Genomic DNA, 41532 nt, shown 5'->3' with positions numbered 1-41532 from the left:
CTACCCACACTTCTCTACGAGTAAGTGTGGGCTTCTAGCATCAACGGGGATAGCATCAGAAGAAACAGAAGTTTGTTCCGGTGACTGACATCCCCTCAGACTAGCAGTATCGCTGGTTCCCAACGATAAAATCCGCAAGGCTTCATTTTTGATATTGATAGAAGCATTTATATCTCGGTCATGAGTTGTTTGACAATGTTCGCAAATCCAACTTCTAATATCAAGTGGTAAACTACCCACTTGATTTAGACAGACGTTACAAGTTTTAGAAGAAGGGAAAAATCTATCAACTTCTTGATAGATTTTCCCTTCTTTTTCGGCTTTGTATTTGAGCATTGTACAGAACATTCCCCAACCACAATCACTAATCGCTCTGGCTAATTTATGGTTTCTCACCATATTCTTAACTGCTAGATTTTCTACAGCAATCACTTGGTTTTCGTTCACTATCTTGCGGGATAGTTTGTGGAGAAAATCTTCCCGGCAACGAGAGATTTTAGCGTGGACTTTAGCAACCTTTAATCGTGCTTTTTGTCTGCTATTACTTCCTTTTTGTTTGTGGGATAATTTCTGTTGTTTTCGTTTTAAGTTGCGTTGATGTTTAGCAAAATGTTTGGGGTTGCTATACTTGTCCCCATCGCTAGTAATCGCAAAATGAGTTAACCCTAAATCAATCCCAATTGCTTTTCCATTGGTTGATAGGTTGGGTGTTTCCTTGCCGTCATCAACTAAGATAGAAGCATAATATTTCCCATCAGGATTTTTGGAGACAGTAACGGTTTTAATTACGCCTTGAAATTCCCGATGGCGCAAACAATAAACCAACCCTACTTTACCCGGTAGTTTTAGATAATCCCCTTTAAACTTAACGTTTTGGGGATAACTGATTGATTGTCTACCATGTTTGGATTTGAACCGAGGTAATCTCGCCCGTTTCTCAAAGAAGTTTTTGTAAGACGTAGATAAGTTGAGTGCGACAACTTGTAGGCATTGAGAATAGGTATCTGTCAGCCAAGGATATTCCTTTTTTAGTTGAGGTAACAATCCTTGAATCACTTTTCTGGATAATCCTTTCCCTGTTGTTTTATAGGTTTCTTGGCACAAGTTCAGGGCATAATTCCAATACCAACGGCAACAACCAAAGCTTTTGGCTAAGGCGATTTGCTGTTCGGTATTTGGATAGATTCGGAATTTGTATGCCTGAAACATTGTCGCTTTCAAAACTCTTGGATATACTTTAACATATTATTGTTAATTTTGTCGGGATTGACAAACGCAAAATTAACTTGGGGGAGTCCATGTAACCCACACTGATTTCTGGTTGTTTTTTTTGTGAGCGTGAAATTCAGTGTGAGACTTATAGCTCCCCCAAACCCCCTCGTAAGTTAAAACTGGCGTTAAAATACTAGCACCTCACCCCAAGTTATTTACTGAAAGGTTTATGGATTAGCCTTTGTAGAGCTTGAGTACAGCGTTAATCAGTTAAGGGGTTTGAAATTGCCATGTTCTACAATTCTGATATACTATTGTTGCCAGAATAATGCCTGTTTCTAAGCCACAAAATCAAACCCAAACTTCGCCAGTCCCAAATGCTGATGGATTGTCATGGTATACCGTCCCTGAAACCGTCAAACAATTGCTAGTGCTGGCATCTACTCATTGGAATAATCCAGAGCTTGCAGATGGTTATATCAATCAGGCGCTCGCCATTGCGGATGAAGATCCTGATGTATTGGTGTCAGCTTATCGCTATTTCTTTTATACCCATAACGATCCTTTAGCCTTGCAAGTGGCGACAAAAGTGCTAGAAATGGTGAAACGCATAGAATTACTACCTGAAGATTGGGTTCAATTAAAACCGATATTAACCGCACGTTTAGATGATCCTAATATTCGGCTTTATATTAATGCTTATGCAGCATCAGGACTGATTAGAGCTCGATTAGGAGACATTGAAATAGCTAAACAAATTGCCACACAAGTCAGTGAGATTGAAAAACGTAACGAATTTGGCGGAAATGTCGTGCGGAATATTTTAGAAAATCCTGATGAGGATTGATGCTCCTAACTACCACCTAGAAACCGGGTTTCTGCGTTAACTTTTGCTACTAAGAGAAAGCTCAATTAAGAAACCCGGTTTCTGACCCCAGTTCTATCTTCATCCGACGCGATCGCTTAAGACTTTTCTGTGTTATAATCTACCTTAACCCCCAACTTCTAGCCAAAAATTTGCCAACTTAACACTTGATCCCCTAATTCACAAGTGACAGAATAAAGTCATGTTTTGTTCTTACACTCCCTACTCGTTAGGGAGATTAATTGATTGGAAACTAGGTTGGAATGATTTCTAGCCTGTACCACCCACATGATCACATATCGAAGGTTTGGGTTATGTTCGATCTGAAAAACATTTTGGGAGCCGCCGATCTGGTGTCAGATTTGGTTGGTAAAAAGGAACGCCAAGTCCGAAAAATTAAGTTTTTTCGCTATAAAGAAGGCAATCTCGGCATCGCATTTTTTGACAGTCAAACCGTCCACGGTGAATATTGGATTGAAAATATCCCAGTTCCGGCTGAATACGAACCGATTTTTGAGGCGAGTGGGTTCGAGATCGGAACTAAATATGATGTCGTTTTGCTGGGGTTGCAGCCGTTTTCTGCGGACAAAAAAGTGTTGAGAACTCCCGCCGTTCAGAAACGTCTGTTATCGGTTATTTTTGAAGTTTTAAAACCCCACCCACCCCTCCAATGAACCGGATTTTGGCGTTAACATGAGCTACTAACAGAAAGATTGCTTGAGATTAGCCCTGAACTAAAGTTCGGGCTAAAAGCTGAAGTTATCTAAAGATAACTAAAGACTTAATTTATTTTATTAACCCGTTTTAACGGGTTTTAGCTTTAAGCCTGAAATTTATTTCAAGGCTTCTGGTTTGGAAATTATTGGACATCTAACTACCTCCTAGAAACCGGGTTTCTGCGTTAACTTTTGCTATTAACAAAAAGCTCAATTAAGAAACCCGGTTTCTGAACCCCACACCCCCAGCGCTTGCGAGAAACCGGGTTTCTGCCCTAACCTTTGCTATTAACAAAAAGCTCAATTAAGAAACCCGGTTTCTGAATAAATGAGAAAATGGGGAGAAAAATTTTATGCAGAATTTCCAGAAGATTTCCGGCGCGTTGTTTATGCAGGAGGTGATGATTTTTTAGGAATTATTTATAATCCTCGGTTATGTTCCTATTCCTTGGACTAAAGTGATTGGTGAAAGCGATTAAATATACTAGAATTAAGCAGAGATCCCCTAACGAGGCTTGAACTTTGTTGGAGAGAAGAATGGGGGAAAGCATTCTACTCCTGCCTTTGTGTTATAAAGCGGTCATAACCTTCAACAATTCTGCTGATAAATCCACATTTAAAGGATCTTCTTTCTTAAACAGAACCCCGGCTAAAAAGTAGATATTTTCAGAATAAAAGGCTTTCTGTTTTTTCTGAAGGTCTTCAATGGTTTGTTTAACTTTTGGTTCGCAACTATAGTAACCAAACTTTAACGGTGAAATCATAAAATCAACCACTTGATAACCCTGCGCTTGAGCATACTCAATGGTTTCCACCGGATTAGAATAAGCCGCAATCATTAATAAAACATTCTTACAACCCACTGTAAACAACTTCTTCGTAATGGTAGCCCCATCAATTCCCCCATGCAAGGCAGGCAGATATAAATCATTATCAGGTGCCGGAAGATAAGGAGGATTTGCAATTAAATAACTTGCGGAACCAGGGGAAGCACTAAAAAAACATTCATTATGAATAATATACTTGTTTCTAAGCTGATATTTCTCAAGGGTAGACCGAGCTAATTTACAAGCATCAATGTTTAATTCATAGCCGTGAATACAGCCTTTAAATCGAGTTTTAAGTAAACAATCAATCACAGGACTCCCTTCACCCGTTCCAAATTCAATAATTGAGTCAAAGGCTGTACATTGATTTAATACCATTTTCTCAATACATTGAGAGTAAAATTGAGATTCTTCAGGACAGAAGAATACTTGATCAGGAGAATAAGGTTCTGTAACTTGATTGGAAGATAATAATCCGGTTTGCATGATGAATATGGGGAGATAAATGTTAATGGGAAATTGTTGAAAATTGAATTAGGAATTGCTAACAGATTTTTCTGCTTGTTTAACCGCTTTAATCACGGCATCCCCAGCCCGATCGCCTATCCTTTTTTCTTGGTCATAACCGAGTAGAATTTGCCAAGCTTCATTCGGATATCGATCCACTAGCGGTAACGCAACTTTGTCTAACATCCAGCGACCGTGACGTTCATCTTCGCGGATATGTAATGCCCAATACCCCATTGCCGTATCTGAAAGTTTGAGCCGTTCTGCGGCTAATTTATAATCGGTATAAATGGCAGGGCCAGCAATTTCAAAGTAAGTTAAGCCCCCGTTATAACGCAAGAAATAACGCTTGCATTCTGTTAGGAGAAAATTATGATTAATTGAGGCTAAAACTTCCCAAGGGACAATGTTAAAATAAGCTTCTGGCTCCGTCTCCAACCCCAATTCTGCCATCATTTGAGCAAAAAAGGTTGAATGTTTTCGATTGAGACGACCATTGCCATATTCTTCGAGTAACACTAAGATTAATGTGGCTTGGATTTCGTTACTCGCACCGCCCAAAATCCGCGACATTCGACTGGCTTCTACTAATCCATCTAAAGAAGCGATCGCTAATAACTGTTTATACCCTTCCAGGGTCATTTCGTGCCGCAAATAATATTTATTTTCACTAATCGCTGGATCGAGATCAACCTCGCTCCGTTCATTTAACGCTTGCTTAATATCTTGTTGTTTGTATTCTTCGAGATCAAATTGGGCATTTTCCCAAGTTTGCCAAACTTCCTCAATGCGATCGCGCACCCAGTTTAAATAATAAGACCGTTCGTTGCTATAGTGCTTTAAATCATCATACCAAAACAAATTCAGCCGATTAATTCGATAAAGAATGCGGTGTAAAAATAAGTGAGCTAAATTAATCTCATTATTTTCAACTTTTTCGGTATAAGCCCTTAATAAAGCTGTATTGAGTGTGGCTTCAAACGGTTCTACTAATTCTGGGTTAATACTGATTTCCTGATCGAGATTTTCTAAATTTAGCAATTGAATAAAGTGCTGTTCTGCCTCAATAAAATTAACGGATTGAGAAAGTGAAGGCAGATGGGTTGATATCCCTTTAATCACTTGATCGGGACTCAAAGTTGCTGTCATACGATAATTCCTGATTATTTCCTAACGATTAATTCTGACCTAAGCTAAATATTAAGATTTGTTTAGTCAGCTAATCTCACTATAATCGAGTTTCAGTTCTCCCATAATCTATCTATAGATGGATCATCAAAGAATAGACTAAAAGTAAACAGTTTCGGCAAGATATTTGATGAGTTTTTAAGATTTCAAGATTGATCAATCTCTTTCTAAAGATAGTTAAATTAATCGACTTTATCCCTATGTTAAGCTAAATTGATCGGGACAGTTCAAAGTTCTACTGTGTAATATGGTTATTTTGCGATCGCTGCTTTATTTTGTCATTGCGGGCTTATGTGAGATTGGGGTGGCTATTTGGTTTGGCAGTGGTTACGGGAAGGCAAAAGTAGCTGGCTGGCATTGGGTGGCGCAATTATACTCACTACCTATGGATTTGTGGCAACGCTTCAACCTGGAGAGCGAAAAATTTTGGAGGAGATGGGGTAGATACGGATCGAGCTTTTCGGATTGGTCAAACGAAAAATGTATTTGTTCATAAATTTGTGGCTCTGGGAACTTTAGAAGAAAAGATTGGTACATAATGATAGAAGATAAGAAAAAACTTTTTTTTCTCCCAACTCTAAGAGTTGTTTTAAGATATTCACGGGACTCGCCTTCGTCTATCCAAGAGTCGATGCTTAGTCAATAAACCATTGAATAGCCTCTCCAACTGGAATCCATTGCTTTTTATAATAGACTTCACCACAAGCAAGATAACATTCAGATGCCTCAATCAAGTCTACACAATTATCAGGATTATCGATATCTTCGTTAATTTCTTTATACTCATTCTTATTTTTGAAAATATATTTATTATAGCTTTTGTTGAGCAAAGTCCGCAAGTAACCAGATTTTTGATCGGCTTGCAAGTGCTCGTTCAAATCAAAATTTAAACGCAGATGATCCGCCCCTGCACTTTCCATAATTTGGTAACAGATATCCTCTGAATTTTTTGCAGCAGGATTCATAAAAATATCAGCTAAATGACTAGCCCAGCCCAGTTGCCCCCACTCTTTGATTTGATCGTATTTGTAGGGGCGAGTTGTATTGCCAGTTCCAATGGAAAGGACGGCAATATCACTCAATTTTAATCCGTTTTGTTTTTCAATTAACAAAGCATGGGCGATCGCAAGTAAAGCTGGGTTATTAGCCGAGACTCCTCCATCAATATGGGGAAGACTTTGCTCCGCATTATAGGGAAGTTCATAAGGGGGAAAAAACGTTGGTGCTGATGCTGAAGCAGTGCAGATTTTCCAGAGGTCTATCGGGTCGTACCAGGCTTGTCCAACCGAGGGATAGTTATTGACAAACCACGTTGTATTTCGGGAATAAACATCATAAGCAGGAATCAAAATATTAGGTTTATTAATCTCGCTAATTTTTGGGGATTTATGTAACTGCGAGTGAATCAATTTTTTCTGCAATATTTTAGCCAAACCCTGTTCTCCCTGCTCATGGGGGTATAGCAGATGATTTCCCATCGCTTGACTGACTTTTCTCCATTTTCGCTGCTGACGAACCGACTCTAAGAAGATATTTTTTCCCTCTTCCAGATAGATATTAATTATTTGTTCAGTGTTCATCTGACAAGCAATCCCCGCAGCTAGAATTGAGCCAGTAGATGTGCCTGTAATTAAGTCAAAATATTCATGTAATTTCTGTCCTTTCTTTTCTTGTAGTGTCGTCTCTACCTGCTTAAGAATTGTTGCAGATAAAATTCCCCGAATCCCACCACCATCTAAGCTGAGAATTTTGAACGTCATAATTATTTCTACTCCTGACTATCAGTTTAATTAGGTTTTCTGGTTAAGCGATCACTTTTCAGATAGCGGGACTGCGAGAAGGTGGTGCAGCCCCTAATTGTTAAAGAATTATGTGGATGTGGGAGTTAGTGTAAGGGGGGCGATCACTTATTTGATTTCTGAACTAAATCAGGTAGAGAGGCTGTGTCCTTACTTCTACAGCTAACTCAAATTGAGCCAAGGTTCTGCCCTTAAAAAACGCCACAAGCAGCAAAGCACATCGCCCTTGACAGCCCAGAAAATATCCCACACCCACAGTCAAGGGTCTCTGAAAATTTCATGGACTCATTCGGATCGGAATTAGAACCCCGCACATAACGATATTGTTGTTGCCACTTGCCTTTACTATCTTTAAAAGACACCACTACCAAGTCAGGCTCTATGATTTCTCTTCTGTTCACAGGTAGAGACTGGTTGGGAAGTTTCATAAGTGCTCCTTTTGTTAGGGATACCAATACAACCTCTGATGTTGTATGAATGGACAAATTGACCTAAATCATTGCAGTATCTTCTGCAACGATAGACCTCAACCTTGAATTCACCCTTAATGCCGCCTCAGCAAAACGAAGCCAGACATCTTCCGCCAAATTTCCCAATGTTCCGGCGCTTGTAATTGAGTCAGCAGGGATTGGGGTAAGATTTCTCGCTGTAAGCGCTGGCCTTCTTCCAGCAGCGATCGCAATTCGACGCTCTTCCAACCATAGTGCCGAAAGAACTCAGTTCCTTCTTCAGGGGCGAATCGCAAAGTTGCGTCACTGGAATTCAGCGAACGATTGACGCTTTGCTGGAAATAACGCAACGCACTTGCCGAAGCAAGATCCGTCAACCACCACCGAAACTGGGGCTGTGCGTAAAGGTCAGTCGCCAGTGCAGCGACTTGCTCTGTACTCATATAAATAAGAAGACCTTCCGTAACCGCTAGTACCTGTTTTGCGACCCTACCAACATCCTGAAAGAAAGTCTGCCTTGTAATGCTGTCAGTAATATCCAAAGAAACCGATTCCAAAACGCACCTGGGCTGCACGCCAGCAAGCTTTTCGGCTTTGTAAGCGAGGACAACTGGCAAGTCACACTCGTACCAATACAAGGAAGTTGGTAAAGGCAGTCGATAAGGTCTTGTATCCAAACCGGCTCCTAAATTCAACACGGTATCAATGCCGTCTTCTTGAACCGTCCGCAGAATCAACTCATCCATCACGCAAGTCCGCACGGCACAGCCTGCTGCTCCTGATTTTCCCCCCGGCATTGCCTCAACGAGCTTTTCACCCCGCTCCCCAGCTAAAATTCGGGCGTGGGGATCTTGGAACAGAGAATCTGGGCACTCGGTTTCCAAAGCCCGATAGAAAGCTGTTAAGAAGGCAGTATCAGAGATAGATTCAACGGGTAAAGAAGTCAGCATTGTGTGGTTTTTTAGCGGCAGTTCATTCGGAAGTTTAGTTAGCAGCGAAGGTTCTGTGACCCTTTTGGAGAAGCTCGGTGTTTGTACACCATACAACCACCGAGCCAGCGATCGGGTTACAGTTTGTTAGTAACCCACGCTAGAGAGCATGAGTCAGAATTAGATCAGAGAGGTCAGAATTGGTGCAGCAATTGGGGCAGCGGTCTTGACAACATCCAGAAGAGTGTCATACCAGGCGCTAGCTTCAACACCACTTTGTCCTGACATTGCAGAGGGAGCGAGAGTCCGTTCCACGGGTGCAGATTGTTTGGGAAGGTTCATGATTTTGCCTCTTTATCCTTAATGTTTTTAGAACTCGTTGGGTTGTGGTTGTCAACTGCCGAACGAGGAATGTTGTTACAACTGTTTAGTTAGGCTGATGAAGATGCCTGAATTACAGACTGCCCAGAACGTTGGATACAATGGGAACTGCTTTCTTGGCAATGTCCAGAAGGGTGTCATACCAGGCACTGGCTTCAACACCACTTTGTCCTGAAATTGCAGAGGGAGTCAGCGTCCGTTCCACAGGGGCAACTTGTTTGGGAAGTTTCATAACTTTTCCTAATTTTTTCTTGAGTGTTTGCTTGTTTTTTTTGTTTCCGAACACTTACCACGGGTAACGCGGTATGTGTCCGGCTTGAATCGGAACTTTCATCGCGTTTTCTCCTGTTTAAATGATTTTTGAAGGGCAATCCCCGATTTCTAATAAGCAGCCATACAGATATTTCTCGCCATACCTTTTAGCTTGTAACAGTCCATGAAATCGGAACTGCTGACCCCTGAACTCTTTAATAAGGGGGATGTCGTGTTGAGACTCCGAGCAATGGGTTGAGATTGCTTAGGCAAATAATTCATCTGAATACTCCTGTTTGTACGGACTTTAAAAAAGTTTTAAATGTGAGCTATTGAAGGATATTTTAGTCAGATATAGACCAGGTACGGACTTCGCCAATCGTGACGGGCATTTGATCGCTTACATCCACCGTGAATCGAAATACTTTTTTCGCTCGTCGATCATTCTCAGGGTCGAAAAACTTCAGTTTGACATCCCAACAATCTGAATCCATCCGACAAAATGGGCTTTTTTCGGTTTCAATACGGTCAAGCTGCATCCCCTTACCCGTTGCCTCAGTTAACGCCTGTGCTGCTTGGAACGCATTCGTCGCCGCGAAATTCAGCGCCCGCTCCTGAGATGTTTGACCTAGATTCCGAAATTCGTAGTACATCCGATTGAGAAATTCCTTCAGAGAAGCTCGCGTCGCTTGCTCCTGCTGGTTAGCTTGAGCCTGGGGCATTGCTGTTCTTGCTGCTTCAACCGCTAGTGTGACCAATTGGTTGACGTTCCACTCGTACATCCCCCGAACTTCCGGGGCAATCACGGGAACAACTTGCCCAGAAAATAGTCTGACGGTCTTGCCTGTCAATACGCCAGGAATTGAAACCCTGGAAACATAATCAGGATCGTTGTCAGGTTTGATCTGCCCCTTGATAGCTGAAATCAGATGCTCATAAGCTAACTCGGCATAAGAGCCAACAGGCTCAATGGCGTAAATGGGTGTTAGCTCTAGGTTTAACGTCCAAATCAGCGATTTTGCTTCGTAGGGATTTTGTTCAAGATAATCCACCATCTGGCTAACGACGTAGGGGTTAGCTGGGAAGGGCGGATTTCCCTCAACATCTGGCATAAGCTGCTTAAAGCTATCTCGACGAGCCTCAGTGCCGAAGTCGTAACTCACTGTTCCCATCGCATAAACAAGGGATTTTACACCGACACCGCTACAGCCGCAGTTTTCAGAGGCGACGACGCCACTGGAGGTGACAGACGGTGCTGTTAGTTGACTAGGCATTATAGTCATTGTCTTTTCCGTATTTTCCAAATGATTTACTGTTCCTGAGACCAATTCAGATGGGGTGACTTCTGGCACCAGCACGCCTACATCTGATAGCGGGTTGGCGGATGCTTCTAGTTCAAGGCAAGTTGCCTCACTCGGTTGAATCATCGGTTGCTCTAAGTTTTCCTCAGACAATTCTGTTTTTCCTCCTTGTGCGATCAGGGCATGAACCCCAGGAATATTGAGACTTCCGGCTAAAAAGCGACGGCAATCTGAACCCGTTTCTGGGTTGCAAGGCAAAGCACTCTGGAGAAGAGCCTCACGGATAGCGTGGGGGTCTGGCTTTTCGCCTCGTTGCCGTTGCACGCTCAGGAGCAGCGCCACAATTCCAGATACAATGGGAGTCGCAAAGCTGGTACCACTTCTCAGGGCAATATCGCCCCCCAGTTCCGCCCCCTGGATGTTTTCACCTGGAGCGAGAATGCCTTGAGTTTGATAGGTTTCACCCCAATTGCTAAAATCGAAGGGCAATCCTTGAGCATTCATGGCACCAACAGCGAGAACTGAATTTAGTGCTGCCGGAACGTGGAGGCATTCGCAGCCATCATTGCCCGCAGCCGCAACGATGAGAACGTTGTTTTCAGTGCAGGAACGCACTGCGTTTGCCAGAATTGGGTCTGCTTCGCCTGATTGAGTCAGTTCGCCACCACTAATGTTGATGACATGAGCACCTGCTTCAACTGCTTGGTTGATCGCTCGTGCTAAGTCGATTTGTGAGAGCGAACCTCTGGAATGATCGGAAAACACTGGCACAATCAATCCGCGACAGCCCGGAGCAATACCAAGAACGTCACTGTGATGCTGACCGAAGATGATGCTGGTAATGTGCGTTCCGTGACTCGACATTAGCCCGGTGCTGGCTGCCTCTGAAATTGTGGTTTGTACTCGGGTAAGGTTGGCACCGTCAAAGCAAGGATGAGATTGGTCTACTGGACCGTCAAGAATGGCTACACAGATTTGGGAGTCGCCTTGGGTTTCAGACCACAGTTTGTCAAGTCCGGGTAATGCTGAAATATCAGTGACGTTTTTCTGTGTGACTGCCATGCTTGAACCTCATAATTTTCTTGTCGGTTGCTCAACGTTTTGTATCGGTATTGAACCGGAGACAAGATTAATTTTGCTTTTTCCTGTCTTCTACTGATTAGACGATTCCAATTATCAATTTCTGATTTTTTTGAATTAACTTTTTTCGGAAATCTTGATTCTATCCATCAACCTAGTGTTAATAATAAGACGAATTGAATTATTGAATTAGAGGTTGATTGATGAAGAGGAAGCCGTTACCTGAGTTGGCAACGGCTTCGTTCACTGACTTTCCGAGCGTGAGCCAATCTAAATCACGAAGCGTTACATGATTTCTACTTAAGCGTTCAAACTTCCAGCAAAAACTATTCGTTTGTTACTTCATAAATCCATGTGATCGATTTTCCTTCTTCTCTCATAAAAGCGCGAACTTTCACAGAACCATTAGAACAAGATTTATCGTAGGGATCATTCATCTGATCCCAAACTTTGTTGGCTGGCTCATTACCGTCTTGATTAATACCACCGATAGCAATTTTCCGCTTACCGACAAGAGGCCAGGAAGCTGCAAATTGTATACAACCCCATCCTCCTTTTAGTTTATAGTTCACTGCAAAGGAGAAAGAATTACAGTCAAATTGTGCCACCCCTAACTCACTCGGTTGGATATCGCCAAGTGGCCAATTTTCTGAGTCATTATAAGCACCTATACGTTCGAGGGTATATTGAGTCTTGTTGATAACTTCAATCACATATTTTTTGTCGTATGTAACAAGCCCTTTGATCTGGTCTATCGTTTGATTGACATCTATTTTGATTGCGGTTGTTACTGGCATAGTAATTTTTACCTCTATTACGAGTGATGGATTGGAACTTTTGTCTTCTGTACTTAAGACAATTCCAGTAGTCACTTTCTGAATTTTGCGAGTTAGGAAGTGTTCTTTCTTAAGTTCAGATCCCTATTACTAGAACCTTTTTCTTACCTAACTTGCAACTGCTTCAGTGCGTTTTCAACCTCCCCCCGAAACGGATAGAGCAACTGCTGATTTAAACTACGTTGATAAGCCTCCACCGCCCCCCTGATATCCCCTAATCCTTGTAATGCTTTCCCAAGCCAATAACAAACCGTAGCTGGATCGAACTCCATCAGTGCCAACGCTTGCTGACAAGCCACTTCCCACCACTCCCGACTCTTCGCCTCATCCCCCAATACCCGATAACTCTCCCCGAACCACACCGCCACTAACACAGATGGCAAATAATCCCCCGCATCTGGCAACAACTGCCATCCTTGTGTCAACGCCTCAACTGCCTCCTGGTGTTTTCCGGCCAGTGCCAACACCCGCCCATGCCGAAACCAAGCATCCGGCAACTGGGGCTGAAGTTGCGTCGCCTGTGCAGAAACACCACACCCCCGGTCAATTTCCTGAAAATGTTCCACCAGCACTCGCCCTGCTGTCGTCCAAACGCTCCAGCGTTGAGGAAAACGCTCTAGCATCTCTTCTACAATCAAAGCCAGCGAGATAGACATCCCATTACTCCCCTCTGGTGCAAGGAGATGGGTTAAAGGAGGGATAAAAGGTAAAATCTCGCACAACGCCCGATAAATTTCACAATCTTTGGGGTAGAGACGATAAGCTTTCAGCATGGCTGATGCAGCCTGTTGATAATCCCCAGTGTGGAACAAGCACCGCCCATAGGAATACCAACCCCTGGGATGATGCGGGTGTTTCTCTGTAAACTGAGCCAAGACCCCGACTCCTGTAGCCCAATCCCCTTGGAAAATGTGATAATAGGCTAGTAACTCGCAAGTATCTACAGCATCGGGAGCGAGTCGCAGAGCCAAGTTAATGATCTGTTTGGTCTGCTTCCCCAGTTCTCCGAATACCAACCTCATCCAGCAACGATTTTCGATCTGTCGTTTGAGTACCCGGAAATCTTCAGACGCTAACTCGACCAAGCGGTCTAAACAGTCCTGGGCTGCCCTAATCTTACCCAAGACGAGAAGCGCATCATAGCGATCAATCAGTGCGACCAGATCATCGGGATGAATTGACACAATTGTCTCAAATGTTCGCAATGCTGCAACCCTATCCTCTCTCTGCATCTGCAACCGCCCCAAAGCCAACCAGTGAGCAACGTTGTCGGGTTCTAGGGAAGTGGCTGACTCAAAAGCTAGTATTGCTTCCTGAATGTCATCCCGACAAACTGCAATTAATCCACTGATATGCTGTCGAGTTGCCTCATGGTGTATCAAGGACAAGGCATTCTCATAAACTGCTACGGCATCAGTCTTTTGTCCCATTAACTGCAACATTTTCCCCAATTTCAACTGCACTTCAAGGAATTGGGGCTGTCGGTCAATGACTTGCCGATACTCTTGAATTGCCTGTTGCCAACAACCATTTGTGTATAGCAGATTCGCCAATTCTAAGCGTTTTTTCCATCCAGAAGGATACTGCTGCACGTACTGACTTAATGTTTTGATTTTTTGGTTCGTTCGAATTGGCTTTTCGTCTAAAACTAAATCAATATTTATCTCCATCCCTGAAGACCGAATGATGGATAGGACGGATGAGATAGTTTTTTTACGCATGTCGCTGTTAATTGATAATTAATGACGGCGAAAATGCACCCGGGATCTCTCGATATGGGAGAGTCTATTTTTAAATCATCCCCTAAAAAATTACTATTTTTATTAGAGGTTTTGGAGGAACTTAACGGAAAATTTTCTATCCCTGACAAGTACCTTCTCAGGCACTTTTGCAGTCTATCTCGTGCCTGTTGGATGCGTTTGTAAGCATTATAGCGCTACGCGCATACGTTAGGACAATTTCTAAATGCAGCATCCACGCATTCTCTGACGGTTTGAAATTCGTTTAATCTCTGTTTCATCCATGTCTTTAAAACAGCCCACCAGTTTTCAATCTTGTTCAAGTCGGGAGAATATGGGGGCAAATACCAAATTTTACATCCGGCTTCTTCGACGAGTTCTTTGATATATTCCCCTTGATGAAAGCTGGCATTATCAATAATAATAATGTCTCCTGGTTCTAGCACTGGCAGCAAACAATTCTTTAACCAGGTTTCAAATAAATCTTTATTACATGACCCCTCAAAGGTTAAAGGAGCCAATAATTTACCTTCTTTCAATGCTGATAGCCAACTGACTCTTTCTCTTCTTTTACCGGACTTGAGTGCATAACATCTTTCCCCTATCGGGCTGTAGCCATACGGGTAATCCTCTCTATTATCAAATCCCGCTTCATCTACATAAACTTTTCTGCTCCTTTCTATTCCCTCTAGTTTTTGAAGAAATTCTCGTCTTTTTTCTTCATCTCTTTCTCGATACCCATAAGTTTTTTTTTTCGACTTATACCCAGTTTTCGACAAGCATAACTAATATTCTGTTGCGTCGCCTCACACCCCCATAATTGGGCCATTTGTTTTTGAGTCTTGTCACTATTTTTTTTCACGAATTCTTTAAATTTTTCTAACTCCTGAATTTTCGGTTGAGTTCCTACTCCTACCTGTCGGCTAGCCTGATAGTCTCCTGTTTCTCTTTCTTTTTTCAGCCACAGATCTAATGTGTTGCGACTTATTTTAAAGAAACGACTTACCTCTATTTTCTTTTCTCCTCTTTTCACGGCTGCGATCGCCTTGGAGCGTAAATCGTAACTATAAGGTGCCGGCATAACTATTTTCCGATATTGAGGTATTACTGCATCTTATCATACTTTTGTCCTAACCATAGCGCGTAGCGCTATATCTTGGGATATGGCGAGTTGTTGAGCAATATCTGGATAGGAAACTTGCTCGTAGTAACGTAAGATAAAAGGAATGCGAAGTCGTTCAGGAAGAGTATCTACAGCACTACGAATCACCTGTCCTAACTCATCACGAAGAATAGCTGATTCGGGACAGTCAAAGTTAGAGATAACCGCTTCGTCTTCTTCAACAGTCTCGATTCTGATTGCCTTTCTGCAACGCGCACGATGGATATCTACGCAAAGATTATGGGTAAGGCGGATCAGCCAAGCACGGAAATTTGTAATTTTATCTGCCGAGTTTGGTAATTTATCTCTGGCTTTTAGCATTGCTAGGCTGAGTGCTTCTTCAGCCTCAATAGGATTTCCTCCCATCCAGCTTAGACAGCGATAATACAGGTATTTTTGATGCTGTTGCCATAATTGCCAAAAGGCATTGTCATCGCCTAAAGAAAGACGTTTTAATAAAATGGGTTCTTCTTCCCCAAAATCTAAATCTATATCTTTAGATAGATGGCGAGAATTAGGAGCTAAATGGCAAGATGATATAAGCATCTGGGTGTGGTTTAAGTTTTTGCCAGTCAAACTGTTTTTCATCATGTTCAGTTGATGATTAGTGCTGAAAAAGCACTTGATTTATTTAGGATTGTGTGAAATTGAGTTAAGTCTTATCAAAGCTTTCTTGAATAAAATTGAAAACAGATTGAATCGTAAAATGCACCAAATAATCTTGTAGAGCCAAGAAAAATTTGCTTCACAAGACTGCATTAGCTTTTCCAAATTTCATTGTTACAATATCATCCGTCGTTTACCCTGTCTGTGTCAATAGCAGAAAGTCGGATCTCTAAGTTCGGAAAAGTTGGCTTTTTTGAGAAATTGCCGGATTTTATAGTTTAGCTTGGGTATTAGTAATAATATCAAGTTAAATTCCGGTTTTAACTCCAATAAACTGAAACTGATAACAACCGTGCAATACCAACTCAACTCTTGAGAAAATAGGAGTTTATTCTAAATACATTTCCATCTGCCTTTTAAATTGAATGATTTTCAAATTTGTGATATCGTGAATAGTAATTGAACAACCGTCTCCAAATTTTATAGCAGTCAAATAGTACCAGTTCTGCTGGTCATTATTTTCCCAATAAAATGTTTTTTCGATCATTTCTCCTGTCTCAACGACACTGATCAGGGAATCAAACAAGGTCGGAATCAGTTGATTGAGCAATTTTTTGAGGGAGGTTTTACCTATGAGGTCTTTTCGTTTTTGACCTAATAACTTTGCAAAAATGGGATTCACTACCAAACAGCGAAAATCGTTAATTTCTTCGGTCATTAGATCTCTCACTGTTTGTATGGCGGCAATTCCATCTTGAGAACTATTGAGTAAACTGGTAAGTACAGCGCGAGATTGATAGAGAATTTTTACGGTTTGTTGATGTTTTTCAATTTGTTCTCTTAACTGGCGTTTTTGTTGTTGGAAAGCCAGTTGAGTTTGAATTCGAGCAATGACTTCTTCGGGTTGAAATGGTTTGGTGATCAAGTCAACGCCACCGACTTGAAAGGCTTTGGCTTTATCGATAATTTCATCTAACCCACTTAAGAAAATGACCGGAATTTCTGAGGTCACTTCATCGGCTTTTAGAATTTTGCAGATTTCATACCCATCCATTTCCGGCATTTTAATATCGAGTAAAATGACATCGGGTGGGTGCTTGTGGATTGTTCTTAATCCTATCTTCCCATTGGGGATGCTGCAAACTTTATAACCCCGTTTACTTAATACTTCAGTTAAAAGTTGCAAGTTTTGGATGAGATCGCCAATAATTAAAATATTCCCTTTGGAGGTTAAACTTTCATCTGTATCGTTTTCTGCTATTTTTTCTTCAGGGAAAGTCTGGGTGACATAAAGCTCTTCTATGAGTCGTCTAAAGTTATTTTTGGTGATTTTTTCCCTGAAGGTATCTGAAAGGCGTTGCCATAATCGGGAGGCTAAATCTTTAATATGACCAATACTTAGATATAAGCTTTCAGCAACGTTGCTGTAGGTTTCGTTATTCCAGGCAGCTTGGAGGATGTTTTTTTCAGTGAGAGTTAGTTTTTTACCGGTTTTAGACTCTAGGGTTGAGTCTACAAATCGCACTGCTTCTTCAAAAGTCATGGGAGGGTTATCTAGTGTTAAGGGTTTTCTAACTTACACCCTGATACATGATCTCTATTAAATCTATAATAGAGCAATATTATTTCATTGTCTCTCTAGCTCGATTAAACGACGGCGATCGCTCTGTTGACTATGCTTCATGTTCAGTCAACCGGATTAGGCTTGAATCGGGTTGTATAGAGGGCCTTAAGTCCGATAAAACATCTTTAAGTCTAAAATTTCAGAACGTGTCTTCAATAATCGTTTTAGTACCAGAAGTCAAACAGGGTTGATTAACCCAGTTTAGTTTTGTCCAGTTCATTAAAAAATTCAATGAGTAGAACTTGGTACGCGGTACTTACAACGTATATGGTCTTGTTTTTTATTACAGGCTATATTACTTTTTTCTATAATAATATCTTTGCAACTAGAGCAGAGAATATTGCTAAAATTACAAAGGTATATGATGATCAGGAAAAATTTAAACTCGTCGAAGAGCTTTTGCAAAACGATGCCAAAACTTCTCAAGATGAGAATAATATAGGTTCACAGTCTTTTAATGTTGTGCTGGGGGCTATCGTGTCTTTTTTATCAACTACTTTAGCTCAAAAAAATAATCATAAAAAAAATGATAATATCAACAAAATATAGAATAAGTTAACAGAAATAAATTTTATGGAAAAACTATCTGAGTTTCAAGAAAAATATTCTCAAAAAGAAGAACTCTTAAATCCCCCAATAAAAGCATCAAATCAAAGAGATTTGGATCAGAAAAAAAGCTCAATTGTCGGATCTCCTTGGTATACTATTTTAGTAATTTATAGTATTTTATTAAGTTTTACAGGAGGAGTAACATTTTTTTATAATAATGCTTTTGCTAGCCGAGAAGAGCATATTAAAAATTTAGATCTCATGAAAACATCAGAGCAATTAGATGTTTATCAGGAATTATTGGAAGTTGAGATCCAAAACATGGAAAATGTTAACAATATAGCCAATCAATCTTTTAATGTTATATTAGGGTCTCTCTTAGGATTTTTATCAGCAACTCTAACGACTTTAAGCTCCAAAGATGATGAAATTGCAGACTCCCACGATTCTATACTTGAATCAAAGCCAGAGCCTCCTGAAAACTAACTCAAAAAAATCAGAATTCCTAGCCTAAATTCGTCATTGTATTGAGATCAATAATACTAATTCAAGCAATTGACGTGGTAATAGGTATGAAACAAATTACTGCAAAAGTGAATACTAAGTTAAAAAAACTTCCGGTTGAGTCATCTCAACTTAAACCTGAACAAATCGTCATCGTTCCGGCGGGCAAAACCTATGGCTTTGAAGCAATTGAACCTGCTGATAATGGACATATTAAGGTTTTTTTAGCAGCAAATAGTGGCACTTTTTATGCGTTTACTCAACATTGGGAAGGAATACAATTAAATGAATCTCAAGAATTATTTCTTCCCGATCAAGGTATTCAGTTATTCATTAACCAAGAGGAAGCCGAAAGAATCTTTGACAATCCCATTACAAAAGATGAACTGAACGATCTCAATTGTTGCTTAAATCATTATGAAATCAATACTCCCCCTAGACTTTGCCATTTTCTCAGCCAAATCGCCCATGAATCAGGGGGTTTGAAATGGTTAAAAGAGCTTGATGAGGGTGACTATTTGGAAGGACGAAGTGAACTGGGAAATACTTGTTCAGGTGATGGATCTAAATATAAAGGTGCTGGGGTGCTTCAGCTAACCGGACGAAATAATTATCAAGCCTTTTGTCAGGCGATTGGTGATGCCAACATTATGCAGGGTTGTGATTATGTCGCAGAGACTTATCCATTTACCAGTGCAGGCTTTTGGTGGTACAATAATAGCATGAATGAAGTTTGCGATCGCGGTGCAACGGTTGAAGAAATTACACTACGAGTTAATGGCGGCTACAACGGCTTAGAAGATCGTCAACAATATTATAAAAAAGCCTGTGAAGTCATTAATTCACGAGAAAAAAGTCAAACCCCTACCCAATCCAAACCTGCTTTAACCCTTAAATTTGTTCATACCACTACTCTGAGACTTATCATAGAAGATGTTACAGAACTTTCCATAGAACAACAAGTTGATATCACAGAAGGTAATATTTTTGAGGTGGCTTCCTATGCGTACCAAACCGGAGATTACCTGAAAGTTGCCTTTTTAGCTCAATCTTTTAAGGGAAGAAATACTTGGTTTGTTCACACTCAGGATGTAGAAATTTGCAATCCCCAGCTTCAAATCAAACCCAAGAAAATTTTACTTCCTGTTCCTTGGTTTCCTCAAACTGATAATTATCGAGATCCTGAAAGAACTTGTAATTCTTCCTCCTGTGCGATGTGTTTAGAGTATTTCCGACCTGGAACTTTACCTGGAAAAGATGGAGATGATATTTACTTAGAAATGGTCTTTGAATATGGCGATACCACAGATCATGAAGTTCAAACTCAAGCTTTATCGCATTTTGGTTTAAATAGTGCTTGGCATACGGATCTCGATTTTGAGGATGTTTATCGGGAACTAGAAGCCAACCGTCCTGTTGTGATTGGTATTTTGCATCGGGGGACAACGGAACATCCTTCTGGGGGTCACATGATTGTTGTCCGAGGGCGAACTGAAGAGGGAGATTTCATTGTTAATGATCCTTATGGTTCTCTCAATGATCGTTATACAGGGGCGGTAGAAAATGGCAAAGGTGCCATTTACAGTCAATATGAAATGACCTATCGCTGGACAGCAGAGGGGCCCGGAACAGGTTGGGGTAGATTATTTCAACCGTAGGTCTGGAGAGTGAAGATTTACTGCCCCAAAAGCCAACTGATGCTCTTTTTTGATTAAAACAATTTTGAAGATAGCGATCGCATTTTTGAAAATGAAAACCCCCTGCTTTCCCAGGGGGGATCTACAAATCGAATGTAATGGTTAAAGTCGATTTCCAACTAAAATAAAAGCTCCCCAATAATAGGGATAATTAAAATCTTGATATTCCCTATTCTTGAGTAATTGGAGTTGAGCTTGATGCAAAGCTTCTGCTTTTGTCATATTAGGTTTTCTCAAATTTTGATAGAATAAACGCATGAGTAAAGCAGTAGAGCGATCGCTAACTTTCCATAAACTTGCTACCACAGTTTCCGCGCCAGCTTGGATAGCAACACCCGCTAACCCTAAACTGGCGCGACGGTCTCCGGTGGCTGTTTGACAAGCGCTCAAAACCATTAATTTAATAGAAGTAAAATTGTGTTGATTTCTGTTTCTCAGCAATTGATCTAATTCTTGTAAATAGATCTTGCCATCATAGGCGAGAATAAATGTTTGATTTGGATCGGAACTAAAATCGCCATGAGTCGCAATATGTAAGCCAGAAAAATTCGATTGATTGAATTGTAAAGTAAAATTTTGTTTGGTAAAATCCTGATTCAGTAACACTTGACTGGAATTAACTTCAGCTTTAATATTTTTAATTTCATCTTTAACATTTTCTAAAGGTTTAAAATTGCTAGACAAATCTTGATTAGCTTGGGTTAAACCAATTAGAAAAGATTTTGGAGGTTGTTTAAATAAAGGAGGGGAGGATTCGAGGAGAAAACCTAAATTGAAAGCTAAAGTGTATTTTTCAATCAAATAATGATGTTTTTCATCTGTTAAAATAGAGAAGGGAATTCCTTGTAACAAACTATCTAAAACAAAAACCAAGGTTCCTTGAGAAGGTAAAAATTGTTCAAGCGGTTGTATTAAAAGCTGATAAAGTTGGAGAGTATTAGCATCTAACCAATCCTGGGAAGCATTATTCCCAAATTCTCCTTTTTGTAAAGTATCTTGTAATTTATTAATAGCAACTTTTAGCTTTTCCCAGTCAGCAATATAAAGGTGATACTCAAGTGGTTTAGTTCCCTGAACAATAATAACAACTTTATTTTTGGTTTCCAAAACTAACATATAAATAACCGGAACTGTTCTATCTAAATCCTTTTTTTCTGGAATATTGCATTGTAAAAAATTCTCTAGTTCAATTTTTTGAAATTCAGAAATAACTTGAGTTATATTTTGTAATTTTTCGGGGGTGGGAGTTTGAAGTTGTAAATAAATATAGCTTTCATAAATTGGCTTAATTTTTTCTATGAAAAATAATTGAGTATCTAATTCTGAAACCAAAACATTAGGACGAACTTTGTTTAAGATTTCCAGAGAATCTTGATAAAAACTTAACGCTTTTTCAACCTCTCCTTGGGTTTCATAAATTTGTCCTAACTGATAATCAAACTGATAAACAATATCCCAAGCTTGTATAGAACGAGCTAAACTTAAACCAGATTGAGTTAATCTTTGAGCGTCTGAAAATTGATTTTTCTGTTGAGATAATTTTCCTAATATTCCTAAAGCATAGGATTGAGATCTTCTGTTGTCAATTTCATTGGCTTTGTCCAGAGCCAATTCAGTTAGATTCCAAGCAGCATCTAAATATTTTGGAGTTTCCAACTGACTAAAAATTTGAGCTAACTTGAGTTGAGCATAAATTTTTTGAATAGCTGAAAATTCTGAAAAAATAGATAAATCTTTAATAAATTGTTCAGACAGAGTAGAGATTTGAGCTTGATTTTGGTTAATTATTGTTTGAATATCGGGATTATCTTCGTTGACAAATTTATTTAACGCAGCTTTCAATTCCAGACGTAAATCGAGTTGATTTAGATTCGCTTTAACTTGGAGAGATTTTTCGGTTTGAGTGGCGACTTGTTGATAGTGTTTGAGGGCTATTTCTGCTTGCGCGATCGCATTTTTTAGATTCTGAGATAACCCAGTTCTTTTGTATAAATCATATTTTTGTTGATATTGAGCTTGTTCGGTATTGGCTAAACTGAGTATAATTCCATTAACCTGCTCATTGTTATTAAAAGATTCAGCAATTTTTAGACTTTTTTCTAAAATTATATAGGATAAATCCAACTTTCCTAATTTGCGGAGAATATCTCCTAAATTCTGTAAAGCAATTCCTTGTACCATTGTTCCTTGAAGTTGAGAAAAAGCCTCTGTTTCTTTTCCTCCTCTCTGACAAATTTGGTTATTATTTTTGATTTCAAGTGCTGAAGTTAAAATCAAACAAGCTTGATAATTATTTCCTAGAGCTTGTAACGCCAGACTTTGATTAATTTGACTTCCGATTATTCCTTCATTATCCGCTAATTGAGTATAAAGTTGATTGGCTTTTTTCCAGGTTTCTAAAGCCATTTCAGCTTGACCCAAATTTAATTGTTGATGTCCTTGTGCTGTTAAGTGTTGCGCTTCTAGGTGTAAAGGAGTTGAAGTTAATCCAACCAGAGGTTTAGCTAGACTTAAAAGTAAGATGAAAGTTACTCCCAGTAATATAAATAGAAGAAACTTAAATTTGTAAAAAATAGATTTCATAAATAGGTTATAATATTTTATCGTAGGGGTTTTGTCTTCAACCGGGATATTAGCGATCGCTAAAAACTACTGATTATATCATAGATTTAATTTCCCTAAATCCCTCTTAAAAACCAGGAGTTTGAATCCGGTTCCCCCCTTTCCAAGGGGGGTTAGGGGGGATCTAGGACTCAATAAAAGTCAAGGAACTACTGATTACATCATAGATTAGATCCCCCTAAATCCCCCTTAAAAAGGGGGACTTTGAACTCTAATTTCCTGTTTCTAATTGAGTATTGCTATAATTCAGGACAAGAAGGAGTAGGAATAGATGAAGAATTAGGACGGGAATTTGTAGTTTCAGCCACTAATTCAATTGTACCATTTTCATGAATAATCCAACCTTGTGCTTCTACAATCTCTTTTGACTTTACTTGAGAATTAGGGTATATTTGTTGATCTGAAAACCGATGATCAACCCAACCTTGATCAGAACTCAGGGGGTCTGTGGTAGGATTTAAGGGTAAACCCCCACTTCCAGTAATAATAAAACTACTCCGTTGGGGATTTCCTGGGTGACAACGTTGATCGATTAATGTTTCTGCATTAACAAAACCTTCCTGTAAATCAACTAACCCAGAAGTGGGATCAACAATTGGAATATTAAGCTCAACTGTACCGTTAAATTCTGCTCCTAAATCACTGGTTGCTGTAATATCGCTGGTGTTCGGATTTTCTTGTTGTCGATAATTTGTTCCAAAGATTCCTTGAGCATTAATCACAACTCGTCCCCCATTTCCCTGTACTGCATTAGCTGTAATATCACTATTTTCTAATCCTACTAAATTCTCGGTATTAATAGTAATATTTCCCCCATTTCTATTGCTGGAATTCGTCGAGATTGAACTTCCTTGCCTTAACTGTATTTGAGGAGATTGCAGGTTAATATTACCCCGTTCGCCTGCTGCTGTTATCCCTCTAATTTGACTATTACTCAGGGAAATAGCATCCGCTTGAATATCAATATTTCCAGCATTACCTTTTCCTTGTCCACTGGCTGTAATTATTGCTTGATTCTCTAAAGTGAGTTGTCCAGTTTTAACTTGAATATTACCACCATTACCGAGATTTTGATTTGTACTGGGTTGAACACTAGCAAAAATTCCAGAAGCATCAGATTCTTCTGGAGTAAAACCGATAATCTCAATAGATTCTGAGGCATTTATATCAATATTTCCACCATTTCCAGAGTCAAATGTTATTGCTGATATTCGTCCTCCATCTCGAATCATTAATCTTCGGGTATTTAGAGTTAAGTCCCCTGCTGCACTTGCACCTCTAGTTGAAACAGTTATAATGCTGTTGGAATTTCCTTGTTTAGTTGGATAACTTCCCATTTCTACTGTATCTGAAACATTGATGATTAAGTTTCCCCCGGAATTGAAACCCATTGTAGCTGATTCTATAGCACCTCCATTTGACAACTGTAACTGTTCTGCATTCACTGTTAAATTCCCAGCCTGACCTGTTCCTATTGTTGATGCAGTAATATAAGCAAGATTATTTAAAGTCAGTTGTCGAGTATTGACAGTTAAATCTCCAGCATCTCCATTTCCATAAGCTTCAGAGGTTAATGCTGTTGCTCCAACTCCTATACTCTGTTGAGCCAAATATTTTGTCTCTGGTAATTCTAGGGGGCCTAACATTTCAATCGCATCCGTAGCATTAACGGTTAAATTTCCGGCGTCGCCTTCATCTAGGGTTACTGTTACAATAACGCTACTATCTCGCATTCTTAATGTTTGAGTATTCAGCGTTATATTTCCGGCTGTACCTAAATTAGCTGTACCTGCCATTAATCCCGCATTAATAATATTGACATCTTTAGCATTTAAAATTAAATTTCCCCCCATGCCATCGGCAAAAGCGGCTGTAAAAGCTAAACCTCCATTGAGTGCTGTCAATGTTTCTGTGGTTAAGGTGATATCTCCTCCCTGACCACTTCCAAAACTAGCGGTCAATAAGCCATCTTTTGGTAAGATAGGGATATCAGGTTTAGAGAATAAAGATAAAATAATATTGACAATATTGTCAGTACCAATAAGTTCAATAGATTCGGAGGTATTAACAGTTAAATCTCCACCCGAAGCTGCTCCGAAAGTTGCAGTTGAAATTGAGGAGCCATTTTGAACTCGCAACCGTTCTGCTTCAATTAAAATATTATTGCCCGGTTCATTTCCCCAAGTTGTAGAAGTAATAACAGAATTGTCAGTCAAACTTATTTGCCGACCTCGTAGGGAAATTGCACCCCCACCGACTCCGCTTGTATCAATTTTAGACTGTTGGGATAAGTTAATATCATTAAAGTTACGGACGCCTGGATAAGCAAAGGCAAACCCCGTGCTTGCTTGAGTCAGACTAATTTGTTCGTTACTCCCAACACTCCCTAGTTGAATCTGTCCTTGGGGTGCGGTGAGAACCCCAGCCAAGAAATTAATCGCGCCTCCCATTAAAGCTAGGGTCTGGTGGGGTTGAACCTGCAAACCGATAACGTAACCATTGCTATCAATAGCGTTAGATTGGTTAATAATTGCTCCGGGATTTGACCCAGATTGCAACCCGATGGGAACATTGATAGTCAGCAGGGGTGGAGCTTGGGGGTTAGTAGCACTAAATTCGCTACCATCATTAAATAATAGGCTTTCAGCCGTGCTACCCAAAAACGAACCCCCAATCTCAAGGCGAGCATTGGGGCCAAAAATAATTCCGTTCGGGTTAATTAAAAATAAGTTAGCGATGCCATTGGCTCGAATCAGTCCATCCAGGTTAGAAACCCGTCCACCCGTCACACGAGTAATAATATTAACGATTTCAGTTGAGTTATTGAAAAAGGCTTCTGTACCCGTTGGTAAGGAAAACTCTCGGAAACTATGAAACAGATGGGTTCCCGCAGGTGTTCCCCCGTCGATTTGAAAACGGTTTTCCTGTTGAGTGACCGTAGAATTTATCGGTAAGGTCGCATCAGGAATAATTTGAGCTTGAACAGACGTACAGATGCTGGTTAGGGTGAAGGCAACAAAACCTAATGGCCATCTTGAGGATGTCATGGAATTGCAAAGATGCACTGGGTGTTTATTCTCCCTTTAGTATATCAGAAAACTGGTGAGTCTGGTTGTTTGATAGGGAAGCGATGGCGTAGCCGCCACCTACTGGCATCGCATCTTCTTTGGGGATGTCAGGTGAAAATCTATCACTGTCAGTATCCCTTGTTAAAAATATAACTTCTCTGACTCAAAACTATCCGAGAATACCGATTGTGATAGATTCATAACTGGCATAAGGGGATAAATATAACTTATACAAGCTATAACAAGCTTGACAGAAGCAGATTAATGACTTAAGTTATAAAAAGCTTAGATCTAGCTTGTGGTTGAACTCAAACCTTTTCAAGTAAGGTTTTAGGACAGCAAACGGTTGATTTTATTCTTACTCTCCTCTGTCAGGTGTATCTATGACTTCCCAGAAAAGGTTTTTTGGTTCCCCTGCTCCGCAGCATCCGCAGTCTTTTATCCTTGAACCGATCCTGACACCGAGTGGTTTTATCGATGGTGGGGACGATACACCTGATCTCGCCGATCTCCAACTCACAACACCCCTGGATGATGAATTAGATAGCTCACCAGACGAAGGGGATGTTACAGATGGTGGCGAAGATTTAGCAATTTACGTTGAGGAAACCCCAGAAATCCTAGCTGATGACGACCTAGAAGAAATTCCTTTTGTCACTGATTTAGACTCAGACCCAGATATTACTGATGAGAGTCAGGACTTAGTTGGGGAAGATTTAGCGGAAACAGATGTAGAACTTTTAGAAACTCAAGATTTTAATCCGGTTACTGAAATTACCGAAGAAAGCAATATTCCTGAAAATTTAGAGAGTGAAACATCCTTAGACTTAATAGATGATGAATCCTATTCCTCTGAAGAATTATCGCCAGAAAGCATAACAGAAACCCTTGAAGAAAATGCTTTAGAGGAAACTGATCTCTCTGAGGAAATATCCATCCAAAATGAAACTAAATTACAATCTCAATCTCAGCTTGATGGTCAAGAAATAGAAAGCGAATCTGAGTTAGAAACCGATAATTCAACTGTTTCAGAAGTCGAGGAAGAATCCACAACAGAAATAACACCAACTGAACAAATAGACGCAGAGAGTGAAGTTGATGTAGTAGATGCGATCGCCACCTCAACCCCTAACTTTGAATTTGATTCCGGCGTGTTTACCGTTGGAGAAAATGGAGAAGTTGGGATTGATTATCTATTTGATGGTGGGAAATATAAAGGACAATTAGCCATCTTTAGTTTAGAGGGGATGGAACAATTTGAACCGGGTTCATCGGAATTTATTCAAGAAGCAGCGAGTCGAGCTTTAAGTAACTCAGAATTGGGTCATATTGTGATTTATGATGCTACTGAAGGGGCAAGATTCAACGGAGAATTATCTAATGAAGTTGATTGGAATCAAGGGGAATATCAGGGTGTAAAAACTTTCAATATGCAAGCTGGAGATCAGTTTGCAATTATGTTAGTTCCCAATGGAAAAGTCGCCCAAGTTTTTAACAATCCTGATGCAGAAGGTTCACTGCGTCCTCTATTTTCCCTCGCAACTGCTAATCCAGAAGATGGATTTAGTGTTGGACAAATTGCTGATGTAACTGGCGATGGAAATACCTTCGTGATGGAGGATTTACGAGTAGATGGTAATACGGATAAAGACTACAATGATCTGATTTTTCAAGTCAGAGGAGCAACGGGAAAAGCCGTTCATTTAGATGATGTTATTAACCCTGCAAAAGACTGGCGTTCTTCTGATTTAGGTGAAGGGTTAATTGCTTATGCTAAACCTTATATTACGCCAGAAGATCCACTTCCAGAAATTGAGGACGATCTCGCTTCGTTAGTCGATGAACTCGATGGTTTACTCACAGATGATTTTGATTTTGAACTAGAAACAGAATCAGAAGTTATTGCTGATGAAACTACTCCTGAACTAGAAACAGAATCAGAAGTTATTGTTGATGAAACTATTCCTGAAACAGAATCAGAAGCTATTGTTACTGAAACTATTCCTGAATCTGAAACAGAAACAGAAGTTATTGTTGATGAAACTATTCCTGAATCTGAAACAGAATCAGAAGTTATTGTTGATGAAACTAACTCTGAATCTGAAACAGAATCAGAAGTTATTGTTGCTAAAACAACTCCTGAATCTGAAACAGAATCAGAAGTTATTGTCTCTGAAGACAATCAAGATTTAATTGAAGAAACAGAACCCATTGTTATAGGAGGTGAAGAAAATGATACATTAACCGAAGTAGAAACTCCTGAATATCCGACGGAAATCATCAATGATCCCGAAGAAATATCCATCGACAATAATCCGATTGTACCGCTTAATATTACTGAGGATAACAGTGAAATAATAGAAAGCGAAATCACGCCAATTGTTCCACAAGAACCGAGTAATGAATTAGTAGATCGACTAGAAAATCTCACCCAACAATTACGCAATCAAACCCTATCGGAGCAACCCGTTAATGAAACACTGATTACGCGCTTAGAACAATTAACCACCCAACTGCAAAACAAACCCTCTACCAGCCTCAATTCTACCGCCTTACAATTAATCGAAAAACTAGAAGCAAAATTAGGAACTCAACCCCCAATTCTTACACCCATCGAACCGCCTATTGAGTTTGAATTTGTGACAGAAAATCAACCCTTAGTTGGGGTAATTGATACCGGATTTAGTGGGAATAATCCTGATATTGACTACACTCGAATTACCTGGGGAAGCGATAAAGTTGATGGCGATGCTGACCCCACTTTAGCACCAGGAACAGGCAACGAACATGGAACTCATGTATTAGGAATTATTGCCGCCCAACAAAATAACGGCATTGGTATTGATGGGATTAATGATAACGCTCCGATTTGGGCGGGACGAGCCATTGGTTCAGGAAAATGGGCAGAATCTTTAGTGGAATTTGTCGATGCGGCTAAAGCATCAGGACAACCGAATGCTGTCGTTAATTTGAGTTTAGATTTAACCCAAATTGATGCCCAGGGGAATGTCACGACTCGTTATGAATTAACCCCACAAGAACGAGCCGCGATTGAATATGCTCGGCAGAATGGGGTATTAATTGTAGCGGCGTCGGGTAATGATGGCGGTGTGATGTCAGTTTTGGGTCAAGCTTCCCAGGAGTTTGATAATATTATTACCGTTGGGGCGGCGGAACGGTTTAATGACGAAATTGCCCTTTCTAAAGCCTATAACCGCACTGAATATTCCAGTTATGGTTATGGGTTAGATATTGTTGCCCCAGGAGGCACTATCGACAATCCCCAATTATCCCTGACTGGTGAGGGAGTTAGCGCAATGGCTGGGACATCTGTTGCTACGGCTAAAGTAACGGGGGCAATTTCCCAAGTTTGGGCAGCAAATCCAGAGTTAAGCTATCGCCAAGTGATTGAGATTGTTAAGAATACGGCAACGGATTTGGGTGCAACTGGGTTTGACCTAGAAACAGGTGCTGGGTTGTTGAATATGGTGGCAGCGGTGCAGTTGGCTAAGGCAACCTATGAAGAGGTGATCGTCGAGGAAAAGCAGCCTGGTAATCCCGCTTTTCAAGACGACGAGATTCTCCGCGATGACTGGAGGCCCAGCACCGCTTATGACCCAGATGTTTTGATTGCACAAGACGATATTCCAGCAACCGTAGATCCTGAATCCGTCATCAACCCCTGGGATATTGAGCAACCCAATCGAGATTGGAATCCCGAAGAAGACGGCTTCGGCAACCCTGGCACTAGCACCGCCAATCGTATGCCAGTCGTGACGCTACATAACCAACAAATGGGGGTTAATGAAACTATTGCCGCATCCAGCTTCTTCTCTGCATTTGATCCAGATGGGGATGACATTCTTCAATACAAATTTTATTCATCTGATCAAATGCCCGGTAGTGGCTACTTCACCTTAAATGGGGTTAAGACTGGTTCCTCTTTTACCATCAATGCAGACCAACTCAAGGATTTGCAATTCGTGAGCGGTAGCGAACCAGGAAAGACTCAGACGTTTTCAATTCGGGCTTCTGATGGCAATGTCTGGAGTTCAGAGATTAATGCTGTCATCAATCCTCAGACCATTAATGGCTCTATCCAGGAAAACAAACAACCAGAAATTATTGTAAATAATCGCGCATTTAATCCAGGAGAAACTGTAGCACTGTCTACTCTATTTAGTGTCAATGATGGTGATGGTGACGCTATGCAGATCTATCACATTTACGACCGAGATCAGGGTAATAACAGTGGCTATATCACGCTTAATGGTGTAAAGCAATCTGGCTCAATTTATGTCAATGCGAGCCAGTTGAAAGATATGCAATTTGTTGCGAGTAGCGAATCGGGCAAAACTGAAACTCTTGCTATTCGGGCTTTTGATGGTAAGCACTGGAGTCAATACAGTAATTTTGTAGCCAATCCACTTCCTATCAATGGCTCCGCAGCTACTAACCGTGTACCCGTGATTAGTACCAACAACGTTGCTCTATCCCCCGGTGCTACTGTTCCTGCATCAAGCATCTTCAGCGTCCAAGATCCTGACGGCGACGCAATGCAAATTTACTACTTCCATAACCAAGACTCCAGTAGTAACAGTGGCTACTTCACCTTAAATGGTGTAAAACAGCCTCGGACACTGCACATCAACGCTAGTCAACTTCAAGATTTGCAGTTTGTTGCTGGAAGTGAGGCAGGTAAAGAACAGTCAATTATCATTGCTGCTTTCGATGGCAAAAACTGGAGTGATGATTTAGTAGTTCCTATCAATTCATCAACATCAGTAGAAGAGACCCAACCATCTAACACCGAACCATCGACACCCACTCCTGGAGCATCTCCCGTTNTAGGACTCAATAAAAGTCAAGGAACTACTGATTACATCATAGATTAGATCCCCCTAAATCCCCCTTAAAAAGGGGGACNAGACACGGTTCGCCTCCAAGCCTATGATGGCAAGGCATGGAGTAATTACCCCTCCGTGACCCTGACGACGCAGCAAGCCAACCGCGCTCCGGTGGTCACCACCTACAATCGAACAGTCAAACGTGGTCAGAGCATCACATCAAGCTTTACTGTAACGGATGCTGATGGTGATACCATTACACGGTATGCAATTTACGACGGTAACACAAATAGTAACAGTGGTTACTTCACGCTCAATGGAGTCAAGCAATCTGCGGGTCAGGTTATTTATCTCAATGCCAATCAGTTGAGTGGTCTGAAGTTTGTCGGTGGCTCGACAGCTACCAGCGATAATCTCTTCATAGCTGCATCTGATGGCAAGACCTGGAGTAATTGGTCACAGCACAAAGTAACTACTGAAGCAGGTTCGGCTCCAACAGTAAGCATTCAAAATGCTACTGTGAACGCAAACACTGCCATGTCGCTCAACTTCACGACCAGTGACAAGGATGGTGATAAAGTCACTCGCTATGAGTTCTTCGACAGTAATGCCCAAGCAACCAGTGGTTACTTTACGGTTAATGGTGTCCGGCAGGCCGCAGGTCGGGGCTTCTTTGTCGATGCTGATAAGCTACATACGGTCAAGTTTGTTGGTGGAGCAGCGGCTAGCACCGATCGCATCTCAGTGCGGGCTACTGATGGGATTGATGGTTGGGGAGCATTGAGCTATGTCAACTTCACGACTCAAGCACCTGTCACCAATGACTGGTTTGACCTGAATATCAAGGACACAACCATTCGCGCCCTTGCACGGGAGCGTTTCCAAGATGGAATATTTTCTCGCCAGGAGATGATTGACATCTTTGACTCTGCGAAGGATGGTGGGATTGTCGATACAAATGAGTTTGCCGACCTGAAGCTACTCTCCAGTGATGTAACTTACATCAAGATGGCAGATCATGCCCGAGTCTTGAGCCAGAAGATCGCCCACGGCAACAAGGCTAATCAAAAATACATTGGTCAATCCTTGGGGAATCTCTATGCGGGAAGCAGTGCGGATCATCTTCAGAAGCTGATTGATGAACACTTTTTTGGGAAAGATTTACCGCTTGCGAAGGGTGAATATGCTTATGGTGAAGCGAATGAAGCTACCTATAAGTATGTCCAAGGACAACTATTCCAAAACGGCATTCAATATACTGATGTTCGCCAGGGATTTCTGGGCGATTGCTACTATCTTGCTGCCTTAGCTGGCATAGCTTTGGCTGATTCCAACAAAATCAAGGATATGTTCATCGACAATCGTGATGAAACCTACACAGTTCGCTTTTTCAACAATGGTCAAACAGATTATGTGACTGTCAACCGTTTTCTTCCGACAGAACCGAATGGAACATTATCTTTTGCGAGAGCAGGAAATTTCTGGAATACCTATACCAATTCCAGCAATGAACTTTGGGTCGCACTAGCGGAGAAAGCCTATGCTCAAATCAATGAGGCTGGTTGGATTGGTCAAGACGGCACAAATAGTTACAAAGGTATTGAAGGAGGAGGCGCACAGGTTGCAGCAGAACAGGTTGCCCGTCTCAAAGGAAGTTATCATGGCTTTGATAATTGGACTGTCGCAGATGCGATTTCAGCATTTGCCTCGGGCGCAATTGTTTTCTTTAGTTCGCGAAGTGAGCAACACAAAGCACAAATTGGCTCAAAGAAACTTGTTGGGGGTCATGCCTATTTGCTGAAAAGCTACGATACTGTCAAGCGGACAGTCACACTGTTTAACCCCCATAACTCTGGGAATTCATACGACGGTGATGGTTATTTAACGGTCAGTTGGAATGATATCCCTCAATACTTCTACGCTTGGAGAAAAGCCGTATAGTGAGGTTGTAGGCTTTCCTCGAATTACTGTTGCCTAGAATCTTAGGCTTTTCAGGGGAGTATCAATATCTAAACTGCTCCCCTGCTCATTTTCACCCACAGAATCATGTGTTTTATGAATAACTTTGACTTTTTGCGTATTGGCGATGATGTTCTATCTATCCAAGAGGTGATGACTTACCTCAAGGATTCGGGGAACTTTGGTCAGTTGATGTCCACTGTATTACGAGAGTACCTCGTAGAGCGAGAACTTCAATCCCGTGACTTTCAGGTGTCAGACTCTGAAATCGAGCAGTTTATTCTTGATTTTCGCCTACAGAATAATGCTGTAGATCGTCCAGCCTTTGAGCGATGGCTCTCTGAACAAAATTTAAGTTATGAGAGTTTCCGGGAGAAGGCAATCAAGGGGATTAAGTTTCAAAAACTCCGCGAACAGGTTGCTGGGGTTGAAGTAGACCAGTTTTTTGAAGCGAACCACAGTCTTTTTGACCGTCTTGCTCTTTCCCGGATAGTCGTTCAGGAGGCTGATGTTGCCCAGAAAGTGAGTGAAACGCTACAGCAGGAACCTGGAGAATTTAATTACTTGGTGGCAGAGTATTCTACATCTGAAGACCGACATTTAGATGGCCGGATGGGGGTGTTTCCCCGTGAGGAAATGCCGCCACAACTGCAAGCCGGGTTTAACGGCAAATCTCCCGGAAGTATTATTGGCCCTATTGTTGTCGAAGATCTTCACTGCTTTTTCCGGCTTGATCAGTTAATCGAAGCTAATCTAAATGATAGCCTCCGACGAACAATTGAAGATAGGCTTTTTGAGGAGTGGCTCAGAAGTAAAATGCAAGGGATAAATCTTCAGATGTTGGTTTAGGGCAATGGGCTATAACTTTTAGTAGAATCTACTCAACAAATGCAATCGCACCTTAACCATTCCCCAAAGATGCGATCGCCCCTCCCAACCCTCATCACCCCAAAACAACACCATGAACCCAACCCCAACAAACCTACCTCGCTCCCCTACCAGTTCACTCAGCGCCAATCATCTCATTTACGGATCTGCGCTATATCCCCAACAAATCCCAAGACCCTGAAAGCGATTTACTACTTTTTTTCTCTCTAAACAAACCAGTTTTCAAGGGTCAGTCCTTCAGAGTCCGCAAAGTCTGAAACATTACGAGTCACCAGAATCAAATGATTGACCTTAGCGATCGCAGCTATTTGCCCATCTGGGTATGACGGCATTCGACCCAAAGCAGTCAGTTAATCGGTATAACGCATAAAGAAGATCCCCCCTAGCCCTGCTTAAAAAGGGGGGGACAAGATGTTAGTAGGAATTATAGGTTAAGTTGAGGATGGATAAGATGTTGATGGCAATTTGTGTTAAAGAGAGCGATCGCATTTTCTTAAAGCCCCCCTTCTCAAGGGGGGTTTGGGGGGATCAACCCCAATAACTGATAACAAACCCCCTCAAAATTCTGTAACACCTCAACATTTGTAAACCGGATCACTCTTAAACCATATCCTTCTAAAATAGACGTTCTTTCAGCATCATATTGTTTACCCTGTTCCGTAAAATGACTATCCCCATCTATCTCAATCACCAATTTCAAACCTGCACAATAAAAATCAACGATAAAATTATCAATGGGTCTTTGTCTCAACACCCGAAACGGAAAATGTCTCAAAAAATCTTGCCAAAGTTTACGTTCTGCTGGAGTGGCATTTTGTCGCAGTTGTTGAGCAATGGGTGTCAGTTTAGAATTATAAGGAAGATGGAAGTTAGAGTTATTGAATCTGGGCATGATCCCCCCTAGCCCCCCTTAAAAAGGGGGGGACAAGATGTTAGTTAGTAGGAATTATAAGTTGAGTTGAGGAGGGAATAAGATGTTAAGAGAAATTTGTGTTAAAGAGGGCGATCGCTTTTTATTGATTTCTTTTTCTCAAATCAGAGCGATCAACCGACCTCTTTACCAGATGCCAAACGTGCCATAATTTAAGNAACCCGAAGTTATTGTTGCTGAAAATAACCCAGAGTCGGAACTAACAGAACCCGAAGTTATTGTTGCTGAAACTATTCCTGAACTAGAGACAGAACCCGAAATTATTGTTGCTGAAACAACTCCTGAACCTGAAACAGAATCAGAAGTTATTGTTGATGAAACCAACTCTGAATCTGAAACAGAATCAGAAGTTATTGTTGATGAAACTAACTCTGAATCTGAAACAGAATCAGAAGTTATTGTTGATGAAACTACTCCTGAATCTGAAACAGAATCAGAAGCTATTGTTGTTGAAACCACTCCTGAATCTGAAACAGAATCAGAAGTTATTGTTGCTGAAACAACTCCTGAATCTGAAACAGAATCAGAAGTTATTGTTGCTGAAACAACTCCTGAACTAGAAACAGAATCAGAAGTTATTGTTGCTGAAACAACTCCTGAACTAGAAACAAAACCCGAAGTTATTGTTGCTGAAAATAACCCAGAGTCGGAACTAACAGAACCCGAAGTTATTGTTGCTGAAACTATTCCTGAACCTGAAACAGAACCCGAAATTATTGTTGCTGAAACAACTCCTGAACNAATTTAAGATACAGTAACTCAGAGGATCAATGTCAATGTACACAACTTCTGACAAATCAATGGGTAAAGTTTTAACAACACTGATCGTTACTAATCGTGCCGACCAGTCTGCTGCTGCACGAGGATTCATTCCAACTGAGCAAATACGTTCCATCACCCTAGATAATGTTTTGGTTGACACGGGTGCAACTACTTTATGCTTACCCGCTTTTGCGATTGCCCAACTCGGTCTTGAACTGCTTAAAGAAGTCGATGTCGCCACCGCCACAGGACTTAGCAAAGCACGCATTTTTCAAGATGCCAAAATATCTTTATGTGGTCGAGAAGGCACTTTTGAATGTTTAGAATTACCCGGAGGCAGAGATGCTTTAATCGGCGTCATTCCCCTAGAAGCTCTGGGATTAGAACCGGACTTACGACACCAAACTTTAAAGGTTTTACCATCAGAATCAGTAGATACTTACTTGACAATTCTGTAGCTGTTATTCTCTTGTGGAGCGATCGCTTTTTTGGGGATGGGGAGCGCGATCGCCCTTTACCCAAACAAAAGAAACCGGGTTTTTCAGATCACCTTTACGTCTTAACCGATATCTTCTGCAAAAACCCGGTTTCTAAGCCGCCCTAAGCACGATCGTTGGTTCGGGATGGGGAGCGAGATCGCGATACTTTCACCTCACATATTGCTCAAATTAATTGTTTTTCCTCATCATTTCTTCTAACAATATCGGAGAGATTTTATCATGGAATACTTGCTTATTGTCAATCGTTTCATCCCTAAATCTGCTACAAGATTAACAGCAGGTAAAGCGGCGCACTGCGATGCGACGCATTTTATGTATTTATTTTTCTCAAATCAGAGCGATAGGGCTAACGTGACGCAGCGCGATCGCTCTTTCTCCACCTAAGAAACCTGCTTTAATCGCTTGAGACGTTGTTCTCTAATATTACGTTCTAACATTTCAATCACCTCTTGTAACTCCAAACCAGCTAACTCCATATCTTGACAAGCACGATGGGCCTTCGCGAGAGTCCGCTTTACCTGTTGTGGATCGGGCAAAAAGGGTGTTTCATTCATAATAAATTCCAATCCGCTTTAATTTCTTGTGTACTACGTTCCAAGGCAGGAACCCTGCTAGAGATACTAACAATCCTATCATCTAATAATGTTAACAGATCGGGAGTAGCCCTGGGCTGTGATTCCGCAATCCGCATTTGTAAGATAGACAGTTGAGAAAATCGTTGTTTAGCTTGCTCGGCGATTTCAGTCAGTTGCTCCAATGCACCCAATGTACTCTCCGTCTCTCCAAAACGCTCCAATAAGTCTAACTCAGTAGCCTTGGCTTCATCCACAATATCTAATAATCGTTGTTTGAAATCCCAAATAATTGCCCGACGCTCTGGGGGTAATTTCGCCATCTTGTGATCGTGAATCAGTAACAGTAGGTATTATAGAGATAAAGTACCCTCAATCATTCAGTTTTTGTGAAAGGGCTTTAAAAAGCGTGGCCTCAGCCCTATCGCTCTTTTGGGGATGGGAAGGCGCGATCGCTTTTCACCTCAACATATTACTCAAATTAGTTGTTTTTCCTGATTATTTCTTCTAGCAATATCGGATGGCTTTCATCATGGAATACTTGCTTATTGTCAATGGTTTCATCCCTAAATCTGCCACAAGATTAACAGCAGGTTTAGCCAGCACTGCGATGCGACGCTTTTTATATATTTATTTTTCTCAAATCAGAGCGATCGACCGACCTCTGTACCAGATGCCAAACGTGCCATAATTTAACATACAGTAACTCAGAGGATCAATGTCAATGTACACAACTTCTGACAAATCAATGGGTAAAGTTTTAACAACACTGACCGTCAAAAATCGCATTGACGAAGCGAACGCAGTACGAGGTCTGATTTCCCCAGATCAGGTTCGTTCCATCACCCTAGATAATGTTTTGGTTGACACGGGTGCAACTACTTTATGCTTACCCGCTTTTGCGATCGCCCAACTCGGTCTTGAACTGCTTAAAGAAGTCGATGTCGCCACCGCCACAGGAATTAGCAAAGCACGAATCTTTCAAGATGCCAAAATATCTTTATGTGGTCGAGAAGGCACTTTTGAATGTTTAGAATTACCCGGAGGCAGAGATGCTTTAATCGGCGTCATTCCCCTAGAAGCTCTGGGATTAGAACCGGACTTACGACACCAAACTTTAAAGGTTTTACCATCAGAATCAGTAGATACTTACTTGACAATTCTGTAGCTGTTATTCTCTCGTGGAGCGATCGCTTGTTTGGGGATGGGGAGCGCGATCGCACCTTAACCACTCCCCGAAGATGCGATCGCCGATTCTTCAAGATTCTGTCGAAAATGTTCCAGAAAAATAGGATTAGGCTGTAGTTTGATACTTTCCGAAATGATGTTGGTATCCAGGAGAAATTTCACGCTCATCACCAGCAAGGTTTTTCAGGAGTCGGGGTGCAGTCCCGAACATCAGCAAAGATTTCATCGCTATCCAAATCAATTCCTTCTGAAACGATTTTGGAGCGAAAAGCATCAAAAGCCTCTAAAACCCCCTCAGATTTAGCCGAAATAATTTTAGCAATCGGTTGGTCTGCTTGAAAAATCACAAAACTTTCTCCAGCTTTAGCCCGTTGAAGATAGTTGATCAAATCTTGGGCAATTTCTTCTAGGGTAATTTTATTCATCGATTAACCTCCCGACAAAATTGTACGACTGGTCTAGTCCAGTTATATCTTAAATCGATGTTAGTAGGAATTATAGGTGAAGTTGAGGAGGGAATAAGATGTTGATGGAAATTTGTGTTAAAGAGAGCGATCGCATTCTCCCAAAAGCTCCCATTTTTAATAAATATTTTACCTAATAAACCCTTGACTTATCTCTAAAAATTTAATAGAATAAATTAGTGCATCTAGGTCATCATGAATGCTCAAAATCCTCTCCCTGAATCCAACAGTTTAGACTGGATTTGTCCAGATCTAACTGCCTACTGGAAATTGGCAAAAGTTAAAACTTGTAATCAAATCGTTCTCAAAGCTAAACAAGGTCAAAGCTATCATTTATTTTCATCCCAAGAAGGCTTTGCGCTGCGATATTTTACCGGAAAATTTACCTTTACAAAAGTTCAACATATTTGTCAACAGGAATTCGGAGAAACCCTACCCGCCGATTTTGTAATTAACCTGCTACAAAAATTGATTGAACTTAATATATTAGCCTTAGACGAGAAAATGAGCGGTGATAGCCAAGATTTAGAGCCTTTAAATATCTTATTTAAAAAACATGATTTCCCAAAAACCTTCTTAAAATTGAAAGATTGTGTGCAGTGGATCAAACATCCTGAAGGTTATTGGATTCTGCGGAACCCGGAAGATGTCAAATTTATTCAGGTCAGTGAACAAGATAAAACCATCATCGACCAACTCGGACATCGCCCCATTGCTGCGGTTGCTGCGGAATTCTGCATTTCCCAAAACCAGATTAAATATTTGCTGCAAATGCTGACGGTAACGGCCATGTTGGAGGGAACCACACCGCCCCAACCGCCGAAACGCAAATTCAACCCCATGCAGTTGTTGTTTTTCCGCATTCCCCTGTTCAACCCTGACCCCTGGTTAAGCCAACATATCAACAATTTGCGGTGGGTCTGGACTCAACCGTTTGCCTTGCTTCTGGGTGTGTTCCTGACCGTTGCCGCCCTGATGGGGTATTCCCAACACGGTGAACTCCTCCAAACCGGACAACAACTCCTCACCCACTCCGGTAGTTCCCTGCTGCTTCCCTTTGGGTTGTTGACGATGTTGGTTGTCACCCTGCACGAACTTGGACACGCCTTTACCCTCAAACATTACGGAGGTATTATTCCTCAAATTGGACTATTAATAATTATGTTCATGCCCGCCGCCTATACAGACACCAGCGATAGTTATTGTTTAGTAAAGCGATATCAACGGGTTCTTGTCATCGGCGCAGGGGTTTTAGTCCAGTTAATCATAGCAGCAATTAGCTTATTTTTATGGAACGGGTCTAGCCCTGGAACTTGGTTAAATTTCCTGAGCTATTTATTAATGTCGGCGGCTCTGTTCACCATTGCTCTTAACCTCAACCCCCTAGCTAAATTTGATGGTTATTACCTAGCGGTTGCCCTGACTGGAATTAATAATCTCCGTAGTCGGTCGTTTGGATTTTATAAAAACTTATTCACTAGAAAACCTATTCAGGAGACGGGAAAAGATGCTCTAATTTTAGCTATTTATGCTCCTTTGAGTTTAGTCTATATTTACTTTGTGTTTGGATTTTTATTTGTCAGAATTGCCGATTGGTCATTCACAAATATTCCTATTCTATCCTTAATGTTGCTACTGATTTGGGCAATTTATTATTTTCTACCCCAAGACAATTAACATTCAAAATCAACCTTTTAATTGAGAGATTTAACCATGAATAATCACCCTCAAAACCCATCCCAACCCCGTCTAAAAGTTGTTCCTCCTGTTGTTCAAGATACTCCGGTTGCGAAACCTCCAGAAGCACCATCTCCAGTTTCTCAACCCGCGCCTAAGACTTCTAATTCCTTAATAATTTGGGGAATTGTAGTTTTAGGAATTAGTGGGATTGCGATGATTCCCGTTAACCCCAGACTCAGTGGAAAAACAACTATTACTTCAACGGTTGGAGAACGTCAATCTATTACAATGCCTCAAGCAGGTGTTTTAATGCTTTCTGTGCGCCCAAATCAAGTTGTTAACCCAGGAGAACTTTTAGGAACAATTTCCAGTCCAGAGTTAGAAAAACAAATTGCTGATACTGAACAAAAATTAGCAGAGGGTAAGACGGTATTAAGTGCGGCAAAGCAGCAGTTAATGATCGCTCAAACTAAATTAGAAATTGCTAAAACCTTAGAAGCGAATGCTCGACAATATTTTGATAAAAGACAAGCTGAATTAAATGCAGCTATTTCGGAAAAGGGTTTACCAAAAATTCGAGGAATTCAGGAAGAACAGGAAGGAATAGAAAATGAAATTGTTGGAATACAATATCAAATTAATGGGATGAAAGATGAAATTTTAGCAATAGAAAGTGAAATTGAAAAAGTTAAAATTAATATCCAAGGACTAAAAAAACAGTTAACGAAAGTAGAAGGTGAACTGAATCGGCTAAAACCTTTAAACGAAGAAGGAGGATTAGGTACTTTAGCCTTGGGAGAGAAAGAAAAGGAATTTGAAGAACTCAAAAGTCAGATTCTTCAGGAAGAACAACAAATCAAAACCCATCAACAGCAAATTAATCAGAAACATAATCAAATTCTGCAAATTCAGGAACTAAAAGCTCAAAAAGATCAAACGATTAAAGCTAAATCTGAGCAAATTAATGAAGTTGCTCAATTAAGTCAAGAGAACTTAGACCAAGCTCAATTCCAAGTTCAACAAAGGATAGCTGAAACGGTTTCATCTCAAAAAGAAGTAGAAGCAGCATCAATTGAAATTTTGAACCAAGAGAAATTAGTAACTCAACAAGAAGCTGAATTAAAACGTTTACAGGAACAAAAACAACAGTTAACTCTAAAAGCTACTATAGCGGGAACTGTCACAACTCCCGATTTAGACTTATTGAATAATCGAACTTTAGAAACTGGACAGAAAATTTTTGATCTGGTTAATTTATCTCAATTAACAGGATTAGTAGAAATTCGTCAAGAAGATAGAGATTTAATTAAAAGTGATTCATCTGTTACATTTAAACCTCGTCAAGCTACATTACAAGAATATCCTGCAAAAATATTGTCTATTTCACCTGTCATTAAATCCGATGAATCCACTCAAAGAGAAGTTTTAAATGTGAAAATATTAATTAATAATATTGATGAACAATTACAACCCGAATTAAAAGGAGAAGCTCATTTTCAGACATCCCAAATGAGAGTCTATCAAGTGATTCAGCGAGAAATTTTTAAACTATTTCCTTGGTGGAAACTTTAGTTCTAATATTAATTAGAAAACCTGTAAAGACTAACCAAAGTTATGATTAAATCCCAGCACCAATATACAATTTTAGCTCCTAATATTTTCGGGTTTAAAGGGGGAATTCAGACCTACACTACTTTTTTTTTACAAGGATTACAATTGATTGACTCTCAAGCAAAATACCAAGTTTTATTAAAGTATGATAAATCTTGTCCTGAAAATCATCAATTTCTACCTCAGACTGAATTTCATTGCTTTGGACGCTTTTCTC

General features: G+C 40.6%; 38 protein-coding genes (1 of these 38 cut by a window edge). 17 read left to right on the top strand and 21 right to left on the bottom strand.

Going from position 1 to position 41532, the window contains the following annotated elements; all coding sequences use genetic code 11:
- On the bottom strand, positions 1–1209 hold the full coding sequence (locus tag PL8927_RS07290; protein ID WP_083619084.1) for an RNA-guided endonuclease InsQ/TnpB family protein: 1209 nt from the start codon (positions 1207–1209) through the stop codon (positions 1–3).
- Positions 1210–1540: 331 nt separating this feature from the next.
- Between PL8927_RS07290 and PL8927_RS07285 the strand changes: the two genes are divergently transcribed.
- From PL8927_RS07285 to PL8927_RS28820, 3 genes are all read left to right on the top strand, one after another.
- Entirely contained in the window at positions 1541–2059 is a 519-nt protein-coding gene (locus tag PL8927_RS07285) for a hypothetical protein (protein ID WP_083619082.1), read from the top strand.
- Between the two features lie 332 nt (positions 2060–2391).
- On the top strand, positions 2392–2751 hold the full coding sequence (locus PL8927_RS07280; RefSeq protein ID WP_083619080.1) for a hypothetical protein: 360 nt from the start codon (positions 2392–2394) through the stop codon (positions 2749–2751).
- A gap of 370 nt (positions 2752–3121) precedes the next feature.
- The gene (locus PL8927_RS28820; protein WP_269322009.1) at positions 3122–3250 is read left to right on the top strand and encodes a hypothetical protein; all 129 of its coding nucleotides are present in this window, start codon (positions 3122–3124) and stop codon (positions 3248–3250) included.
- Between the two features lie 112 nt (positions 3251–3362).
- On the opposite strand, the gene PL8927_RS07275 is transcribed toward PL8927_RS28820, so the two are convergent.
- Positions 3363–4106, bottom strand: coding sequence for a class I SAM-dependent methyltransferase (locus PL8927_RS07275; RefSeq protein ID WP_083619078.1), 744 nt, complete (start codon positions 4104–4106; stop codon positions 3363–3365).
- A gap of 48 nt (positions 4107–4154) precedes the next feature.
- Entirely contained in the window at positions 4155–5276 is a 1122-nt protein-coding gene (locus PL8927_RS07270) for an iron-containing redox enzyme family protein (protein ID WP_083619076.1), read from the bottom strand.
- A 351-nt stretch (positions 5277–5627) separates the two neighbouring features.
- On the opposite strand from PL8927_RS07270, the gene PL8927_RS29100 reads away from it, so the two are divergent.
- Positions 5628–5759, top strand: coding sequence for a YnfA family protein (locus PL8927_RS29100; protein ID WP_407947381.1), 132 nt, complete (start codon positions 5628–5630; stop codon positions 5757–5759).
- A 191-nt stretch (positions 5760–5950) separates the two neighbouring features.
- Here PL8927_RS29100 and PL8927_RS07260 read toward each other — a convergent pair whose 3' ends face one another.
- The 10 genes from PL8927_RS07260 to PL8927_RS07215 form a co-directional block, all read right to left on the bottom strand.
- Positions 5951–7075, bottom strand: a complete 1125-nt coding sequence (locus PL8927_RS07260; protein ID WP_083619074.1) for a patatin-like phospholipase family protein — start codon at positions 7073–7075, stop codon at positions 5951–5953.
- Positions 7076–7658: 583 nt separating this feature from the next.
- Positions 7659–8513: a class I SAM-dependent methyltransferase gene (locus PL8927_RS07255; RefSeq protein ID WP_083619071.1), complete on the bottom strand. Its 855-nt coding sequence runs from the start codon at positions 8511–8513 to the stop codon at positions 7659–7661.
- A gap of 433 nt (positions 8514–8946) precedes the next feature.
- A complete protein-coding gene (locus PL8927_RS07250) occupies positions 8947–9159 on the bottom strand; it encodes a hypothetical protein (RefSeq protein WP_083619069.1) in 213 nt (70 codons plus the stop codon).
- A gap of 95 nt (positions 9160–9254) precedes the next feature.
- Positions 9255–9407, bottom strand: coding sequence for a hypothetical protein (locus PL8927_RS07245; protein WP_156093126.1), 153 nt, complete (start codon positions 9405–9407; stop codon positions 9255–9257).
- A gap of 62 nt (positions 9408–9469) precedes the next feature.
- Positions 9470–11488: a S8 family peptidase gene (locus tag PL8927_RS07240; RefSeq protein ID WP_083619067.1), complete on the bottom strand. Its 2019-nt coding sequence runs from the start codon at positions 11486–11488 to the stop codon at positions 9470–9472.
- A gap of 344 nt (positions 11489–11832) precedes the next feature.
- A complete protein-coding gene (locus tag PL8927_RS07235; protein ID WP_083619066.1) occupies positions 11833–12303 on the bottom strand; it encodes a hypothetical protein in 471 nt (156 codons plus the stop codon).
- Between the two features lie 143 nt (positions 12304–12446).
- Positions 12447–13934, bottom strand: coding sequence for a tetratricopeptide repeat protein (locus PL8927_RS07230; RefSeq protein ID WP_231505946.1), 1488 nt, complete (start codon positions 13932–13934; stop codon positions 12447–12449).
- Between the two features lie 344 nt (positions 13935–14278).
- Positions 14279–15162 (bottom strand): IS630 family transposase gene (locus PL8927_RS07225; RefSeq protein ID WP_197047317.1). Its coding sequence is split into 2 segments (ribosomal slippage): positions 14279–14833 and positions 14836–15162, totalling 882 coding nucleotides; the frame shifts between segments, so codons are not numbered across the junction.
- Positions 15163–15198: 36 nt separating this feature from the next.
- A complete protein-coding gene (locus tag PL8927_RS07220) occupies positions 15199–15789 on the bottom strand; it encodes an RNA polymerase sigma factor (protein WP_083619091.1) in 591 nt (196 codons plus the stop codon).
- Between the two features lie 448 nt (positions 15790–16237).
- Positions 16238–17392 carry a response regulator gene (locus PL8927_RS07215; RefSeq protein ID WP_083619064.1) on the bottom strand — a complete coding sequence of 385 codons (1155 nt, stop codon included), beginning with the start codon at positions 17390–17392 and terminating at the stop codon, positions 16238–16240.
- Positions 17393–17704: 312 nt separating this feature from the next.
- On the opposite strand from PL8927_RS07215, the gene PL8927_RS07210 reads away from it, so the two are divergent.
- The 3 genes from PL8927_RS07210 to PL8927_RS28415 all read left to right on the top strand — a co-directional run bounded on the left by PL8927_RS07210 (position 17705) and on the right by PL8927_RS28415 (position 20184).
- Entirely contained in the window at positions 17705–18022 is a 318-nt protein-coding gene (locus PL8927_RS07210) for a hypothetical protein (RefSeq protein ID WP_083619062.1), read from the top strand.
- Positions 18023–18046: 24 nt separating this feature from the next.
- Positions 18047–18508 carry a hypothetical protein gene (locus PL8927_RS07205; RefSeq protein ID WP_083619060.1) on the top strand — a complete coding sequence of 154 codons (462 nt, stop codon included), beginning with the start codon at positions 18047–18049 and terminating at the stop codon, positions 18506–18508.
- Positions 18509–18594: 86 nt separating this feature from the next.
- Complete coding sequence (locus tag PL8927_RS28415) at positions 18595–20184, top strand: C39 family peptidase (RefSeq protein ID WP_231505945.1); 1590 nt, start codon at positions 18595–18597, stop codon at positions 20182–20184.
- A 141-nt stretch (positions 20185–20325) separates the two neighbouring features.
- Here the strand turns inward: PL8927_RS28415 and PL8927_RS07190 are convergent, their stop codons facing one another.
- Positions 20326–22806 carry a CHAT domain-containing protein gene (locus tag PL8927_RS07190; RefSeq protein WP_083619058.1) on the bottom strand — a complete coding sequence of 827 codons (2481 nt, stop codon included), beginning with the start codon at positions 22804–22806 and terminating at the stop codon, positions 20326–20328.
- Between the two features lie 278 nt (positions 22807–23084).
- Positions 23085–25892, bottom strand: coding sequence for a two-partner secretion domain-containing protein (locus PL8927_RS07185; RefSeq protein ID WP_083619057.1), 2808 nt, complete (start codon positions 25890–25892; stop codon positions 23085–23087).
- Positions 25893–26296: 404 nt separating this feature from the next.
- Here PL8927_RS07185 and PL8927_RS07180 point away from each other — a divergent pair, with 404 nt between their 5' ends.
- The 3 genes from PL8927_RS07180 to PL8927_RS07170 all read left to right on the top strand — a co-directional run bounded on the left by PL8927_RS07180 (position 26297) and on the right by PL8927_RS07170 (position 33568).
- Positions 26297–30808, top strand: a complete 4512-nt coding sequence (locus PL8927_RS07180) for a S8 family serine peptidase (protein ID WP_231505944.1) — start codon at positions 26297–26299, stop codon at positions 30806–30808.
- Between the two features lie 87 nt (positions 30809–30895).
- On the top strand, positions 30896–32701 hold the full coding sequence (locus PL8927_RS07175; RefSeq protein WP_083619055.1) for a C2 family cysteine protease: 1806 nt from the start codon (positions 30896–30898) through the stop codon (positions 32699–32701).
- Positions 32702–32815: 114 nt separating this feature from the next.
- Positions 32816–33568 (top strand): peptidylprolyl isomerase, encoded by a 753-nt coding sequence (locus PL8927_RS07170; RefSeq protein ID WP_197047342.1) that lies wholly within the window; start codon positions 32816–32818, stop codon positions 33566–33568.
- Positions 33569–33813: 245 nt separating this feature from the next.
- Here the strand turns inward: PL8927_RS07170 and PL8927_RS07165 are convergent, their stop codons facing one another.
- Both PL8927_RS07165 and PL8927_RS07160 read right to left on the bottom strand, forming a co-directional pair.
- On the bottom strand, positions 33814–33939 hold the full coding sequence (locus PL8927_RS07165) for a PIN domain-containing protein (RefSeq protein WP_331281805.1): 126 nt from the start codon (positions 33937–33939) through the stop codon (positions 33814–33816).
- Between the two features lie 176 nt (positions 33940–34115).
- Positions 34116–34499, bottom strand: coding sequence for an endonuclease domain-containing protein (locus PL8927_RS07160; protein ID WP_083619051.1), 384 nt, complete (start codon positions 34497–34499; stop codon positions 34116–34118).
- Between the two features lie 815 nt (positions 34500–35314).
- Here PL8927_RS07160 and PL8927_RS07150 point away from each other — a divergent pair.
- Entirely contained in the window at positions 35315–35758 is a 444-nt protein-coding gene (locus tag PL8927_RS07150) for an aspartyl protease family protein (RefSeq protein ID WP_083619047.1), read from the top strand.
- 261 nt (positions 35759–36019) lie between these two features.
- Positions 36020–36184: a hypothetical protein gene (locus PL8927_RS07145; RefSeq protein WP_156093124.1), complete on the top strand. Its 165-nt coding sequence runs from the start codon at positions 36020–36022 to the stop codon at positions 36182–36184.
- On the opposite strand, the gene PL8927_RS27965 is transcribed toward PL8927_RS07145, so the two are convergent.
- Together PL8927_RS27965 and PL8927_RS07140 are read right to left on the bottom strand one after the other, a co-directional pair.
- Positions 36181–36354, bottom strand: a complete 174-nt coding sequence (locus PL8927_RS27965; RefSeq protein WP_197047341.1) for a hypothetical protein — start codon at positions 36352–36354, stop codon at positions 36181–36183. The two genes, PL8927_RS07145 and PL8927_RS27965, sit on opposite strands and share 4 nt — an antisense overlap.
- On the bottom strand, positions 36351–36695 hold the full coding sequence (locus PL8927_RS07140; RefSeq protein WP_079680412.1) for a hypothetical protein: 345 nt from the start codon (positions 36693–36695) through the stop codon (positions 36351–36353). Before PL8927_RS07140 ends, PL8927_RS27965 begins: the two co-directional genes overlap by 4 nt.
- Positions 36696–36904: 209 nt before the next feature.
- Here PL8927_RS07140 and PL8927_RS07135 point away from each other — a divergent pair, with 209 nt between their 5' ends.
- Complete coding sequence (locus PL8927_RS07135) at positions 36905–37063, top strand: hypothetical protein (protein ID WP_156093123.1); 159 nt, start codon at positions 36905–36907, stop codon at positions 37061–37063.
- 33 nt (positions 37064–37096) lie between these two features.
- Positions 37097–37540: a pepsin/retropepsin-like aspartic protease family protein gene (locus tag PL8927_RS07130; protein ID WP_083619045.1), complete on the top strand. Its 444-nt coding sequence runs from the start codon at positions 37097–37099 to the stop codon at positions 37538–37540.
- A 56-nt stretch (positions 37541–37596) separates the two neighbouring features.
- Here PL8927_RS07130 and PL8927_RS28815 read toward each other — a convergent pair whose 3' ends face one another.
- Entirely contained in the window at positions 37597–37722 is a 126-nt protein-coding gene (locus PL8927_RS28815; RefSeq protein WP_269322008.1) for a PIN domain-containing protein, read from the bottom strand.
- A 5-nt stretch (positions 37723–37727) separates the two neighbouring features.
- Positions 37728–37985, bottom strand: coding sequence for a type II toxin-antitoxin system Phd/YefM family antitoxin (locus tag PL8927_RS07125; RefSeq protein WP_083619044.1), 258 nt, complete (start codon positions 37983–37985; stop codon positions 37728–37730).
- A 234-nt stretch (positions 37986–38219) separates the two neighbouring features.
- Here PL8927_RS07125 and PL8927_RS07120 point away from each other — a divergent pair, with 234 nt between their 5' ends.
- The 3 genes in view from PL8927_RS07120 to PL8927_RS07110 are tightly spaced (at most 42 nt apart) and all read left to right on the top strand, a layout consistent with a single transcriptional unit that may run on beyond the window.
- On the top strand, positions 38220–39701 hold the full coding sequence (locus PL8927_RS07120) for a M50 family metallopeptidase (protein ID WP_083619042.1): 1482 nt from the start codon (positions 38220–38222) through the stop codon (positions 39699–39701).
- Positions 39702–39737: 36 nt separating this feature from the next.
- Positions 39738–41276 (top strand): efflux RND transporter periplasmic adaptor subunit, encoded by a 1539-nt coding sequence (locus PL8927_RS07115; protein WP_083619040.1) that lies wholly within the window; start codon positions 39738–39740, stop codon positions 41274–41276.
- Positions 41277–41318: 42 nt separating this feature from the next.
- A protein-coding gene (locus PL8927_RS07110; protein ID WP_083619038.1) for a glycosyltransferase crosses the window boundary here: on the top strand, positions 41319–41532 show its beginning. It continues 956 nt past the right edge of the window; the window shows 214 of its 1170 coding nt (coding positions 1–214); the start codon lies at positions 41319–41321; the stop codon falls past the right edge of the window.

The sequence above is a fragment of the Planktothrix serta PCC 8927 genome (assembly GCF_900010725.2).
In the GTDB taxonomy this organism is placed as follows: Bacteria; Cyanobacteriota; Cyanobacteriia; order Cyanobacteriales; family Microcoleaceae; genus Planktothrix; species Planktothrix serta.
The sequence above is the reverse complement of the archived record's forward strand: the minus strand, read 5'-3'. Positions and strand labels throughout refer to the sequence as shown.

Excerpts from the sequence above, each read along its gene's own strand:
- PL8927_RS07290 (WP_083619084.1), bottom strand. The coding sequence starts at position 1,209 with ATGTTTCAGGCATACAAATTCCGAATCTATCCAAATACCGAACAGCAA.
- PL8927_RS07285 (WP_083619082.1), top strand. The coding sequence starts at position 1,541 with ATGCCTGTTTCTAAGCCACAAAATCAAACCCAAACTTCGCCAGTCCCA.
- PL8927_RS07280 (WP_083619080.1), top strand. The coding sequence starts at position 2,392 with ATGTTCGATCTGAAAAACATTTTGGGAGCCGCCGATCTGGTGTCAGAT.
- PL8927_RS28820 (WP_269322009.1), top strand. The coding sequence starts at position 3,122 with ATGAGAAAATGGGGAGAAAAATTTTATGCAGAATTTCCAGAAGATTTC.
- PL8927_RS07275 (WP_083619078.1), bottom strand. The coding sequence starts at position 4,106 with ATGCAAACCGGATTATTATCTTCCAATCAAGTTACAGAACCTTATTCT.
- PL8927_RS07270 (WP_083619076.1), bottom strand. The coding sequence starts at position 5,276 with ATGACAGCAACTTTGAGTCCCGATCAAGTGATTAAAGGGATATCAACC.
- PL8927_RS07260 (WP_083619074.1), bottom strand. The coding sequence starts at position 7,075 with ATGACGTTCAAAATTCTCAGCTTAGATGGTGGTGGGATTCGGGGAATT.
- PL8927_RS07255 (WP_083619071.1), bottom strand. The coding sequence starts at position 8,513 with ATGCTGACTTCTTTACCCGTTGAATCTATCTCTGATACTGCCTTCTTA.
- PL8927_RS07245 (WP_156093126.1), bottom strand. The coding sequence starts at position 9,407 with ATGAATTATTTGCCTAAGCAATCTCAACCCATTGCTCGGAGTCTCAAC.
- PL8927_RS07240 (WP_083619067.1), bottom strand. The coding sequence starts at position 11,488 with ATGGCAGTCACACAGAAAAACGTCACTGATATTTCAGCATTACCCGGA.
- PL8927_RS07235 (WP_083619066.1), bottom strand. The coding sequence starts at position 12,303 with ATGCCAGTAACAACCGCAATCAAAATAGATGTCAATCAAACGATAGAC.
- PL8927_RS07220 (WP_083619091.1), bottom strand. The coding sequence starts at position 15,789 with ATGCTTATATCATCTTGCCATTTAGCTCCTAATTCTCGCCATCTATCT.
- PL8927_RS07215 (WP_083619064.1), bottom strand. The coding sequence starts at position 17,392 with ATGACTTTTGAAGAAGCAGTGCGATTTGTAGACTCAACCCTAGAGTCT.
- PL8927_RS07210 (WP_083619062.1), top strand. The coding sequence starts at position 17,705 with ATGAGTAGAACTTGGTACGCGGTACTTACAACGTATATGGTCTTGTTT.
- PL8927_RS07205 (WP_083619060.1), top strand. The coding sequence starts at position 18,047 with ATGGAAAAACTATCTGAGTTTCAAGAAAAATATTCTCAAAAAGAAGAA.
- PL8927_RS28415 (WP_231505945.1), top strand. The coding sequence starts at position 18,595 with ATGAAACAAATTACTGCAAAAGTGAATACTAAGTTAAAAAAACTTCCG.
- PL8927_RS07190 (WP_083619058.1), bottom strand. The coding sequence starts at position 22,806 with ATGAAATCTATTTTTTACAAATTTAAGTTTCTTCTATTTATATTACTG.
- PL8927_RS07185 (WP_083619057.1), bottom strand. The coding sequence starts at position 25,892 with ATGACATCCTCAAGATGGCCATTAGGTTTTGTTGCCTTCACCCTAACC.
- PL8927_RS07170 (WP_197047342.1), top strand. The coding sequence starts at position 32,816 with ATGAATAACTTTGACTTTTTGCGTATTGGCGATGATGTTCTATCTATC.
- PL8927_RS07165 (WP_331281805.1), bottom strand. The coding sequence starts at position 33,939 with ATGCCGTCATACCCAGATGGGCAAATAGCTGCGATCGCTAAGGTCAAT.
- PL8927_RS07160 (WP_083619051.1), bottom strand. The coding sequence starts at position 34,499 with ATGCCCAGATTCAATAACTCTAACTTCCATCTTCCTTATAATTCTAAA.
- PL8927_RS07150 (WP_083619047.1), top strand. The coding sequence starts at position 35,315 with ATGTACACAACTTCTGACAAATCAATGGGTAAAGTTTTAACAACACTG.
- PL8927_RS07145 (WP_156093124.1), top strand. The coding sequence starts at position 36,020 with ATGGAATACTTGCTTATTGTCAATCGTTTCATCCCTAAATCTGCTACA.
- PL8927_RS27965 (WP_197047341.1), bottom strand. The coding sequence starts at position 36,354 with ATGAATGAAACACCCTTTTTGCCCGATCCACAACAGGTAAAGCGGACT.
- PL8927_RS07140 (WP_079680412.1), bottom strand. The coding sequence starts at position 36,695 with ATGGCGAAATTACCCCCAGAGCGTCGGGCAATTATTTGGGATTTCAAA.
- PL8927_RS07135 (WP_156093123.1), top strand. The coding sequence starts at position 36,905 with ATGGAATACTTGCTTATTGTCAATGGTTTCATCCCTAAATCTGCCACA.
- PL8927_RS07130 (WP_083619045.1), top strand. The coding sequence starts at position 37,097 with ATGTACACAACTTCTGACAAATCAATGGGTAAAGTTTTAACAACACTG.
- PL8927_RS07125 (WP_083619044.1), bottom strand. The coding sequence starts at position 37,985 with ATGAATAAAATTACCCTAGAAGAAATTGCCCAAGATTTGATCAACTAT.
- PL8927_RS07120 (WP_083619042.1), top strand. The coding sequence starts at position 38,220 with ATGAATGCTCAAAATCCTCTCCCTGAATCCAACAGTTTAGACTGGATT.
- PL8927_RS07115 (WP_083619040.1), top strand. The coding sequence starts at position 39,738 with ATGAATAATCACCCTCAAAACCCATCCCAACCCCGTCTAAAAGTTGTT.